The sequence below is a fragment of the Dyella sp. SYSU CM1112 genome (genome assembly GCF_058216415.1).
In genome coordinates this window covers 113023-170021 of the sequence record NZ_JBZEGI010000006.1, presented here as the reverse complement: position 1 = coordinate 170021, position 56999 = coordinate 113023, and the positions used below count along the sequence as shown (strand labels likewise).

Genomic DNA, 56999 nt, shown 5'->3' with positions numbered 1-56999 from the left:
TTGCCGCTTCATTCGCATCAGTTGCGTCAGTGATGACGACACTGCGGGAGGAGCGTGCGTCGCTTAAAAATGGCGTGATATATCACGCATTTTTAGTAGGTAGGGAAGCGACGCAGCTAAACGTTTTTGATAAGTGCAGTGTAGATTTTTTCCACTGTGCCCTGCATCGATAAGTGTGTGTCGCAGCATGTTGCTGTGGAGCTTCGTTGTGTTGTTTGCATCTACGTAAGTCGTTTTTGGGAAACGTCATGGCCCTTGGATGGTCCGGGGTCATTTAATCGATTGCCACTACGAAATGGGGAGATATTCATGCAAGCTAGACTGAAATGCGTTTTTCTTGCCGGCCTCGTGAGCGCTGCCTGTTTGCCCGCTGCTTTCGCCGCACCGCCTACGGTGTTTTCCGGCCAGGCTACGGACCAGCAAGTAGGTCCCATCGAATCACTGGCTCGCCAAGCATGGCGCGAGAACATGGCGCAAGTCGCCACGCCGTCGCAAGGCTGCTTCCACGCCGTGTATCCCAGCATCATCTGGGAGCAGGTGGCCTGCAAGCAGATCACTCCGCATGTTCATCCCGTGCTGCATAAGGCCGCTCTGGGCCAGTCGCAAACCGCCGGTAATGGCAATGACTATGTGCTGCAGGCACCTGGATCCAACCTGATCACCCAGACCACGGGCAGCTTCCCCTCCGTCACCGGTGTGACCTCGGAACAGAGTGTGGGCGTTCCGGCATATGGCGACGGCGGCATCCTTGGTTCGAATGAGTATTCGTTGCAGATCAACTCGCAATTTACTTCCACGACATCCGCGTGCGGTGGCCACTCCGGCTGCACGGTATGGCAGCAGTTCGTCTATGCACCGGATTACGAAGTACAGGGCGAGGCCGCTGCATTCATGCAATATTGGTTGATTGGCTATGGTGGCCGCAGGTGCCCGAGCGGATGGGGAAGCGATGGCGGTGGCGATTGCTATCGGAACAGCAACTACGTGTCGGCTCCGGATGTACCGGCAACCGATCTCGGCAGCCTGAAGTTGTCCGGCACGGCGACGTCGGGTGGCAACGATACGATTACCTTTACCTATGGCACCCAGGCCTATAGCGTGAGCGGCAAGGATAGCGTTGTTTACCTGGCCAGCATCTGGAAGCAGTCGGAATTCAATGTCGTCGGCAACGCGGGTGGTTCCGAGGCGGAATTCAATAGCGGTTCGTCGATTACGGTGAATGTGGCGGCAAGCTATGGTTCCACGACTGCGCCGACCTGCGTGGCGGATGATGGCTCCACCGGTGAAAGCAACAATCTCAATCTGGGCAGTTGCTCCACGTCGGGTGGCTCGGCGCCTTACATCCAATTTACCGAGTCCAACTAAGCACTCGGCTTTCGTTTCGAAGAAGTGTGCGTGGAGGCCGGGGGGAATACCCCTCGGCTTTCTTCAGTAGGCGCGGTGCAAGGCGGACAGAGCTGGATGGCGCGCTGTGAGGGATTTGCGTTGGAGGGATGCATCAGGAACGATCGCGGAAACCACTGGTTTGTCTTCTCATGCAGCATGACAGTGGAGCGATAAGCAACAGCGCCAGAGCGGGGCGCGTCATCGTGCAGCGTACAGGTGCCGTCGGAAGGGGCGGGCAATAAAGACCCCATCAAAGGCAGGAATTAATTTCCGTCGGCAAAGGCGCGTTGTGCTGCTTCGCTATTGCGCTGTCCCATTTCAATCAGGATGGCGACGCCTTGCATGGCACTGCTGACATCCGAGAGACTGGCCTGTTCCACGCTGGCCAGGAGTTCGCTCAGGCTTTGCGCAATACCGCGTGCGCTGTCCAGGATCAGGCCCGCATCGTCCAGCAGTTTGAAGGGATCTGTATCTGGCGCGATGGTGTACTGGGCGTTGAGGGTTAGCCAGGTTCCTGCGGTGTCATTCGTCATCGGACGCTCCTTTGCGCGATGGACCAACCGCCACCGCGTATGGGCACGGGCGGCGGACGTGTCGGGGTGAGAAACCGATCCTCTAGAGCACGGTCAGGCCAAAGCCTGCCCGGCACGTCCGCCATGGACGTGAAATTGTCAGCGCAAAGAAAACGCGCCTGGCGGCGCGTGCACCTAGAGGAGATCGGGTTCTCACACCCGGTCGTTGAATTGGCAACGACAGCGTTCAAATTAAATCTCAGTAATTCCTGAGTCAAGCTGTTCAAGTTATATGTGTGAAATGATTCCAACTTTCTGCAGTCCAAGACATTTCTGCTGAATGTGTCATGGTCTAGACCAGCTAGCAACTGTTACGGAGATCACGGTAAGGTACGCCGCCGCCCTTAGGCACTTGAATCGATCCGTCGTGGACCTGGCACGGCACGAAAATCGGGTGTTTCAGGACACGCGGCGGGTTGGGCGTGAGACTCGCGAGTTGAGCATTATCTCAGTACGTCGGAGAGCACCCTGTCATTCCGCGCTTCGCAAGAGGAGCAATGGAAGCAAGGTTTATGGTAGGCAACCGCGCGCCTTCTACGAGCATATAGCCGATTGAGGTACGTTGCATTTCAAAACGGTTGAGCAGCCAATGAGTGGCAGGGATTGCAAGAGCAAATGGGCGAGTTCGGCAAATGCTGCGAGCTGCCTCAGGTTATCGAAGAGTGCCTTGCTTTCTCAATCATTGCAGTACGGGTCGGGCTGTTTATGCACAAATCTCGATCACGAGAGTTGTTCTTCCAGGCTGCGTGTAAGCGGGGTGATGGCGTCGCCGGTGTGTTTGGTCGAGGCGGGCTCGATCAGCAAGATCCAGCATTCGTTATCAGCGACAGGATTGTGGCGTACCCCTCGGGGGACAGTGAAAAAATCGCCTTCCTGTAGCGTGACCGCTTCGTTCTCCAACTCGATCTTAAGCTGACCTTTCACTACGTAGAACAATTCGTCTTCATGGTCATGGGCATGCCAGACCAATTCACCTTTCAGTTTTGCCACTTTGAGTAATTGACCGTTGACCTGCGCCACGACTTTGGGCGACCAGTAATCGGTAACACGCTCGAAGGCCTGCATGAGGTTTTGTGGTTTGATCATGAGAGATGCTCTGCAGCAATGCCTGTTTATATTCTTGGCGCAAAACGCGCACCCTGGAAATGCTACCTATATTCAGCGGATGCGATCACTTGTGCATCATAGGATGCCCAGGCGCAGGCGGCAGTATGAGGTGAAATGGCCGTGTTAGGTGTGAACTATTGCTTGCTGCTGGTCTTGCGTTGGAGTGAGGGTGCGTTTCCGTGAGACGGTGGCGGCATCACCAGCCGTGCATCGGTTAAGGGACGTCGCGACCTGACTTGCAGGTTCTTGTGCATGGAGGCCTGACATTCGCGCACCATGGTCAGCAATGCATTTCCGTTGATCAGTTCGATCGGCTTTTCGTGCACGAAGCGCTGCGCATCATCGGTGTAGTGGCCAATGGCGACAATTTTTACGGCGTCGGCGCGATGGTGGAACATCAGGCCGTACATCTCACGCACCACGCGTACATCCACCAGCTTGGTACGCCACTGTTTGCATTGGACGAGCGTGGTCATGCCGTCCTTGTGAAGCAGGAGATCGACACCGCCATCTGCGCCGCCAAGGCCTGTTTCGCGAACCTTGTAGCCTTGGCGCCGGAAGGCTTCGCCGACCAGCATTTCAAATTCGCGCCAATCCATGGCACCAAGGCTGTGCAATCCGGTCTGCGAGGCGAGCAGGCGCTGGCGGCGCCTGTTGTCAAAAAAAGAAATCAGCGCGGCAAGCCAGCAGGCACCAAGCAATAACCACGCAATGGGCGCATAGGCTCCCTTGGCGAGAGCGGTTCCCAGCGCCTGACCGATCGGGCCACCGAATGTGGACATGCACCAGCCGAGGCCATAGCGCATGGCGATATACCCCGCAATGCCTAGCGCGATGCCGGCTTGCCAAGGCAGCTTGGAAACCACTTCAATGCCGCTGTCTTTGCGCCTTGCCACCGCTCCCCCTGAGCGACCGATATGCGATGGGATAGCCTCGCGAGTTGCCGCCATGTATCTATGATTGGGGTACGGCAAGCAGGAAATGCGCCAAGTACCGGGCATCAGTGCCCAAGGCCATATGGGCTTGCATAAGCGCGAAGGTGTCGTGGAGAAAGTTGGAAATGCCTGTTTTGCCTGGGTTGCAGGGAACGCTATGACTGAGGGCGCTGGTTTTGGGATGCTGCAGTCGAACGTAATGACTGACACATTGCGTCACCCCGTGCGTCGCTTATGACGCGGAAAAGCAACTACGGACCCCTCAGGCGGAATGAAGTGCGTACCGGCATGGTCGTCACGAAGGCAAGCATCTTGTCCCCTTCCTCAGCCACAAGAGTGGCGGGATATCCCGTGTCCGGTTGGCAAAATCGTATCGTTGTGCCGGTTCCTCAGGCTGGAGGTGGTTGAGATATTCGTGCGGAAGCAGGTCGCGATGGCCGATCTGCCAGGCGCGTATGTCTAGACCGCCCCGAACGGTCCGTTATGAGGCGGCGTCTGCTTGTCGTAACGCGCCGAAGCGCCATTGGCGCGATTTCAGAAAAAAGGCATGCCAATGACCGTGGCGAGACCGATGCGGCGTGCAGGATCGGCGGGAGGCGTTTCATTCGATGTTCTATTTCTAAAGTAGAACGCTGGCCGGGTGCCACAACGGAGAGTTGTCATGAAGCTTTGGTTGATTGCCTTAGGGCTGCTGTTGGCAAGCGCGGGCGTGCAGGCGAAAACGACGGTCTGGCAGCCGGCTGACGGGCATACGCAAATACTGTTATGGCCTGGGATGGCACCCGATCTGCAATCGGTTCCCGGTCCAGAAACGATGTCGTTGAGCCACACGTTGTTGGCTGGCAAGCCGGTAACCAGTGTGACCAATGTGACCCGGCCGACGATGACGGTGTATGCGCCCACGGGGGAAAATACGGGCGCGGCCGTGATTGTGATTCCGGGCGGCGGGTTCGAGATACTGGCCATGGATCTGGAGGGAACTGAGGCCTGCGATTGGGTGACGTCCCATGGCATGACCTGTGTGTTGTTGAAGTATCGGGTGCCAAGCAAGCCCTATGACTGGACGTGTGACTGCCGTCCGCACAACTTTGCACTATCGGTGCCATCGCTGCAGGACGTGCAGCGAACGATGCGGCTGGTGCGCTTTCATGCGGCGCGTTGGCATGTCGATCCGCATAAGGTAGGCGTGCTGGGTTTCTCGGCAGGCGGATTCCTGGTGGCGGAGATCAGCACGAACTTCGATCGGCACCTGTATGCACCGGTGGATGCGGCTGACAAGGAGAGTGCCCGCCCGGATTTCGCCATGCCGATTTATCCGGGGCATCTCACCAACGGGGATGGCAAGTTGAATCCCAATGTGCCGGTGTCCAGCAAGACGCCCCCCACCTTTCTGGTGCAGGCCGAAGACGATTATGAAGATGGCGTGGACCAGTCGCTGGTCTACTACACCGCGCTGGCAAAGGCGCATGTGCCGGCAGAGATGCATCTGTATGCACACGGAGGGCATGCATTCGGCTTGCGGCCGACATCGAACCCAATCACGGGCTGGCCTCGGCTGGCCGAGGCGTGGCTGCGGACGATCGGCGTCCTCCGCGACTGAAGGCTGCTACGCTCTTTCTGTGATTGCTTGGTGTTGCATTGAAGGCGGCATCAATGACTGCAGTAAAGGCACACGTGTACGTCAGGGAAATATTTGAACGCTTTATCTGCGCGGTACGTTGATCTCTGGAATACGTGAATGAACGGGAAGAAATTGAATTAATCCACATACTGCGAGGATGGCTCAGAAGTATCCTGCCCGCCCAGGGGCGGCTTGGCTGTCGCATTGGATGACGCTGATAGATGATCACTCATACTGACAACCACGCGGTTGCGTCCTTCGCGTTTGGCGCGATAAAGCGCACTGTCCGCGGCGAGGAGCAGGCGTCGCAAGTCATGTCCATAGTGGGAAGTGGAGGCAACGCCAAAGCTGGCTGACATGGCAATGCGATCCTGCTCGCCGTCTGGCATCGCATGGATGGCTGCACGGATGTGCTCGGCGCGCTCGACTGCCTGAATGATGGCGCACTCCGGCAACAGAATGGCGAACTCTTCACCGCCGATACGGCCGAAGACGTCACAGGAATGCAAGTGCAATTGGCATATGGAAACGGCTCTTCGCAGTACGTTGTCGCCCACGACATGTCCGTGGGTGTCGTTTATTGCCTTGAAATGGTCGAGGTCAATCAGGATAAGGCATGCGTTGCGCGTTGATTTTTCTGCGTAGCGAAGCGCTTGCTCTGCTTCATCAACAAAGTGCTGACGATTGAAAATACCGGTAAGGCCATCCATGCGCGCCAGCTGCATAAAACGCAGTTGAGAGCGTTTGAGCCGATAGATCCAGAACACAATTGAGGCCAGAATAGTCAGCTGCAAAGCAATATAGAGTCGGCTTGTTTCCATTGCCTTGTGGTCTAGAGCTTGCTGTAGCTGAAGAATTTTATTTTGTTTGTTTAATTCCTCAAGTTGAACTTTCTTGGCCTCAACCTGTTGCTTGACGATTTGATAAGCAAGCGCCTTTTCGCGTACGTCATCCAAACGATCCTTGTCGGCGGTCATGTATTTTTCATGATAGGCAAGCGCCTCACGCAGATCTCCCCTCTGTCGCGTAATCTGATAGAGCAGCTGATACGCACTGATAAGTGGTTCGCTGAAGCCACTCTTTGTGGCATTGTCTACCGTGGCATAGGCATAATTTTCCGCTTGTGCGACGTTTCCCAGTTTCCAATAAGCCTCGGCCAGCATGGCGGTATACTCCGAGATCAAGTCTTCATATTTAAGACTCTGCACTTCAGCATATTTGCTCTGTAGTATGTTAATCGCATCACTTGTCTTGCCTTCTTGAAGAGCTAGGCTCGCCATGTCACGCCGTATTGTGTCGGCGGCTAAGGCGTCGTTGGCCTCAACGCATTCCGCTAGCCCCCTCTGGAGCTCCGGTGCAAGTATGCTGGCTGGCTGTTCTTTTCGGAATTCGGCATGGAGTTTTATTGCGATGCCTATACATCTGTAGCTGCCTGCGTTACGAACCAGAAGAATCTGATCGGTATAGCTGATAGCTAAGTCATATTGTCCAGCCTCGATCAACAGTTGTGCGGCTTCTGCGAGTACATGGAGCCGGGTGCTTTTATCGGTGATTCGGGGGAGTTCGCCGAGGGCTTGGTCGAGATAGGTGAAGGCTTCTTCATAGCGATGGCCGATACCAAGGATGTTAATCAGAGTAGCTTTGGCCTGTTCCTTCAAATTGATATCGGGAGCTTGCGTTGCTACCGTTTCAAGCATCTTTCCCGCTTTGTCATTATGGCCTGTGTAAGCGGTCTGCCAGGCTTCTAAATAAAATAGATGCCACTTTTCCGCACGCGACATAGTTGCTGTTCTGCTTTCAAGTTGCTGAATCAGCTTTACGTAGGTGGCGTTGTCGATCATTTTGAGATAGTCCGCGCGAGCAAAAAGCTGCGCGGTATCCGCTGATGGGGGCGTAGCAGCCACCACCATGCCCGCAGTCATGCTTAGGAGAAGAGTTGCATAGGCCCAGAACTTCAGGCGCTTGGAGCCGATCGCGGGCATTATCTCGGTTATGACCGGCGATAAAATGTTATCGGAGCCGACAGCTGCGCACCGAGCAAGGGTGTTGAGTCCTCAGAATCTTCACCTTCTTCCTCCGTCTCATCGGGTTCTGGTTGTTGCGGAACTTCGTGTGGTGAGGGAGCGGGAGTCTGTATGCCTATCAGCTTGGTATGTCCCAGTAGTGCGTATATTTCGCAAATGTCTCTGATGATAATGGCTGATCGTATTGATGTGTCTATGCCAATATCGATCAATTCCTGTTCCATGTCCTTTTCTGACATGAAGCGCCAGTGTGCTTCGCGCCCCATTTTTTCTAAAAGTTTGACGGTGTCTGACATCTTTTACCTCTTTTTTTTAAGCTTTTTAAATGCCATTTCGCGTCTTGCGTGGAGGGCGTGCCAGTGCGCCCGGATGGCCATAGAGCGCGCCGCAAACCCTTTTGCCAGCGCGAACCTCAGTTATCATGAGGTCGTCACTTCCTGATCGATTTCTTTTCGCGATTTCCCTTTCCTGTAATAGGGCTGCAGGTTGTGAACGTCCTTGTTCTTACTCGTGAGCCGCAACTCGCCAATGCTGTCGGATACCCCAGGCACGACATCAGCATGCTCGATATGGCTGCGTGCTAGCAGGCTGATATGCGAGCCGAGTGTGATGCCAATGCCCACGCATGCCAAACTGCCTTTGGATGTCATGCCTCTCAAGCTCTGCTTCATCGCTGATGAAGGACAGTATTGCGTGACCAGAGATAGACGTCGAGCATTGCCTTATTCGGAATCGGAAGGATGTTGAATGGGGGTCGCAGGGACTAATAATTGTCATTATCTGCGTGCTGCATCTGCCGGGCGGACATTTGTGTATGTGTTGCCCTGCCTAGGCGAGGACCTGGTCAAAGTCGGTTTTACAAGCGATCCCGTTCGGCGTTTTCGTGGCTTTCATCCACGGTTCTTCGCGCTGTTTGATCTGGAGCGGGGACTCCTGGTCGAAACAAGGCGGCAGCGAGATGCGCGGCGTATGGAGCGGCTGCTGATCGAGCGTTGGCCGGAACACCGGGCCTCGGCGCCTCTCGTGGTATCCGCGGCGGCAGGTGGACATACAGAGTGGTTCCGCGGGATAGGGGCTGAGGTGGGTCCCTTTGTCAGTCGAGTCGCGGACCGCTATGGCTACGTCTTGCATTATTCGTTGCGGGGATGGTTATACGATCGGTTCACCGAGCAGGTCGAGCAGCTTTATGAGTGGTCGCTGCGCATGCTGGAGATGGTCGAGTGGCAGATGGCCAATGTTCCGCCTCTGGCGAGGGATCCCCGGTATGCCGCGGCCTTGGCTGACACCTTACAGGCCTGCCTGGCAGTAGGGGTGGATCTGTCCGGTCGGTTGCCGCCTCGTGTGGCGGCATGGCTTGAAGAGCGAAAGGGGGACTAGCATGGTGCTCACGACTACGTCGTTACCCTGTATAACCCCCGTCCCGTGGAATTCAGCTTTGTGAAAGCGCTCCGTCCGCCGTTGTTCGTCTGGCTGGTTGCAGTGGCGGTGCTGGTAGTGGTCGTGGGGCGGCTGGTCCTGCCATTCGTCATACGACAAGGCCTCAATGTGCGTTTGGCACATATGGGGGCCTATCACGGCACTGTGGCGGACATCGACCTCCATCTTTGGCGTGGCGGCTACACCTTGCGAGGTTTGCGCATAGACAAGCGAGGCGGGCGTCCTAACGAGCCATTCCTGACGGCGCCTCGCACGGAGGTCTCGGTGAGCTATGCGGCACTTTTCCATGGACATCTCCGGGGACGCATCGGCTTTTACGACGCAACCATTAACTTCATCGATGGACGTACCGAGAGCGAGAAGCAGACGGGAAAAGGGGTGGACTGGAGCGAAAAGTTGAACATCCTGATCCCCGCCCAATGGGACGATATCGATATTCATCGCGGCACCGTAACGTTCCGCAATTTTGTTTCGAGTCCGCGTGTCGATCTAAAAATGACCGACGTCGAAAGCACGATCACCAACCTCGCCAATACCCGGAAGACCGGTGAGTCACGCACGGCGACCCTGCATATGACAGCGAAGGTGCTGGGCGATGCGCCGCTGGAAACGGAGGCGCGCTTTGATCCGGTGCATCGCTTGGGGGATTTCGATTACCACGTGCGTATCACGCATATTCAATTGGTTCGCCTCAATGACTTGGCGCGTGCCTATGCAGGGCTCGATTTCGCAGGAGGCACGGGCGATTTCACCATGGTTTTGAGCGCCCAACATGGCTATCTGAGCGGATACGCCCGGCCGATCTTCAAGGATGTGCAGCTTTTCAGTTGGAAAAAGGATGTTGGACAGGATCGAAAAGGCCCGATCCAACTCCTCTATGAAGCCGCCGCGCAAGGTATGGTGGATCTGTTCAAGAATCCATCGAATGGCCAGTTCGCTACACGCGTGCCGATCAGTGGTCGCATCGACGATAAGCAGTTTGATGCATTGCAGGCGATTGTGAATACGTTGCGCAATGCTTTTGTGCAGGCGTACAAACCGCAACTTGAGCATCTCAGGCCGGCGCCAGGAGATTCTTAGATGGCCATCGAGATCAACCAGGATACGGCCTGCTGACAGCACGGTGTCAGCAGGTGTGGCTCAGGGTATGCGTGATCTCCCGTACGGAAACATGGACATGTCTACCCCCCACATCATTTTATATGCGTCTCGCCCTGGGTTCGGTTTGCCGGAGACCAGCCCTTTTGTCATCAAGACCGAAGTGCAGCTGCAGATGGCAGGCCTGCCTTACGTGAAGAAGCCGGCCATGCCATCGCAAGCCCCCAAAGGCAAGTTGCCTTATATCGTGGACGATGGCGAAGCGATTGCGGATTCCACTTTTATCCGCGCGCATATCGAACGCAAGTACAAATTGGATCTGGACGAAACACTGGATGGGTGCCAACGCGCTGAGTCATGGACAATCGAACGCATGCTCGAAGACCATCTCTACTTTGCCATGGCCTGGTTTCGCTGGATGGTTCCGGAGAATTTCGCCAAAGGGCCGGCTCGGTTCGCTGATGGCGTACCCGAAGGGGAGCGTGAGCAGATGCGCAAGGACATGCAGGTGCGTAAAGACGCGGATTTCCGTGGTCACGGCATGGGGCGGCACTCGGCAGCGGAAATTGCCGTGCTGGGCATTCGCTCCATTCATGCCACGGCGCAACTATTGGGAAGCAAGCCGTATGTGATGGGTGACCGTATCAGTGCGGTCGATGCTACGGCATTTGGAGTACTGGCCTCGGTGCTGACGCCGTTCTTCGATACGCCTGTGCGCGATGCCATGGTAGCGCATCCGCCTCTGGTGGCTTATGTGGATAGGATGATGCGTCGTTACTATCCGCAGCACCAATGGGAGCCGCTGGAGGCGGCAGAAACCGTGTGAGTTACGTGTGCACATTCACTGTGTGTGTCGATTGTTTCTTCTCTTCTTCCACATTCCTTTAAGCTTTGCCGCATCATTTTGCGTGGTGTCCATGGGGTTGCCAGGGCCTGCAAACAGGTTCTGGGAAGGGGTGAACGAACTCATCCATAGTTGAGTTGCGCGCCTTTGCTGTTCTTGAACGTCTCGAAGACGAAGCGCCGGGCTCCTTGGTGCTAGGCTTTTTCTGCCTATAAACCAAGGAGCCGTCCATGGAAGTCAGCTTCAATAACTGGGGCGAGGCCGCCGCATTCCTTTCCGAACGTACTGATATTGCGCTGGAAGGGCTGATGACATTGAGCGCACAGCAGATGGTGGATCAGCAGGTGATCGCCGCGCTTCTATCGTCCCACTCACATTTAAAGGCTGCTGCCGAGGCCTGGCGTCATATGGCGTCAGCGACACTGCCCATTACCCACTTGCGGAGCTTGCAGAACGATCAGCCGGAGTCTGTGCGGGAGGCGTACTCCGAGCGAATGGCTTACTGGGAGGAAATCTTTCGCCGAGCGATCCCCGAAAACGAATAAATCCGGGCAGCCTTCGGCATTCTCACTCGACTTGCATCGAGTTCCTGGGTGCACGTCGTGGAAACGTGAGCAGGGTTGAAGGGTGCAGACCATGCAGGAAAGTTGAACGGGTTCTAAGGCAAAACGAGGGCAGCCGTTAGCAGGGGGATGCGAAGCCGATGGTGGCATGCAACCATATGTCGTCCTTCTCTTCACATGCCTGTTGCGTCTGCCTCATGATGCTGAATCATTCATTCCGATGCCTTATGGCAACTGTCGTTTTTCTTATCGCCAGCTCCGCTACTTGGGCGCAGATGCCCTCCACCGTGCAGTTGCAGGACTTCACCTGGACGGAGTTGCGCGCGCAGATTCGCGCCGGAAAAACCACGGTCATCATTCCGATCGGTGGAACCGAGCAGAGCGGTCCTTATGTCGCGGTAGGCAAGCACAACGTACGCGCCGAGTATCTATCCGACAAAATCGCGCAACGGCTCGGCAACGCATTGGTTGCACCGGTCGTAGCGTATGTGCCCGAAGGCAGCTATGCGCCGCCCACCTCGCACATGCGCTTTCCCGGCACGATCACCATTCCCGATGATGTCTTTGAAAAAATGCTGGAGTCGGCCGCCAACAGTTTTGCGGTGCACGGTTTTCGGAACATCATTTTTCTGGGTGACCATGGCGGTTATCAGAAAGACCTCAAACAGGTCGTCGCCCATTTGAACAAGCAGTGGGCGGGAACGCATGCGCGCGCCATTCTTCCGCCCGAGTATTACGACACGTCATCGGACGGCTATGCGCAGATTTTGCGTCAGCATGGTTTCCGCAATGACGAGATCGGTACACACGCCGGGCTGGCCGATACGTCGTTGCAGCTTGCCGTAGCCCCTCAAATGGTGCGGCTGAACGAACTCCGGAATGCTCCCAAGCCCGGTGCTGCGGATGGCGTGTACGGCGGTGACCCGCGGCGTTCTACCGCACAACTCGGTGAGCTGGGGGTGGATGCTATAGTTTCGCGCACTGTCGATGCCATTCGCAGGGATACGGCGGGGCACTGAGAGCGCGCAGGTCGTAAATCAGGGTTTGCTTTTTTTCTGATAACAGGAATTTGCCGTGAAATTTGATCGTTTTGGGCGTCTTGCCTTGCAAGCTGGCACGGTGCTGGCGGGGTTGTGCGTGGCTGCGGTTTCCGTGGCGCAAACGATAAAAACCGTGCCTGGCATGCCGCCGGTCACTAACCCGAACAACATGTATAGCGATGCGGGCTACAACATGTTCAGCCCTGCGGTGGCGGGAGATTTGCCGCGTATCTATGTGCCCAACCTGCGCTCCGATGACGTGTATGTCATCGATCCGTCCACTTTCAAAGTCGTCGACAAATTTCCGGTCGGGTATAGTCCGCAACATGTCGTGCCGTCGTGGGATCTGAAGACGCTTTGGGTGACCAACAACGCAGAAGGTCGCACCGATGGTAGCTTGACGCCGATCGATCCCAAGACCGGCAAACCCGGCAAGGCGGTGCTCGTCGACGATCCTTACAACATGTACTTCACGCCGGACGGGAAGGAAGCCATCGTCGTGGCCGAAGCACATGCCCGTTTGGACTTCCGCGATGCACACACCATGGCCTTGAAGTCCAGTTTGCAGGTGCCCGAGTGCAAGGGCATCAACCATGCGGATTTCTCGATCGACGGCCGCTACGCGATCTTTACCTGTGAGTTTGGCGGCCGGATCGCCAAGATCGACATGGTGCATCACAAAGTGCTCGGCTATCTGCAACTGAGCAAGCACGGCATGCCGCAGGACATCCGCGTCTCACCGGATGGCAAGGTGTTCTATGTGGCCGACATGATGGCCGATGGTGTGTATTTGATCGATGGCGACACCTTCAAGCAGATCGGCTTTATCCGTACCGGTATCGGCACGCACGGCCTGTATCCCAGCCGTGATGGCACGAAGCTTTATGTTGCCAACCGCGGTTCCAATCTTGTGCACGGTCCGCGGCATGGGCCAGGCAGCGTGTCAGTGATCGACTTTGCTACGCGCAAGGTGGTTGCCAACTGGCCCATTCCTGGCGGCGGCAGTCCGGACATGGGCAATGTCACCGCCGACGGCAAGTGGCTATGGTTGTCCGGACGTTTCGACGACGTGGTGTACGCCTTCAACACGACGACCGGCCAGGTGAAGATCATCAAAGTCGGCATGGAGCCGCATGGCTTGGCGGTGTGGCCTCAACCGGGCCGCTACTCGCTCGGGCATACAGGCATCATGCGCTGATCTGTACACGGAAAAGGGCCGGTATATCGGCCCTTTTTTATAATCCTCTTTGCCGACGTTGTTCCAGTGTCAGACTGTGAGGACGTTTCGTCCGGCTTATAGCTGGATCACATCAAAATGCACGTCGGGATTGACGTCCGCATCGTAGTCGACATCCTTGCGGTCGAAACCGAACAGGCGCAGAAAATCATGCTTATAGCCCGCGTAATCGGTGACCTGCCACAGGTTTTCCGTCGTCACTTGCGGCCATAGTTCTTTGCAGGCCTGCTGTACGTCTTCGCGCAATTCCCAATCGTCAAGGCGCAGGCGGCCTTCGCTGTCGGTCTGAGGTGCGGCCCCATCCTGGCGATACAGCGAATCGTGGAACAGGCGATTGATCTGCTCGATGGTTCCTTCGTGAATGCCTTTTTCTTTCATGATGCGAAACACCATGGAGACGTAAAGCGGAATCACGGGAATGGCGGAGCTGGCTTGTGTGACCACCGACTTCATCACACCGACATAGGCGTGAAGATCGTGGGCGACATACCGCGTCCGCAATTCGCGCGCCGTATTGTCCAGATGCTGCTTGGCCTGTCCCAGGGTGCCGTGCCAATAGATCGGCCAGGTGATTTCGGTACCGACGTAGCTGTAGGCCACGGTACTGGCGTGCTCGGCGAGCACACCGGCTTTGCTGAGGGCGTCGATCCACAGCGCCCAGTCTTCACCGCCCATCACGGTCACGGTGTCCTTGATCTCTTGTTCGGTCGCCGGCTCTACCGAGACTTGCACCACCGCGTCGCGATTAGTGTCGACGGAAGAGGCGGTAAAGGTCTTGCCGATCGTCTTCAGTGAAGAACGCACGACTTCGCCGGTGCCGGGCATTTTGCGCACGGGTGATGCAAGGGAATAGACGACCAGATCGATCGGGCCGCCCATCTCGTTCTTGATCAATTCGATGGCACGCTCGCGGGTTTCATTGGAGAACGCATCGCCATTGATGGAGCGGCTATACAAGCCGGCCTGTTTGGCAAGCTTGTCGAACGCGGCAGTGTTGTACCAACCGGCGGTGCCGGGCTTGGTTTCGCTGGAGGGCTTTTCGAAGAATACGCCGAGGGTGGCCGCGCCGTAACCGAAGGCAGCTGTGATGCGGGAGGCCAAGCCGTATCCCGTGGATGCGCCGATCACCAGCACCCGCTTAGGGCCCGTAGCCGGTGTACCCCTGGCCGTGGTGATGTCGATCTGCTCGATCACGTTTTTCTCGCAGCCGACCGGATGCGCCGTGATGCAGATAAAGCCGCGAACCTTGGGATGGATGATCACGAAATACCCTCATGCAACAGACAAGGCCGCCATTCTAAACGGCGAGAGGGACCATGCGCTGCCGCAGGGATGGGGGCCGGATACAGCCAAGTCTGCTCTAGGCGGGCGGGTTGGCATTCCCTTGACGCCGTCACCACCCGGTGTTGGTCCCAGCCGGCGCATGATCCCAGCCATTCGACTGGCCACTGAGGTGTTACATGCAACCTTCCCATCAAGACGGCGAACCCCGCCCGACAGAGGGCAAAGAAGCTGACAAACTCGACGATCCGAGGCGACGGCGCGGACCACCGCAACGGCTGGAAGACACCGATGCCAGCGGAGATGCCTATAACGATACCGGTGATGAGAACCAGCGGCAGAAGACAGAGCGTGACTCATGAGCCATCGGCAACAAACCCGATTGTAGCGTGGCTTCCATCGCAGAACGGCTTGTTTTGGCTGTGACCGCAGCGGCAAAGAAAAGCATTGGTAATGCGCGCGACCGTGCGGCCGGTGCCGCTGACGATTTCCAGATTACCGCGCACTTTCAGCGGACCGTTCAACTGAGGGTCGATGTGCAAAGGCCCGTTGCGTACCGGCATTGCATCCGTTGACGTGCCCGTGGGTGGTTCTCCGGTAGCGGTGAATCCGGCGTCATGGTGGGAGCCATCGCAGAATGGTTTGTTCTTGGAAGCGCCACAACGGCACAGGGTGGCGCGAAAACCCGCGGATACGCCATCTATGCGCAGGTCGCCACGAAAAGCATAAGGCCCTGCCTCGCGGATGGCGGCCAGATTGACCGGCGGAGCGGTTTCATCGGGCCGCCCATCACGGCGTGCATACCGAATCGCGCCGGAAGGGCAGGCGTGAGCGATATCCACCAAGCGTTCGGCATCCATGGCGTCAGGATGAATCCATGCCCCTTGCACATTGGCCAAAAAGACATCGGGTGCGCCAGTGACGCAAAAGCGCGCGTGAATGCATCGCTTCCCTTCATACAACACGGTGAGTTTTTCACCTTCGACGCGTTCGACGCCATCCTCGGTCACTGCGGTTGGGGTGACGTGGGCATCGGTACCGGCACTCGATACGGTGACGGGTGTCGTCGCCGTTGCTGCAGGCGCCGGTCGGGAAAGATCGAAGCCTTGTTCGGCACGGCGCAACAATCGCGCGAAGATGGAAACCGCTGCCGTGATACGCGAGTCTCCCGAGGCTTGCAAGCGTTCCGCTGCTTCCAGCAATTGCTGCAGGCGTTCGCAGAAAAAGCGACGCGCGCTCGGACCCGGAGGCAAAGCGGATGTATCGCGCAAGGTGATAAACGAAACACCCGCATGACAACCCGGATGGGAGGGTCCCGCAGGCAATCGTGCAGCGCGTTCGGCTAGCGGCGTCAACGCATGCATCAACCCTACGGCGAGGTCCAGCGACAAGGTCTTGTCCGGATCGGGGGCGGGTACAGCATAGGCGTAGGCAAGCAAGCGCTGCATCAATCCATAAGCGCTGTTAGCCAGGTCCACGACGGCGATCGCATCGGGATTTTCCAGCCACACGCGTCCTTCAGGGCGTGGCGGACGACGCAGGACGGGATTGGTCGCGGCTGGAAAGGCGGGAGCAAAAGACGGATCGGCGGCGAGCATCGCCTGATACTCCGCGCGTATCGCCGAGAATCTCTGATAGTGCGAATCCTGCACATTCTCCTGCGCACCTTCACCCTGTGTGATGATGGCATTGAAGGCGGCCAGCGCGGTCTTCAGGCAAATCACACGATTGGCGTCGGGCAGCGCCACTTCAGCACGCGACACCTGCAGCGCGGGGTTGCCGCATAGTGCGCCTTCCTCTCCGTAGGCATTGGCGATCAATTGCAGCCCGCGTCCCAGCGTTTGGTAGAAGGTACCGACCGTGTCGTAATCCAAGCCCATCGGGGTAAGGCGCGGTCCATCGACTCCGCGCGTGAAAACCCGTTCGGGTTCGAAGCCTGTGCCATCGGGTTCGGTCGAACCTTCAGGCCGTTCCAGGTAAATGAAATGTTGCAGCGTGGCTATGTTGAATGGCGCGAGCTTCACCACGACACCTGCAGGCAAGTAGCCGGGATCGAGCGGAAAATTGGAGCGTCCGACGCGTGGCGCGCCACCCAGGGCGACGGTAATGTTCCACACCGAAGTGAGATGCCCCATCTCTTCGATGGCGATTTGCAGAATGCTATGCCGCCAGCGCCTGATGGCCTCCAGCTGCTGCGCCGTGACACCTTCCTCTACTGACGACTTGAGTGAAAACGCGGCGTACAGGTACGTGCACATCAGGCAGTGTTCCAGCTCGGCTGCCTCATACAAAGCGTGCAGCGCCTGCTCACGGCTGGGAGCGGGATGCTTTGGGCTATAGCTGACCACGGCGCGTGCCCTCGACGGTGCAGAGAACCGAAAAGGTACACCGTTGTGCGGTCGCGTTCCTATCCCGGGACGAAGGAACGCGACCTTGTTTGCATGACATCAGATGAACATGCCGCCCGATGCTTCGATGCGTTGGCCATTGATCCAGCCGCTTTCTTTCGACAGCAGTGCGACGGCAGCGCCGCCGATATCGTCCGGTAGCCCCACGCGTCCCAGCGCTGTCTGCGAGGCGATGAATGCGTTGACGTCGGCGTTGTCGCGCACCACGCCGCCGCCGAAGTCGGTTTCGATGGCGCCGGGAGCCAGGGTGTTGACGGCGATGCGGCGCGGGCCGAGTTCCTTGGCGAGATAACGCGTCAGTACTTCGATGGCGCCTTTCATCGACGCATAAGCCGAGTAGCCAGGAAGGGCAAAGCGCGCCAGTCCGCTGGAGACGTTCAGGATGCGACCGCCATCGGCAATCAGCGGCAAGAGCGTCTGGGTGAGGAAGAACGCGCCTTTGAAGTGGATGTTCACCAGTTCGTCGAACTGGGCTTCGGTGGTTTCTGCGAAGCTGGCATGGATGCCGATGCCGGCGTTGTTCACGAGGTAATCGAAGTGATCGCGTTGCCAATGCTCCTTCAAGGCGGCTTGCAGCGCTTCCTTGAACGCCGTGAAGGTCGAAGCCTTGCCTACGTCTAACGCTAACGCGACTGCCCGGCGGCCTTGCTTGCGGATGGAGGCCACTACGGCTTCCGCTTCGGTTCGGTTGGAGCGATAGGTCAGCACCACGTCGGTACCGTGTTCAGCCAGCTTCAACGCCATGTTCTTGCCCAGTCCGCGGCTGCCGCCGGTGATAAGGGCGACGGGTGTGCTCGTGCTCATGAGGGGCTCCTGAAGGGAATAAGAAATCAGCGAGGCACAGCATATTGATCTGTACATGCTGCATAAATCGGCTGAAGATGAGCACTGTGTTCGTCAGTAACGAACAATCAAGGCTTGTTGGGGTAGGCCATGCATCGAGTCGAAGCCATGCAGGTTTTCGCGCGTGTCGCGGAACTGGGCGGTTTTACCAAGGCAGCCGATAGCCTGGGCTTGCCCAAGGCCAGTGTTTCCACCGCCATCCAGCAGCTGGAGGCACAGCTCGGCACTCAGCTTTTGCATCGCACGACACGCAAGGTGCAACTGACCCAGGATGGCTCGCGCTTCTACGAGCGCTGCAAGGATGTGCTTGCTGACCTGGATGAATTGGGCAGCATGTTCCAGCAAGCCCCGCAATCCTTGCGTGGAAGGCTGCGGGTCGACATGAACAGCGGCGTGGCGAGGCATGTCATTCCTTATCTGCCGGCGTTCATTCGCGAACATCCACAGATCCAGGTGGAGCTGAGCTGTACGGATCGGCGGGTGGATGTCGTGGGTGAAGGGTTCGACTGTGTGGTTCGCGTCGGCACGCTCAATGATTCGAGCCTGATTGCGCGACCGCTGGGATATCTGCAGGTCCTCAATTGCGCGAGCCCCGCTTACCTTGCTCAATACGGTGTGCCACAGGCGCTTGAGGACCTCGCGCATCACAAACTCATTCATTACGTTACGACCTTGGGGCAACGGCCGCCCGGCTTCGAATACATGGATGGCTCGACTTGCTGCTACGCGCCCATGGAAGGGGTGCTTACCGTCAATAGCGTCGAAGCCTATGAAAGCGGGTGCCTGGCCGGTTTGGGCATAACCCAGACACCCCGCGCCGGCATCGGGCATTTGCTTGAAGCAGGGCGCTTGGTAGAGGTGCTGCCGCAATACCATGCCGAACCGATGCTGCTTTCGCTGCTTTACGCGCAGCGGCGCAACCTATCGGTACGTGTGCAGGTGTTCATGGCGTGGCTGACCGAGGTGTTGGTGGCTTATCTGGATCGTGCCTGAATCTTCGATCGCGTTCGCGGAAAACTGTCATGACGGCTGGCTAAGTTATGGATAGCCATGCCGTTCCCGCAGCGACGCAAATTGAACAGTCGGTGCGACGGCATGATCCCTCCATTTCTGCATGAGGCTGTATGTCATGACGACTTCCAGCAACGCGCTCTCGGCGATCGATCACATCGTTGTACTGATGTTGGAGAACCGCTCCTTCGATCACATGCTCGGGTTTCTTTATGCCGATGCGGGCAATAGGTCACCGACGGATCAACCTTTCGAGGGTTTGAAGGGCGACGAATCGAATCCTGGTGCAAACGGCACCGAGCCGGTTACCGTTTTCAAGATTGTTGCTGGGACGTCCAACACGTATTTCATGCCAGGGGCGGACCCTGGTGAGGGTTATACCGCCACCAATGCCCAGCTATTTGGCAGCAATGCCGCGCCGACGCCGGCGGTAGCGACCAACCAGGGATTCGTCAGCAATTTTGCGTACAGCCTGGGCTGGGAGTCGAAAGAAAACTATTCGATTCTGCCCGGCACCGTGGCCAATGACATTATGGGCATGCACACCCCGGCCACTCTGCCGGTGTTGTCCGCCTTGGCGCGTGGTTTCGCCGTGTGCGATCACTGGTATGGTTCTGCGCCGACTGAAACCTTGCCGAATCGCGCGTTTGTCCACGCCGCCACGTCGCAGGGGCATATGGACGATAAGACCAAGACGTTCACGGCGCCCACCATCTATGCCGCATTGAACAAGAAGAACATCCGTTGGAAGATTTACGGCTACGACGCTGATCCACTCACGCGGCATACCTTTACTGACATCACTAATCTGGCGGACAGCTATTTCGGCGAATTCACGGATTTTCAGGCGGATGCGGCAAACGGAACGCTGCCTTCGTATGCTTTTCTGGAACCCAGCTGGGGTTCAAAGGGCAACAGCCAGCATCCCAATTATGACGTCGCGCTAGGCGAGCAATATATCCACGATGTGTACGAGGCACTCCGCAACAGTCCGCTATGGAATCAGACGCTGTTGATCATTACCTATGACGAACATGGCGGCTGCTACGACCACGTGCCGCCACCGACGAATGCGGTGCCCCCGGATCAATCGGCCGGTGAATACGGATTTGATTTCAAGCGTTTTGGACCGCGTGTTCCTACTGTGCTGGTATCGCCGCGCATTCCGGCGGGAACGGTATTTCGCGCCTCGGGTGCAACACCGCTCGACCATACGTCGATTCTGAAAACCGTGGAGCTGCGTTGGGGATTGTCGGCTCTGACAGCACGTGACGCGGCAGCCCCTGACATCGGCGCGGTGCTAAGCCTTGCTTCGCCGCGTACAGATGATCCATTGAGCGACGTCACGGTGCCAGCGTCCACCGGTAGCAATCCTTCCGCCAACAAGCCTTCGCATCTCCAGGAAGTGTATGCAGATCTGGTATCGCGACTGCCCATCCCCGACGCGGTAGAAGGCACGCATCGTCCTGCGCCGCGGCTTGAGACGGGCTATGACTACGACCGCTATATCAAGGAACGCTTGGCGGCCTGGAAGGCCAGTCGCAAGGCGTAGCCCGGTTACCGTTGTGTATGGCTACCATCGGACGGTCGGATAAAGCTTCGGCGAATCTAAGCTTTCGCTTTCGACAATCAAGCAAGACGCTTGCGCATGAACAGCGTTGCCTGCGGGTTATCGTTATAGCGCGCGCATCGCTGGTAACCGCGTTTTTCGTATAGGGCGATAGAGGCTTTGAGGTCGTCGTAGCTATCAAGATAAATCCATTCCAATCCCTGACTGCGGGCAAACGCTTCCTGTGCATCCAGCAGCATGTCGGCAATACGCTTGCCGCGTGCGGAAGGTCTTACATAAAGGCGTTTGCATTCGGCAGCATGCGATATGGATGGGAGCTTGCGCAGCACAACGCAGCCAACGACTTCCTTTTCAAGATAGGCCAGCCACATTCCGGAGGCCGGTGTGTCGATGAGCTTTTGGATGCTGCCTGGCTTGTCTCGCTGCACGACACGTACGGCCTGGTAATACTCATGAAGCATGGCGAGCGCATCGTCATTGGCGGTTGCCAATCGCACGATGTATACCGGCGGCTTGGGTGGGCGGCTGAGAATCGATCGGACCTTCGCCAATGATTCGACCAGCGCCGCGCGGTCCCCGTCATCCATGGTCGTGAGCATGCCATGTATTTGTGCGATCGATTGTTCATCGATGCGGGCAACGGCTTTTTCACCCAATGGAGTCAGCGAGAGCAGTTTTTCTCTTGCATCGATTTTGGAAGCGACACGCCGTACGAGTTTTCGTCTGACCAGTGTGGACAATAGGCGACTGATATAGCCCGCATCCAGTTCTAGCACGTCCTGTAGCGCGGCTGCTGTCATGGTTGGCTGGGCACCGATCTCGTAAAGCATTCGGGCTTCTGTCAATGCGAACGTACTGTCGAGGTGACGCCGGCGCAGAAGGCCAAGCTTCGCCGTATAGAAGCGATTGAACAGGCGTATGGCCGAAATCTGCTCTGCAGTGGGCGATTCGAGGCGGCCTGAGATTTTCATGGGATGAGCCTAAATCCATATGCTTGCTTTTAGCAACGATATGGATAGGGTGCGTTTACGGAACGGACGTCGACCCCGGGGATCAGGCTTTGGCTGATGCGCGAAATGCGTTAGGGGCCAGCGCGAAACGTGACAACCAGGACGTCCCGATGCGCCGGCTCGGAGGGGGCCAAAGGGGCAACGGGCGTGACGCCGTGATACACCCGCGGATCGTGGATCAGGGCTGCATCAAACGGGTGGGCAAGTGTGAAATCGCCCAGTAGCTTTCCATCTGGAGCATGAATGGTGGTGGTGCCGCTGGCGATATTGTGTCGATCGATGAGCAGGACCAAGACAAAGTCGACGCCGTCGCGATGACTTCCTTCCGGTGTGGGTTCGCCGACACTATCAGCGCTGGCTTCGATGCGGAATTGGTGGGCCTCGACATGCCATTGCGACACGGAAGGCAATAGAGAACTGAAGAAGTCATTACAGAACGCGAGAATGGCGTGGAGGGTGGGGCCGCCGGCAATAGCAGGCTCGATCGGTTCGAACCACCGCTCGATATCGCCTTGCAGTGCGTTGTATTGCAAAGCCTGGTAATGCGCCTGATGGAGGGAAAGCACAACGTCTCCATGGGCTTCGGCCACGAAGGTTGCGTGGCGGCGCTTGCGGAGGCGCCCGGTTGCAGCAAGGTATGGATCAGGCCCAAGACGATTCCAGCTTGCGGTGAATGCATGCCAATCCGGCAGGTGACCATACGCTTGCAGCAGCGGTTGCATCACATCTGCAGTAACGAATGAAAAACCATCACGTCGCACGGCATCGGACAGCGCAGGCACAAAGGAATCAGAGGGGTTTTGCATGAAGACATTATAGCCGCGGTAATAGGGGCGGATGCAGTCGTGGTTTATCGATTTTCGCCTTGTCTTATTAAAAATTGCACCTGTGCAAGGCGTTTTTTAATTCATTGATTGTCTATCGGATCTATTTTTCTGATTTTTCGAGTGTTGGTTTCCGATAGCGCGTTGATGCGAGCGATTACTTCGTGGGCTACACGAGCAGGGAGAGCCTTCATCTTCCTTCTTGGCAGGCATATCGATGTAGCCCGGCGAGCAATGGGGAGCCGGGCGGCTTCAGCGTAAAACCTCATTAAAGGCCTGCGACTACTTTCCAAATTTTGCTGATGATCGCGGCCCAACTGCAGTGCGGGAGAAGGTCGTTTACAACCGCTGACTGTAAAAGTGAAAGCCAGCAGCGTTGTCCGGTTTTTTTGCCGGTACGCGGCTGGCTTTCAATAGGCGGCAGAAGAAAAGGCGATCAGGTACTCGGGGAGGCGGACGATGAAGCGCTCGCAGGTTTTGCCTTGTGAGGACGAGGCCCATGGTGGGGTTTCATGTGCCGGTTCTGAAACAAGCTGTCAGCCGTCTTTTTTTGTTCGGGTGACAAAACGGCGTAGAGATCGCTCCAGGCAGACGATAGTCGCTGCATGTCATCCGCATGCATCTGTGCCAGTTGTGCATACGATTTCATGACTTCGTCGGCATTCATCGTCGGCATTTTCTGTGCGCGTTCATGGAAGGCCTCGCCGGCCTTACGTGCGTTGTCGCGCATGACCTGGGCATAGGCATCCCATTGCTTGGATTGCGCGTCAGTGATCTGCAGTTGCGAGTGCAGGTCATTGATGTGCTGCTCGATTTCGTCAGCGCGCCGTTGCGCATGCGTTTTCGAGGTGTGGGAGGCGGAAGAGGAGGAAGACGTGGCGGGCGACATGCTTTGGGCGCTGACGCCGCCTGCGAGCATGGCAAGCGACAGTGCCAGCGGTACGGCGACCTTGCGGATAGCGTTTTGCATGACTGCGAACTCCGATTCATGAGTGCGGATCAACGGCCTGATAAGTACGCCTGCGTATCAATATCCCGAATACCCCGGCGGAGGTGGTGGCGGAGGAGGATAGCCATTCTGGTAATACACCACTCCGGGTGGCGGTGGCGGGGCAGGTTGCGTGTAGACAACACCAGGCGGGGGCGCTGCAGCGTTGGCGGCGGAGTTGGCAATGACCGCGCCTGCCACCACGCCAAGCAGTGCGCCAGCGATAAGTGCGCCGCCGTCCCCACCGCGCCGCGGTTCGGGGCGGTATGGTCGATGTGGAACAGGACGTCCACGGTATCCACCATGATGATATTGCGCCTGCACGGGCAACGACGAGGCTGCCACGGCAACCGCGAGAACGGTGAGCGCCAGCTGACGGGATAACGGAATGCGAGAGGTGCGAGTCACGGACATACCCTCCTCACTGAACAGCGGTGGTCGCAGGCACCTGGCCAGCTGCGAGTGCTTGCGAAGACGGATATCGTTGGACGAACGGTTGCGACGGCCAACAGCCTGGCACACCCTCGCAGTTCATCCGGCACTGACTATATGACAAATCCCCCGTGGTTTATTTAACGTGAAGACACCTGTGACGGCATCGGTTCATGCCGAATGCTGGACATGACGCCTTACGCTGCACCGCGAGAAATGTCACACCACGGTGACATCCCGATGCTGTGATGAACAGATGGCTGCGCCCGGTTCGCATGCTATGTGATGATTTTTACCTCGATCAGGAGAACACCATGCAAAAATCACTCATACCCTGGATGCTTGCCTTGTCGTTACTGGCAGGTGGCGCCCATGCGCAGGGGCAAACCGCCAAGCTGCCGGCTATCGAAGCGTTCGGCAAGGGTGTGCAGATCTACACATGCAAAGCTGGCAATGGTGGTTATGCATGGAGCTTGAAAGCGCCGGATGCGACCTTGAGCGACGTCAAGGGGCATGTCATCGGCCAGCATTTTGCCGGCCCGAGCTGGCGGGCGAATGATGGCAGCACGGTGGTGGGGGAGGCGTTGAACGTTTCGCCGTCGCCCGACAAGAAAGCGGTCGCATGGCTGGTGTTACGTGCCAAGTCTCATACGGGCAGGGGCGAAATGGCGGCGGTGCAATACATTGTGCGTACCCGCACGGAAGGCGGTGTCGCACCCTCGACAGGTTGCGACGCCACGCATGCTGGTGGTGAGGTTCGTGTGCCGTATCGCGCCATTTATCTGTTCTTTCGTGGTTGATGTCGACTTAAGGACTGAATACCAGCACCAGGAAGACGGCAAATAGCGAGAGATGTACCGCCCCTTCAAGCATGGTGGTGCGTGAGCTGGAAAAGGTCAGTCCACTGAGCACGAGTGTGGCCATCAGCATCACGATGCTTGCTGGGGGCAAGCCCAGAAGAACAGATTGCCCGGTATAGAGACTGATGGCGAGCACGGCAGGTACCGTGAGGCCCAGCGTGGATGTCACTGCGCCCAGGCAGAGGTTGATGGCACGGGTCAGCCGATCGGCCCGTGCGGCGATGAGTGCGGAAATGCCTTCCGGCGCAAAGACGAGCAGGGCGATCACCACGCCGCCAAGTGCCGCTGGAGCGCCGGTGGCGGCAATGCCGTAATCGAGAATCTTCGCGAGACTCTTGGAAAGAATGACGATAGGCAGAATGTTCACCAGCAATACGACGAAATGAAGCAAGAGCTTCCTTTTGTCGATCGATGCGTTGTCGACCGGCAGGGCGCCGGTGGGCATGGATTGTTCATCATGCGCATCGTCTGGGATGTTCGGATGGGCATCGGGAGCGACGAAATAGCCGCGATGGCGGCCGGTCTGCAGCCACAAAAAAATGCCGTACAGGGCGATCGTCAGCAGGGAGAACATGAGCGCCTGCGGAGGGGAAAGCGAGCCATCCTGCGTGGAGGTGGTGAAGTCCGGCAGCACCAGCGCAATGATCGTCAGCGGGATGATCACGGACAGGTAAGCCGACGCGCCTTTCAGATTGTATGCCTGCTCGTAATGCCGAATGCCGCCCAGGAGCAGGCCAAGTCCCACTACGCCGTTGAGCACGATCATCAGTACCGCATACATGGTGTCGCGTGCCAGCGTGGCATTACCTTTCGACCCGAGCATCACTGCTGAAATCAGCACGACTTCGATCACCACGATCGAGAGTGTGAGAACCAACGTGCCCAATGGTTCGCCCAACATCTCGGCCAGTGTCTCCGCTTCATGCACCACACCGAAGGCTACCCATACGATCACGATGAATAGCCATGCGAACAAGGCGCCGGCGATCCAGGGATGATTGAGTTCGTGGATCCACTGCGAGCCGAAGAGCAGAAACAGTGCCACGGTCAGCCAGCCCATCGCGGGCCGCATGGTCGTCATCGGTATCTGCATGGGCTCCTCATCCTTTTGGCTGGCAGAGTCTTGAACGGATAGTAAGTGGTTGCGCGCCGCAAAGGCATCGACAGTGTACGGAAACGGCGAAGTGGCGATGCGGCCGCTATGCACTGATTGATGAGGCTGAGGCGCTGCTACGGCGGGCCGCCTCTTTGGGACATATCGGCCGCTATCCGCTGGAAGTGGCGTTGCAATCGGCGCACATCGAGCGCCGCCGCTCGGGCCGAACCGACTGGGCACCGGAAGTGGAGCTTTACAGCGCCCTGCATGCTTTGACCGCCTCTCCCGTAGTTGCCCTCAACCGTCTCCTGGCAATTGCGGAACACGAGGGACCGCAAGCCGCGCTGGTCATTATCGAGGGCCTCGCTGCCGACAAACGGCTGATGGAGTATCAGCCTTACTGGGCGGCGCGGGCGGCGTTGTTCTCGCGCGTGGGCGATGTCGTGCAGGCTTGCCATGCCTACGACATGGCCATCGGTCTTGCCCGTGATCCGGCGGTACGTCGTTTTTTGTTGGCGCGACGCCCTGCCGCTGCACCATAAGTACGATCTGTGTTGGGTCCTCATCCGGTCTGCGCAAAAAGGGCATGCCATGCAACAGGGCCTTTAGACTCGTCAAGTCACTTTTGCGAATAATCCATGCGGCACCCTTTCCATGTCTTCTGGCAGAATCGCGCCAACCTTTAGCGGGAAAACTTGGAAATGCGTGATGCCGTCACCACGCCGGCCAATTCGCCGGCACGGGTTTTGTTTGCAAGCCTGGTCGGAACGACCATCGAGTTCTTCGATTTCTATATCTACGCCACGGCGGCCGTCCTGGTTTTCCCGAAACTGTTTTTTCCTGCGAGCGATGCGGCGTCGGCGACGCTACAGTCGTTCGCTACGTTCGCATTGGCCTTCATCGCCAGGCCGATTGGCTCGGCGCTGTTCGGGCACTTTGGCGATCGCATCGGACGCAAGGCCACGCTGGTCGCGGCGCTGCTCACTATGGGGCTTTCCACCGTGATGATTGGTTTGCTTCCTACCTACGCGCATATCGGAGTGGCAGCGCCGGCTTTGCTAGCGTTGTGCCGATTGGGGCAGGGCTTGGGATTGGGTGGCGAGTGGGGCGGCGCCGTGTTGCTTGCGATCGAGAACGCGCCTGCTGGCAAGCGGGCGTGGTATGGCATGTTTCCGCAGCTCGGCGCACCGATCGGCTTTCTTATCGCGACCGGCTTGTTTTTATGGTTGACGCAGAGCATGGGCGATGCGGTGTTCTTTGCATGGGGATGGCGCGTGCCGTTTCTTGCCAGCGCCGTGCTGGTGGTCGTAGGACTGTGGATGCGCCTGCGCCTGACCGAAACGCCGGCCTTCGCCCGCGCCATGGCTTTGCAAGAAAGAGTGCGCGTGCCGATGTTCAGTGTATTGTCGAAGCATCCCCGCGCGCTGGTGGCTGGCACCTTTGGTGCACTGGCCACGTTCGTCATCTTTTACTTGATGACCGTGTTCGCACTCAGCTGGGCAACGTCAAAGCTGAATTATTCACGCGAGTCGTTCCTGATCGTGCAAATGGTCGGGGTATTGTTCTTCGCGGCGCTGATTCCTTTTTCGGCGTGGCTGGCGGATCGCCGTGGTGGGCGTTTCACCATGGTGCTTGCCACCGTGCTGATCTTCGTATTCGGTATTGCTTATGCTCCGCTTTTCTCGCATAGCGGCTTGCTGTTCATGGTGGTGGGCATGTGCATCGTCGGTATGACCTATGGCCCGCTCGGCTCGGTGCTGGCACACATGTTTCCTACGGCCGTGCGGTACACCGGGGCATCGCTGGCCTTCAACATGGCTGGCATCTTTGGGGCTTCATTGGCTCCTTACCTCGCAACCTGGCTGGCCAAGACTTATGGGCTGGCGTACGTGGGGTATTACCTCTCGGCAGCAGCGATACTGACGGTGCTGGCGCTGCTGATCACACCCAAAGAAGATGCGGCGCACTGACGCCTGTTTGGGCGATGTTTATGTGATTAGCTGGTTTGCCGCCTGTTTCGGCTTATCCGATGGAGCAAGTCGAGTTTCGCAAGAAACGGAGTGGGGCCGCGGTACAGGGCGATACAGTGGTCATTCCACGACTTTTGGTTGGAACGCGGCGCATGCAGAGTGTTGACAAGCAAGTGAAGGCGGACAGCGTTGTCGATACTCTGCATGATCGGGATTGGCATGCATTGGGCTGCGAACTCGATCGTTATGGCGCGGCCATGATTCGCGGGTTGATGGACGGCGGCACATGCCGCGCCCTTGCCGCTCTTTATGCCGATGACCGCTATTTCAGAAGCAGGGTGATCATGGCGCGGCACGGATTCGGGCGTGGTGAATACAAGTATTTTGCGTATCCGCTTCCAGCCATGGTTCACGCCCTGCGCGCTGCTTTCTATTCGCCTCTCGCGCAGGTGGCCAATCGCTGGAACGCAGCCCTGGGTGTCGATGTGCGTTATCCCCGGACGCATGAGGAATATCTCACGCGATGCAGTGCGGCGGGCCAGTCGCGTCCGACACCTTTGATGCTTCGCTATGGCGAGGGCGATTACAACTGCTTGCATCAGGATCTGTATGGCGAGCAGGTCTTTCCGTTGCAACTGGCGATACTGCTTTCGCAGCCGGGCGTGGACTTTACCGGAGGCGAATTCGTGCTCACCGAGCAGCGTCCACGCATGCAGTCACGGCCGGAAGTCGTGCCGCTCTGCCAGGGCGATGCGGTGATTTTTCCAGTCCATCATCGACCCGTACAGGGTGTGCATGGCATATATCGGGTCACCATGCGTCACGGTGTCAGCCGGATTCGCAGTGGCCAGCGCTATACCTTGGGCATCATTTTTCACGACGCACTCTGATCCGGTGCGTTGGTGGCGAATAGGTCGAGACCGGAAAAATAAGAAAGGCCGCGTAGCGGCCTTTCCATCAAGTAATGGCAGCGGTACGCGGTTTGTGATGCATGGGAGGCGGCGAAGCAGGTGCCTGGAACGGTACGACACCTGCGCCGATCGGCAGTTGCGCATCGCTGAGCATCGCCAACAAGGTTTCACCATAGATCAGTTCGAATGGTTTGCCTGTGACGAATCTCCACGCATCTTCGGTGTAGTCGCCACAGGCAACGATCTTCACAGCCGAAGCCTGATGAAACTTCATCAGGCTGTACATCTCGCGAACGTCCTTGACCTCGACGTTGCGGCGATGCCAGTGCCGGCATTGCACCAGCGTGGTTATGCCATGCTTGCGCATCACTAAATCAAGGCCATTGTCGGCATCGGCTTGTCCCGCACGTTCCACCGCATAGCCGCGAAAACGAAATGCTTGCGCCACGTTATCTTCAAAGATGCGCCAGTGCAGGGCGCACAGATCAGCCAGTTGGTCGCGTACCTCCAGCCGATGCATGCGGTTGCGGTGCCCAAAGCAGGTGGCAAAAGCGCATCCCCAGCAGGTAATCAGCGCCATCCACAAAAGCAACATATGCACTGCGTTGTGCACGCCGATTCCATAGCGCATCTCAAGATAAGCGCTCAAGCCGAGCAGAACGCCGGCTGGCCAATGCACCGAAATGAGTTTTTCGACGCGATGTGTTCCGTGCTTCGCCATCAACTCCCCCGAGCTGTTAACGCTGCTTCCGAACCGCAGCTTGACCTTAGCGCGGACGATGGCGGAGATCAGCGTGCAGTGCGGCATTCGGCCGCAGCGGGATTCTGCCGCGGCTAAGCGGCAAATCGGCTGTTCTGCGAGGCTCTATTTTGTGCGTTGCGGCGAGATTCCGTCCGCACCCATGGCGATTTGGTCGATAAGGGAAGGTGAATGCCGTTTGGTTTGCGGGCGTGGGAGAGGCTTCACGTTTATTAGCATGAGAGGAGCTCACCATCCACGCCGCTCGGCGCTGGAGTGGTTCCTCCATCACGACAGGCGCGCACATTTGCAGCTCCTCGCCAGCACGCTTATCTCCTTTTTTCTGCAGGATGGATCGCATGACTCACAAGCCGCATACCAGAGTCTCTACCGTTCGTGTCGACTGGAACGATCCGGAGTTGGCGTCATTGCTCCAGCGCAGCGAAGGCTGGCGCTTGGACAATCGTGGCGGCTTCTCGCCGCAAGACGTGGAGATCTACCTTGGCTGGAGCGGCACGGTAGGGAGATCGGCCGTACTGGTGTGGGAGCGTGAATCGTCGATCGTGCTGGAGACACGTTTCGCCCTGGCAGAAGGCGAACAGGTAAGAATCGACAAGCATCTGGGCGATCGCATTCGCACGCTGTGGGGCGTGGTGCTGGAAGGCCGGGAAGGCTTTCGCGAAGAAGACCGCAAAAAGGGCATTCACCTGTATTGGCTGCAGGCGCGCTAGCACTCCTAAAGAAAATCGTGGATGTACCGATAAAGCGCCTAAACCCACCACCGTCCGAAACGTTGTTGTCCGGCTTCGCCAGAGTCCCCCGGCTCAGGCGTGGTTCGATAGGTCACTGAGCAGAAGCGCGTTGTTTGCACTAAGGGTCGAACGGTGGTGTTTGTATGTGAGGCCTGGCGCGTTGCGTCGGCTCTAACGGATGTCATTGCATGAGCCATTTCAAGCCCCATTCCAAGGTGCCAAGCAACCAAGTGGATTGGAGCGACCCGCAGTTGGAGGCGCTGCTGCGCAAAACGGAAAGCTGGAAGCTGGATAACCGTGGCGGGTTTCCCACCCAGGATGTACACGTCCATGTCGGTTGGGGTGCCAATACGGGACGCAAGGCCATACTCGTATGGGAGAAAGAGCGCGTGCTGGTATTGGAGACACGCTTTCTGATTCCCAAGGGGGAGCATGTGCGTGTGGATCGCTATTATGGTGATGGCGTACGCACGGTATGGGGTGTTGTTGCCGAAGGTCGCGAAGGTTTTCGCGAAGAAGACCGGCAGAATGGCGTTTACGTATACTGGCTGCACATGGGCTGAGCCGGGTACAGGCAACGGCAACCCGAAGGGCTGGGTCTGTTTGCCCGCCATACCGCGTCATCGCTCAGTCGTGGACCGACGTACACGCCTTCGCTCTTCCTTGTCTGGCGCGGAAACAGCTCCCAGCGCGAGCCACGCCAGTCCTGTAAACAGGCCCTAGGGCATTTCACCGGCCAGCAAGTAGAACCCGACCTGGGCGCGCTTGGCGTGCCGTTTTGCGCGGGCGGCCAGTGTCGCCAGCGTTTCCGGGTGGCCAGGGAAAGGGGGCGCAACGCGAACGGCGCCAATCGCCACCGTGGTCAGCGGGAAAAACTGTGTATTGCCGTGCCTGTCCTCGCCGACGATGCCTTCGCGGAGGATGTCTTCGGAAGCAAACAATGCACGAGCCCGCTGATTGAACAGCTCGACGATGTGATGGCAGCGAGCTTCCCAGTCGTCGCTCTGAAATACGAGCAGGAAATCGTCGCCGCCGATATGGCCGACAAAGTCGCAGCGCGGATTCACCTGTGCCGTCAGGATGCCGGCCAGTAGCCGGATCATTTCATCGCCACGGAAATAACCATATTGATCGTTGAACGGCTTGAAATGATTGAGATCCACATAAGCGACGGTGAACGGCAGTTCGGCGCGCAGCAGTCGGGCGACGTGCTCCGTCACGGGGATATTGCCTGGCAGGAAGGTCAAGGGATTGGCGTAGCGCGCCGCTTCGATGCGCAATTCAGTGACACGTCGCACTAGCGATTCGCCGGTGCCTAGGCCGAGGTAGGCACCATCGCGGATGATGACAAACCCATCGCTGAGGTAGCGTTGGTCCTGGCCACGCAAAATGTCCGCCATGCTCTCCAGTGATTGATGTACGTCGCACAGCAGGGGTGCCTCATGCATAAAGGCAGTGCAGCTTTTGCGACCATACAGTTCGCGCGTATAAGGTTGAGCCATGCGTTCGCTGAATACGCGGCGGTTGATGATTCCGACCGGCCGGGCTTCCTCTACCACAGCCACTGCATGAAGTTCGGGAAACTTTGAAAATAATTCGATGACATCATGATTGGTGTGGCGACTGGTAAGCGGTGGCGCGTCGATCACCAGATGACCGAGATGCATGGGACGCTGGGTCACCGGGCCGCGCGGGCGCGGCGGTATGGCAACGGTGCTGTGGCTCAGCGCGGTGCGAGCTCGGGCGCTGATCTCATCGATGGTCCGCGGCGAAGGGTACCCAAGCAGAAATCCCTGTGCATAGGGAATGCCCAGTTCGCGCAGCATGCATAGGTCATCGGCGTCTTCCACGCCTTCGCCGACCAGATCCGCGCCCAGCGTTTCGGCAACTTGGCATAGCGCGCGCACGATCGCGAGCCGTTCGGCGCTCTTGGCCAGTCCGTCAATCAAATAGCGATCGATCTTCACTACTTCGGGATGGATTTCGTTCCACATTTCGAAATTGGAATGCCCATTGCCGAAGTCGTCCAGTGCGAAACGCACACCGTGGGCGCGCAAATAGCCCAAGGCATGGGCGAGCCGGGCCGGCTCCTCGACGATGTCGCGTTCGGTCAATTCAACCGTGATGCGGCTGAGATCCATGCCGCCTGTGCTGAGCGCTGCGAGCAAATCGTCGGGCCGAATCGATTCCTGCATGAACGCCTGCGCACTCAGATTGACCAGCAGACGTCCGGGCGCGTTTTGCGCTGTGAACGCACCGCACACTGTACGCGCGGCAGCAAGCTCGAATTCGCCAAGCCTCCCTTCGGCGCGAGCCAGGTTCAGCAGCTCCGGCGTGCTGATGCCTCCGAGTTGTTCGTTGGAGCGAGTCAATCCTTCGTGTGCCACGACATGTAATGTATCCAGGCGCACTAGCGGCTGGAATACGGCGCATAGGCCGCTTTGCGCGCGATCGAGCAGCGAGGTAAAGCGGCCGTTGTCGCGGAAGAGTGCCATGCGCGGATCAGGCAGCTTGATCGAAGAACGGCGTCGTTGAGGGTTGAAGATCGTCATCGCCCTGGGCGTTTGCGTTTGCGTTGGCGGGCAGGGCGGCTTGCTCTGCCCGAGGCTGCTCTCGAATGCGGAAGAAATCCATCTGCACCAGCAGTGCTTCCGCGCTGCTCCGCATCATCTGGCTCATGAGGGCCGTGCGTTCCACCAGCGCTGCGTTTTCCTGAGTGGTGGCATCCATGCCCGAGATAGCTAGATTCACCTGTGTAATGCCAGTCGTTTGTTCCTTACTGGATAGCGCCATGCCCGCCACTTTTTCGGAAACGTGTGCAGCACTGGCAACGATGCCGGATAAGGCTTCGCCCGATTGCAACGCAAGAACGCGGCCTTCCCCAAGTGCCGTAGCGCTGTCTTCGATCGATTCCTTCACGTCGCGTGCGGCGGTAGAACAGCGTTGCGCGAGCTGCCGGATTTCACTGGCAACCACGGCGAAGCCGCGGCCATGTTCGCCTGCATGCGCCGCTTCCACTGCCGCGTTGAGGGCCAGCAAGTTGGTTTGGAATGCCACGTCGTTGATGAGGCTGACGAACTCAGTAATACGCTGGCCGGAGCGGTCGATGGCGTCCATGGCCGTAACCGTCCGGCGAACAATCTGCTGCCCCTGCTCAGCGAGCTGGCGCGAGGCGGTGGCAACCTGGTTGGCTTCCTCAGCGGCAGTGGCAGTTTCGGCCACGCTTGAGGCCATTTGTTCCATCGAGGCGGAGCTTTGCTCGAGGCTTGCCGCCTGGCTTTGCGTACGCAGGCTCAGCGCATGCGTGTTTTCTTCCAATACATGGGCATCATGGCGTACATGGGTCGCACCGTTGCGGACCTCTCGCACCACGTTCACCAGTTGGTTTTCCATAGTGACAAGTGCACGCAGCAGGCTGCCGATTTCATCGTCGCGGCCCACTGCAACGGGCTCGCCCAGTTCACCACGCGCAATACGTTTGGCGACATCGGACGCAAGACGCAATCGCGCCCCAAGGGCGCGAATCAGAATGCCATCGCTAAGCGAGGCCAGCAGCAGCGCGCCGGCAAAGACTGCGAGCAATATCAACAGGCCGCGACGATTGGCCATGTGCTGGTTTTGCGACTGTGCGTTGCCGGTCGCCAGTGCGTTTTCGAACAAATTGGTGAAGTCGCTTTGCAACGGGACCAAGGAAGGTTGTACGTCAGTGGCGAGCTTGAGCTGTGCGATATCGAACTGTCCTGCCTGTAGCAAGCTGAGCGTATCGTCCATGGCCTGATCGGCGTCTTTGCGATGTTCCGACGCGAGGGTGAGCAGTGCTTTCTGCTGTGTGCCGAGGCTGCTTTGCAATAACGGCGACCAATAGCGATCGATGTCGACGCGATTGCTCTTGATGGCGGTGGCGGCGTCGTTGACGGCGGACGGCAAGCGCATCAATACCGCGTGGGAGAGCGCCTGGAAATCGTTGTTGAAATCGCTCTGGATACGGCCCACGTCGGAGATGGGGGCCAGGGTGCCGCCGACTACCGACTGGATGCGCTGGTCGGCTTTCATGAGCGAGATACTGCACAGGACGCCGATAGCTATCAGTAAGACAAGGATGCCAGCCAGGCGAAGCAGCAAAAGTTTGCGGAGCGTGACGCGGAACAGGCCGGAACGGAGCGAGAGCATGGAGCACACTTGGGGAAGGGGATACTTCACTAGTCGGCGAGCAGCGCCGCAACTTAAGCGGCAATAGCTGAAAAGCTCTTATATTTCAGCTATTTGACACCCTGGTTGCGGTCTCGGGAAAGTTGCGGTTGGGGTAGGGTGTCGAGGGCAAAAGGATTTGCGCTTATTCGGCGCCGATACTTACTGCGGCAGACAAGGTCGGTTGCTCGCGCATGGCTTGTGCGTGTAACACGAAGGCAAGCGCAATGGCTATCGCAGCGGCGAATGCGGCGAACCCGTAAATCGCGTTGTAGCCGAGGCCGCTGGCGACCCATCCGCCTAATGGTCCCGTCACGGCCATGGCGACGTCCATAAATACGGAATAGACCCCTAAGGCAGAGCCCCTGCTGGGGGCGGGGACACGATGCACCGCTTCAACGCCGAGCGCAGGAAACACAAGTGAAAAACCAAGGCCGGCAACAGCTGCGCCCAGACAGGCCATCCACGCGCTGCCAGCGAGACAGAGAATGACCAGGCCGATCGCTTCCACTAACAATGAAAGCATCGCAACGCGATAACCGCCCAGCCATGGAATGGTTCGCGCGAACAGGAAGCGAACGCCCACGAACACCACACCGAATACAGTCAGCGCAAGCGCGGCGTTCTGCCAGCCGTGTGCGGCGTAGAAGAGCGTGATAAAGGTAGCGATGCAGCCGAAGCCGACCGAACCCAGCGCGAGCCCGATGCCGTAAGGCACCACCCGTGCGGCCACGGTGCGAAAGGATGAACGTTCACCCGTGGCAGCCGCAGTGGCTCGCTTCAACTGGGCAAGCGGAAGCGCGACGAGTGGAAGCAGCAAGGAGACGATGCCAATCGCCGCAAACCCGAAATGATGCGCTACAACCACGCCCAAGGGGGCGCCCGCCGCCAATGCGCCGTAGGTAGCCACGCCATTCCACGAAATGACCCGCGCGGTGTGTTCATGGCCAACTTGCCCCATGCCCCACGCAATGGCGCCGGTACCGACACAGCTTTCGGCGCAGCCGAGCGCCAGTCGCGCGAGAAAAATCAGGCCGAGGCTCAACCATGGCCAATGCACGGCCAGTGCGCCGCACAGCAATAGCACACCGCTAACGACGCACATCGAGAGTCCGGTCAGTACGGTACGTTTGGGTCCTTTGGTATCCGCCATGCGCCCGGCGTGAGGGCGACTGAGCAGAGTGGCGACGTACTGCATGCTGATGGCGAGGCCTGCCAGCATCGCACCGAAACCTAGCTGGCTATGCACGAAACCCGGTAGCACCGCCAGCGATAAGCCGATAGTCAAATAGGCCATAAAGGTGAAGGCGACGGTGCTGAGGATTGCCAGCAATACACCGGACTGACGACCCGCAGGGGTCGCGATGGAGCGAGAGGCATCGGCCATGTGAGAGTACTTCGCAGGATCCGGGGCGGGGAAAACCGGATAACGGGCGCCATTATACGCCTCGCATGCTGCAATGCATCACGGCCGTGCGGAATTTATGTAACCGGCACTTTTCGTGCGGTGCCCTAGCTCGCCACACGCTGTAGCACGGACAGATCCAGTTTCTTCATAGTCAATACAGCCTGCATGACGCGCGTCGCGCTGGATGACGTGAGCCATTCCAGCAGTTGCGCCGGCACGATCTGCCAGGAGAGGCCGTAACGATCTTTAAGCCAGCCGCATTGTTGGGCAGAGGGATCACCATCCTTGGATAGGGCTTGCCAGTAGAAGTCGATTTCGTCTTGCGTCCGGCAATTCACCACCAGCGAGATGGCGGGAGTAAACGCAAACACCGGCCCGCCATTGAGTGCAGACATGGCTTGACCATCCAACTCGAAGGCAACCGTCATGACCGAACCTTCTGGTCTGCGCGCAGCTTTGGCCGTCTCCCTGTCGTAGTGGGTCGTTGCCAGGACATGTGAGTTTTCAAAGATGGATACGTAGAAGTGCACCGCTTGCTCAGCTTCGTGATCAAACCAGAGGAAGGGCGTGATGCGCTGGAATCGTGGGCTCATGGCATGCCTCCTATGAATGTCGTTTGTCTATGACTACGACGAACGCGCTGACTTGGAATCGACATGATGAGTCTGGGCACTCGAGACCATGCATGGTCTGCGATCACGGTAAAAAAGTACTGCTCGGCATGTGTCTTTCTATGCCGGCTCGTTAGGTGTTTGCCAGGATTACGGGACATGCATGCGGGTGGCTATCGTTGTCATGGATGTCCATATCTTTGTAGTCCGATTTGGAACGCATGCGCTAGCCATTGCAACCAGCCGTGCTTGCCGACGGGACAGTCATAAGAGTCGATAGTGCTTGATTGTCATCCATGATGATGCTGCGTTGCAGCGATAAAAGGCTACATTTTTAGGTATGAAGCAACGCATATGTGCAGGCCATGTGAATTCGCAGCTGCATGGATATGACATTTTTTTCTTTGCGATACGGATCACGTTCCAGCGTGGAAAGTTCTGCCAAATGTACTGGACAACGTTGTCATAAGGGGCAGATACTCGGCGCACTTTTGCAAGTTCATGACAAGCGGTGGTGTGCATGGACGCGAAAAGGCGACTGTCCCCCGTGGCTGCCCGGAAGGCGGTCATGTGATCGCCAATGTTCTTTCACTTGTTGCGGTTCCATCAGCCCTGGAGACAGTCCCATGCAAGAGAAGAAGTCGACGAAGTGGTCCACATTGGCGCTAAGCACACTGACCACGGCGGTCGGTGCGGCGTTATCTACAACCTTGCTCACTGTTGCGCCGATACAGGCCGTACATGCGCAAACGACTTGCGCTGCGGCCTGGAGTGCAACGGCCATTTATACGGCCGGCAATGTGGCCAGCGAAAATGGTGTCAATTACGAAGCGAATTGGTGGACACAGGGCAACGATCCCGCCACGAACAATGGTGGGCCTGGTAGCGGACAGCCTTGGACTTCGCAAGGTTCGTGTGGTGGTTCGCCGACCCCGACACCCACGCCGACCCCTACTCCCACCCCAACACCTACGCCGACTCCCACTCCTACGCCAACTCCCACGCCTGCGCCGAGCGGCTTCGTGTTCAGTCCGTACAAGGACGTCACGATCAATCTCAACTGGAACACCAACACCATGCAAACGGCGGTAACGGGAACGACGTTGCCATTGGTTGGTAGCGGCAGTTTCTATTCGACCGCCGAACCGAATCTGCCTGCGATTACCCTGGCTTTTGCCACCGGTTCGTGCGGTAGCGAAAGTTGGGGCGGTGTCACGGCATCCCAATTTGTTTCCGCCAATATCAACGCGCTGAACAGTGCAGGCCTCAGTTACGTGGTTTCCACAGGCGGCCAAGCCGGCGTATTCACGTGCTCGTCGGCATCGGCGTTCGAAAGCTTTATTGCGAGCTACTACACCTCGCACATGGTGGGCGTGGATTTCGATATCGAAGGCGGACAGACGCAGGCCGACATCCAGCAATTGGTGGCGGACGTAGCGGCGGCCCAGTCGCAGTATCCCAACTTGCGCTTCTCCTTTACCTTGGCGACGCTGGCGGCCTCGGATGGCAGCTACGGCGGTGTCAATTCGTTGGGAGCGGAGGTCGTTCAGGCCATCCAGGCCTCGAGCCCTGCACTGAAGAACTACACCGTCAATTTGATGGTGATGGATTACGGTTCTGCGAGCGCGGCTAACTGCGTCGTGGTGAGCGGCGCGTGCGAAATGGGTCAGTCCGCTATTCAGGCGGTGAAGAATCTGGAGCATGCCTATGGCATTCCGGCCAGTCATATCGAGCTGACGCCGATGATCGGGCAGAACGATGCGCAAGGTGAGATCACCACGCTCGCCGATGTGGACACCATCACCAACTATGCGACTGCCAATGGTCTGGCTGGGCTGCATTTCTGGTCGCTGGATCGCGACACGCCGTGTGCTGCGGGCTCGGCATCGCCAACATGCAATTCGTATCCATCAGCAGGTTCGCTTGCTTTTACCAATGAGTTCCTGAAAGACCTCGGCAAATAAAGCCGTCGGTACAGGAGCAGGGGAAATGCCGTTGCCGACCGGCGTGTCTGCCGGTCGGCAACGGTTCTGCAGAATGCGGCGTGCGGCGCAATATCAGCCGCAAGGGCCGCGCACGAGACGTTGCAAACCACTACACGCAGTACCGGGCATGGATGCGTGCCGGCGCTCGTCCCCACATGGCCGCCGGAATGCAGTCATGACATCGCCGATGTTCCTCACTTGTTTCGGTTCAAATCCAACTTTGGAGAAAGTCCATGCATGTGAAGAGATCAACGAAGTGGTCTACCTTGACATTGAGTACCTTGAGCACCGCCGTATGTGCGGCGCTTTCCACGACGGTATTGACCCTTGCTCCTGTGCAAACCGTGCATGCACAAGCAGCGTGCGCTGCGGCGTGGAATGCATCGACTGCTTATACGCAAGGCAACGTCGTTAGCGAGAACGGGGTCAACTACGTCGCGAACTGGTGGACGCAAGGAAACGATCCCGCCACGAATAATGGTGGGTCCGGCAGTGGTGAACCCTGGACGTCGGAGGGTGCGTGCGGCGGCGGTTCGCCGACACCGACACCGACTCCTGCCCCTACGCCAACCCCCACGCCGTCTGGTTGCGATCCGGCCTGGAATGCCGCGACCGCGTACAACGGCGGTGCGTTGGTGAGTGAGAACGGCATCGACTACAAGGCCAATTGGTGGACACAAGGTCAGGATCCAGCAACTAACAGCGGTGCTTCCGGCAGCGGGGAGCCGTGGACTGCCATTGGCTCGTGCAGCGGTTCGCCCACGCCTGCTCCGACCCCCACGCCAACGCCCACACCTACGCCGACGCCAACTCCCACGCCGACGCCGACGCCAACACCTGCGCCGAGCGGATTTGTGTTCAGTCCGTACAAGGACATGAGCATCAATATGAACTGGAATACGTATGCCATGTCGACCAACGTGACTGGCACGCTGATTCCCATTGTCGGCAGCGGCAGCCTGTACTCCACGCAAGAACCCAATCTCCCTGCGATTTCGCTGGCATTCGCCACGGGTGAATGCGGTAGTGAAAATTGGGCAGGTGTTACGCCGTCGGAATTCATTTCCGCCAATATCGCGGCTGGCGGCGCCAATTCGCTATCGAGTGCGGGACTGGATTACATCGTATCCACGGGTGGTGCTGACGGTGTGTTCACGTGTTCGTCCCCTTCGGCCTTCGAGAGTTTTATCGCGAAGTACTACACCGCTCAGATGATCGGGGTGGATTTCGATATCGAAGGCGGCCAGACACAAGCTGATATCCAGCAGTTGGTGGCCGACGTGGCGGCGGCGCAATCGCAGTATCCCAATTTGCGCTTCTCTTTCACGCTGGCGACGCTGGCTGCGACAGACGGCAGCTATGGCGGTGTCAATCAGCTGGGGCAATGGGTCATGCAGGCCATTCAAGCGTCGAGTCCGGCCATCAAAAACTACACCATCAATTTGATGGTGATGGACTATGGCAGCGCGATTCCCTCTAACTGTGTCGTGGTGAGTGGCGCATGCGAGATGGGTCAATCCGCGCTACAGGCCGTGACGAACTTGGAGCATGTCTATGGCACCCCCGCAAGCCACATCGAGCTGACGCCGATGATTGGACAGAACGATGCAAGTGGCGAGATCACGACGATCGCGGATATCGACACCATCACCAACTATGCATCTGCAAACGGACTGGCCGGTCTGCACTTCTGGTCCTTGGACCGCGATACGCCGTGTGCGGCCGGGTCGGCATCGTCGACATGCAACTCGTATCCGAGTGCCGGCGTGCTGAGCTATACGAACGAAATCTTGAAAGACCTGGGTAAATAGGGAGCAGGACGGATTTGCGGGCCGGGAGGCATGCTCGACCCGCAAGGCCGGATGTGACGGCAGGAACCGCCGGCCTGGAACGCTGGCGGTTCCTGGCCGGCATTGTTCCGTCACCTGGATTGATTTTTTATTTTCCGGCGGGAGAACGGGACGTCAGTGGCCGTTGGCGTCTTTGTTTTTTCATTTCATACATGGCCACATCTGCATGCCGCATCAGCTGCTTGCGGTCCTCCCCGTGCTCAGGATAGACGGCGACACCGATGCTTGAGGAAATTCGAAGGCAGCGGTCATTGATGGAAAACGGCTGGCTAAGCGTCTGGTGAATTTTTTCAGCCACCAGCGCGGCGTCTGCTGCCGCGCGAACGCCGCGCAGGAGCACCGCAAATTCGTCGCCTCCAAGGCGCCCCACTGTATCCGCATTGCGCAAGCATTGACGGATACGTCGGGCTGTTTCGCAGAGAAGCAGATCACCGGCCTCGTGGCCATAGGTGTCATTGGCCTGTTTGAAGCGGTCAAGATCGATATAAAGCACCGACAGGCCAGTCGAATCGCGTTTCGCCGCGATCAGTGCGTGGTCAAGGCGGTCATGGAACAGTTCACGATTCGGCAAACCAGTCAGCAAGTCGTGGCCTGCCATGTATTGCAGCCATGTCGCGCTTTGCTTGCGTTCGATCGCGGCGGCGACCTGATTGGATACGAATTGCAGAAGCGCTTGATGATCTTCGTTGTAGCGCACGTCGCCGGAATAACTCTGCACGGCGATCAGGCCGATGACCCCGTTGGGTGTTGTAAGCGGCACGCCGAGCCAGTCGAGCGCATCATGGCCGGCATAGGGAAGGGCGTCCAATACGCTGGCGCGCGTGTCGGGCGTAAGCAGTAGTGCCTTGCCGCTGCGGATGACGGCGCCTGTAAGTGTTCCCGAGTCCAGCTTGCAGGGCGTGGGTGGAGGATCGTATTCGTCCACGAAGTAGGGAAAGCTCAGTACATCCCGCCGCTCGTCATGCAGGGCCACGAAAAAATTCCGCGCCGGCAGCAGTTCGCTGATGATTTGATGAATGCGATGGTATAGCGCGAGCAGATCTTCGGCCGTATGGGCGGCTTCGGAGATTGCCAGCAATGCTGATTGCATGGATTCGGCGCGTTTGAGTTCGGTGATGTCATGCGCGATAGCAATGCGGACCTGGTCCACTTCGGACCAACGGGCAGCCCACATGATGTGCACGACTTGGCCGTCCTTGCGGATATAGCGATTCTGGAAATGGGGCATGGCATGGCCCGACATGATGGTGTTTGCTGCATCGAGCGTGCGCTGCCGGTCATCGGGATGGACGAGTTCGATCATCGGTCTGCCCAGCACTTCTTCGGGCGCATAGCCAAAGATGCGCTCGTATGCGGAGCTGACGAACACATACCGACCCTCTGTGTCGACGACACAGATGGCATCGAGCAGGAGATCAATGACTGTGGGCAGAGGTGGGCAGCTGTTTTCTTTCATGGCTTACGACCGGAACGACGGGCACATGACCAGGCACTGCGAGATGAGTGCAGGACATGACGTGATCTTCACGCGAAGCGGCTGGGTGGGGAAGAGTGAATTTTTCGTCGAAACGACGGTGCTGAGCCGGGGGCTGAATGGGAGCGGCGCGCCGCCGTGTGCCTGAATCCATCATTTCTTTACAAGTAATTGGGGCGCAAGAACTTTTAGTAGACAGGAGACGTACTGAATTGTGTAAACTTACATCAGGCTTACGCGTAAGTGAGTTCTTGCGAGCCAGAACGCAGCAGCGGACGCGTGTCATTGATAAAAGTGCGGGGGTGTCAGCTGCTCATGCAACGAACATTTGTTGTGGGATGCCCTCGGTCGGGCACTACTCTCGTGCAGGCCATGCTAGCCAGGCATCCAGGCATATTCACGTTGCCGGAGACCGGTTTCTTTCCCCGCATGCTGGGGGAACTGGACTATCGCATGGGCGACGATGGCGCAAGACCGCGCCGCCGGACCATGGCGCGGCGCTTGGGACTGACACGCCGCTATGGGCGGCATGAATTTGTGGCGCTGCAGCAAATGCTCTTGGGTAATGCCAGGGCAAGTTCGCGCTCCCCCTGGTTGCTTGATAGGTGCGTGGAGCGTTTTATTGCCATGCTGGACAGCCTGGCTACGGAGGCCGGACGATCTTCGTGGGTTGAGAAAACGCCGCAACATCTGGTGTATATGCCGGAGATCGAGCATTACGTGCCAGACGCACGCTTTATCCATGTGATTCGTCCTGGCATGGATGTGCTTGCTTCGATCGTTGATGCCGAACTGCGTTATGACAATGAAGCGTTTACGGGTGGCTTGACGCGGTGGATGCGGCGTTGGAACCGCGCCGTAGAGCTCCATCGTTCATGCCTTGGCTTGCCTAACCATCATTTCATCTTTCTTGGGGATTTGGTAAAGGATCCGATAGAGGAATGGCAGCGGCTGTGTGCGTTTCTGAAATTGCCGCTGCATGCCGAGCTTGACCATTCCTGCCATCAGCATATTGCTGATCTCAAGACGGAACCGTGGAAGCAGGGGGCGCTCAGCGGTTTGCCGCGGCCGTCTGACAGCAAGGCAGATAAGCTGTTCGGTCCTCAGTTACGCGAGTGGTTGCAGTCGCGCCTGAGTTCGTACGAGGAGCTGTACGCGATGAACAAGCACGCGCGCCAGCAGTACGGCGTGAGTTCGTCTGCTACCGAAACTTCGACATTGCGCGAAGCGCCAGCGGTAACGCCCGCGAGGGATGCCGCCCCTCGCGAAAGACGTTTTCGCACCGCCTGATCAATCGACTCGTCTCCGTCAATTGGCGCGTGCAGTAGGCTGCTTGAATGGCCTTTGGTGCAGCGGGAATACTGCCGCAGGGCGGATCGATCGAACAAACGGTCGGCATGCCTGTCACAATGGTAGACACAGGCTGAAAAACAGGCGGCATCGTGAATCGAAGAAACAGCAGGAATCAATCGTCATATGGCAGTTGGATCGCTGCCATCGTGGTGGTGGTCGCGGTGGTTGCGGCAGGGATTTATCTGGTGCAGAAAGCCATGCATCCGACGGCATCGATAAACCACCTGCAGCCCGCGCCAGCGGCATCGGCGGCTGCGCCGGCGAGCGCAGCATCGAGCATTCAACATCCTATTGAGCAGGCCTCTTCAGGTCCGGCCACGGCGTCTACCGCGCCCCTGCCAGCCTTGGTCGATAGCGACAGCAGTGTGCGTGACGCGCTGTTCGCCATGGTGACAGGCGGCGATCTCCATGCGTTGTTGCAGCCCAATCAGATCATTTCACGGAGCGTGGCAACGATCGACGCGCTGCCGCGACATAGCTTCGGCAGCGCCTACATCCTGCCGTTGCGTACACCCAAAGGTGTCATGAAAACGGAGCAGGCCAACGGCGCTGCCGTAATCGCGGCGACCAACGCGGAGCGCTACAGCCCTTATGTGGCGGTGCTGGAAAGCGTTGATCCTCATGCACTGGTGGCGTGGTACAAGCGCAATTATCCGCTTTTCCAGCAGGCCTATCGTGAACTGGGCTATCCACATGGCTACTTCAATGACCGATTGATCGTTGCCATCGATGACATGCTGGCGGCTCCCGAACCGCATGATGCTATCGCGGTGACCCAATCCGGGCCACATTACGTATTTGTCGATCCGCAACTGCAGGCGCTGTCGAATGGCCAGAAGTTGATGGTTCGACTTGGACCTGTGAACGAAGCACAGTTCAAGGCGAAGCTACGCATGATTCGCGAGTTGCTGGCAGGTGCACAGGTTGCGCATTAGCAGTCAGAGGACACCCACATGGAAAGGCCCGCTTTTTTTGCGGGCCTTTTTTTATGCTTGAAATCTAAGGGGAGCCTTTACCCATGATGTGGTTCTCGGCCTTCATGGGGCGCACTACCGGCCGGATGCGAAGCAGGGTGATAGGCCGGTGCGTGGTACTGCTGTTGCGCGTGATAGGGCGACTGCGGTCGATACATGGGCTGTTGCACGTGATACTGCGGCTGCGGTCGATATGTCTGCGGCCGATAGGCCGGTGACGGATGGTAAGCCGTGGAGGGCGCACGGTATGCCTGATGCGCAGGCGCATGCACGACATTCGTTGCAGGACGATAAACACCATTGCCGTGTATGCCATCCATGCGTGAAGGACTGGACCTGGAGGCATTCATCGTTGCGTGTGATGTCGCAGGATGCGGCGCGAAATTCGCGGAGCGCAGCGGCATGGCATGGTTCGGCTGCATTCGCGTGCTGTTGTCGGTTGCGGGCCTTGCATGGAAAGCGGCGGGTGTGAACGAGTGGTTTGCATCATGCGCAGCTACGACGCCAGCGCCGCTGAACGTCCCAGGACGCGCGGTGGCTGCGATAGGCGGACGGCCATGATTGACCGACGCGCGTAACTCGGGATTGCGACTGGCCATTACCATCTGTTGTCGTTGCGCGGGTAGCGGACCCATGCGGGACGCGTGGGCAAACGCAACTTGTTGGGCAGTCGGGTGCATGGCGATGCCACCCCGGCCACCGTTGTAGCTGACACGGTTGGGGGAAAAATGGTTGACCACCGTTCGGTTATAGACATTGGTGATGTGGACGTTATTCACGCGATTGACGGCACGGTTGTAATAGAAGCCGCGTGGTCCCCAATATCCACCGGCGTAACCGACGCCGGTATAGCCAAAGCCATAGTTAACGCCGCCATAGAAGCCGACATGGCGGCCCCAATAACCCGGATGGAAGACGTACACGACACCATCCCATCCCCAGTAGCCCGGCGTCCACAAGGCGCCGTAGAACGGAGCCAGTATCCAAGTACCCGGCACCCAATAATATTCGGCGCCATCCCATGCCCAATAGCCAGGCGTCCAGATGTAGCCAGGACCGGGTATCACCGGTTGCTCATAGACCGGTAGCGGCGGTGGCGGAAAACCGACGGACACGCCAACGCCGATGTAGACGCCTGCATCGGCTTTTTGCGGAAGTGCGGTCACGGCGGCGAGTGCAGCGAACAGTGCGATCAAGGTCCGCATCAGGAGCGTTTGCCTCGTCGCCGGGGATTGCGTGGTGCTGATGGCTTTCATGGTGTTCCTCCTCGGTTTGCACCGTACAAGAGAAAACGCATGAAAGCCCGTTGCGTCACGGGAAAAGCACGGTATAAGTTCGCGATTGTTCAGCAGGCAAGCTTGTGCGTGGCGGCACATTTTTCCGCAACGCCTTGTTGCTTAGGGTGTTGGTGCTTTCCGAATAGCAGATGAATGATTTATCTGCCGTCTGGCGGTAAGTGCGTATGAATCCCATAGGCTTGCCGCGCGACAGCCCCATTGCATCCATAGCGGAGGTAGTCCGTGACAAACATTGGACACTTGCAAATGCTCGCGCAGTATCGTGCATGGGCCGATGGTCTGCTTTACCAATCGCTGGCTAAGTTACCGAATGACGAATTGGTTCGTGAATACCCGATCGTTTTCGGCAACCTGATTCGCACCCTTCATCATGTGTACTGCATGGATCAGGTGTGGAGATCGCATCTGCAGGGCGTGCCGCATGGCTTCACGACTCGCAACCCGGTCGACTGCCCGGATTTTGCCGCGCTTCGTTCCTCGCAGCTGGCGATGGACGAGTGGTATGTCCAATGCGCCAGTGCGCTCGACGAGACCGCCTGCAATGAAGTGATCCACTTCACCTTTATTGGCGGTGGAGAGGGCTCGATGCGTCGGGAAGACATCCTGCTGCACGTGGTCAATCACGCTACCTATCATCGCGGGCACGTTGCCGCGATGATGTATGGCAAGTCAGTGCCTCCGCCGACGACGGATCTGCCTGTGTTCTTGCGTGAAATGACGCTTAAACGTACTGCATCTTGACGGTCATGCCACCATCGACCACGAAGCTTTGGCCGGTTACGAAGCCGGAAGCATCGCTGAGCAAGTAGACAGCGAGTGAGCCGATATCTTCCGGTGTTCCCACCCTTCCTGCCGGATGCTGTGCATGATCCTGTCGGCTGAGTTTGGGACGCCGCCGGGTCTGCGGTTTCTGCCACGCGTCGGTGGCAATCCAGCCGGGCAGGATCGCATTGACGCGCACGGCAGGGCCTGCACTGACGGCCATGGCATGTGTCAATGCAACCAGGCCGCCTTTGCTTGCAGCATAGGCTTCGGTATCCGGCTCCGATTGCAGCGCTCGCGTGGAAGCGATGTTGATGATGGCACCGGCAGCCGATGCAGCGATGAAGGGTAATGCGTGTTTGCTGCACAGAAATGCACCGGTCAGATGGGTGCCGATATAGCGGTTCCACTTCGCCAGTGAAAGTTCGTCCAGCGGTCCTTGATGCGGATCGGCGATACCGGCGTTATTGACGAGCCCGTGGATGTGGCGGAAATGCTTGCCTGCAGCAGCCATCCAGCGGCGCACGCTGGATTCGCTGGAAACATCGAGTTGCCGGAATGCCGCACGATCGCCTACTTGCCATTCATCCAAGCAGGCATGCCCCGCTTTTGCGTCCAGATCGCCGATCATGACGGCCCCTCCGGCGCCGAGGACGGCTTGTGCTATTCCGCGGCCGATGCCCTGCGCGCCACCGGTGATCAATACGGTGCGTTCGCGTAACGGCTGATCGTTATAGACCGCGATGGCCGGGGGTATGGAAGGCATGGCCGGTACTCCAGCATAGAAGGGGAGAATGAGCGACGTATCCTAACGTGGCATACATCACGCGACCGTGCTCGTTCGACGATGTCAGCGGCGGGCGTGGCCATGTCATGAGGCACTGCAGGGCCGGTAATGGGCCACAAGTCACCTGGGGCCTGTTTACACTACTGGCGTGCAAATTGCTCCCAGCGCGAGCTACGCCAGTCGTGTAAATAGGCCCTAGGCTGCATGCCTGGAAGAGCGGACAATTTCGTGGCTTTCATTCCAAAGGAGGGTGGTCATGCGTTCAATACCGTACGTCCTGCTGGTAGCGGCTCTCAGTGTTGCAGGAGTGGCCCAGGCGCAAGCGCCGCAGATGAACCACATGCATGCTTTGCACTATGTGCCGTCTTACGTGCGTGCCGCCGTCAACGACCCGGCGCGCGGGCAGGATGCCAGCAACGATGCGCGCCGCAAGATCACAGATGTGATGGTTTTTAGCGAGGTAAAGCCTGGGCAGAAGGTGCTGGAGTTGATACCGGGTACGGGCTATTTCACGCGGGTGTTCAGCGCGATTGTCGGTTCGAAAGGACACGTCTATGCCTTGTGGCCGAACGAATACGCCAAGGAAGATGCGGACAATGTTGCCGCGACAGAGAAATTGGCGGCTGATCCTCATTACGCCAACGTGTCCATCTTGAAGCAGCCGGCAGCTCAATTGAGCGTCCCCGAGCCGGTGGATCTGGTTTTCACCTCGCAGAACTATCACGACTATCCGGATGCCTTCATGGGCAAGGTCGATCCGGTCTCGCTCGATAAGCAGGTATATGCCGCGCTAAAGCCGGGCGGCTTGTTCGTGGTCATCGACCATGTGGCGCCGGCAGGATCGGGCATGGCCGACACCGATACCTTGCATCGCATTGATCCGGCAATCGTGAAGAAACAGGTGGAATCGGTGGGTTTTGTGTTTGCGGGCGAAAGCAATGTGCTGCGTAATCCCAAAGATCCTCACACCATCAAGGTATTCGACAAATCGATACGCGGCCACACAGATCAGTTCATGTTCCGCTTCCGCAAGCCGCGTTGAGTATCTCCGCACTCTCCCCCCGGGTAATTGTCTGCGGGGGAGAGGGTACAGATGTATCGCCTCGGTTAGCGGTTCAAGCCGCGCCACATGTCGTCGAGCAGTTCATCGCTGGGATCGGCGGTTTGTTCCCAGTACATGATGCCGCCGAGGTGCTTCGCTTTGATGTAAGCCACCTTGGCGGCAATCGACTGAGGGTCGTCGTACGTGATGAAGTGGCGCGTCTTCGCATTCCATAGCCACGGGGCTTGTGCGCGAGCGTCCCAATAGCGCACATAACCTTGTTTGCCGATGTAGTCCTGCTTCAGTTCCGGCCAGTTGTGACTGCCTTGATAGTGGCCATAGGGCTGGTACAACCCATCGTGATCCGGTTTTACATCGGCGAATTCACGACCATAGAGTGCAGCGCCAATCAACAGTTTGCGCGGCGGCACGCCGGCAGCGAGGAATTGCTGCACCGCGCGATCCGTCGTGCGTCCGTCTCCTGTGATCAGGGCAGAGGCGTGCAATCCGGTGTGATGCCCGGTTGTAGGTGTCATGGCGTTGACGAAGTCATACGTCATCATGTTGAACCAGTCGAGCGAAGGCGCGATGGCGGGAATATCGATATCGCTGACAAACGGACCGTCGGCGATCGCCACACTGAGCGTGTAGTGTTCATTTCCCGTTCGTCCGTGCTGCGCGCCTATGCGATCGAGGCTTGCACGTATCGTCCGTAACAGCAGGGTGAAGTTCGTTTTGTCTTGCGGGCTGGAGCGGATGCCGGATTCGTGATGCCCAGGATATTCCCAATCCACGTCCAGTCCGTCTGCATGCTGGGCAGCTATCAGTTGGGCTGCGCTATCGGCGAATTGTTGACGTCCGGCGGCCGTACTGGCTGCTTCCGAAAAGCCGCCCACCGTCCAGCCCCCCACGGAAATCACTACTTTGAGTTTCGGATTGATGGACTTGAGCGCAATAAGCGTTTGCAGGCGCTTGGCGCTGCTGGCATCAAGTAGCACGCGGCCGTTCTTCAATTGGGCAAACGCGAAGATCAAGGTGTCGAGCTTGCCAACGTCTTTGGTTTGCGCGGGGTCCCAGCCGGTGGCATAGCCAACGATGCGATAGTGGGATGGGGGCGGCTGCGCGAGCGCTGCATGATTTGTGGCCAGCATCACCGACATAAGCAGGCCAGCGAGCAACAAACCGGGACGGCGTAAAGATCTTAAGCGCATGGCAACACTCCGCTTGAATGGATGGCAACACGTTCTGTCCATGGCTAGTTAGTTCTGGACGCGTGTTGCTAAATCACGAGCTACCATGGAAAGGCACGGAACTCGCTTTTTACTCATGAATGACACCGCTAACGCTGACACCACGGCATTGCCTGACGATCCGCCACCGCGTCCCCCGGTAGAGCCCGATCCGGGAGACTGCTGCGGTAACGGTTGTGATCCGTGCATCTTCGATCTTTACGAAGAAGCGCGACAACATTATCGCGAGGCGCTCGCCAGTTGGCGCGAGCGTCATCCAGGCGTGGATCCGACGTCATAGAACGCCGTGCCACCGCCCGGATGATTCACTCCACGCCATAGAGGGCTTTTACATCTTTCAGTAGCGCGGCTTGGCTCGCTGGACGTGCATAGAACATGTGACCGCCAGGGTATTCCTTCACTTGCACGCGAGTAGGGTCACCCATCGCCGGCATCTGGTCCACGATCAGCACCGATGCCATGAATGGGCAGGAAAGGTCATCCCAGCCATGGGCGATCAGCACGCGCAAATGGGGATCGTTGGCAACGGCTTCGCGCAGTTGGTCGACTGAACCTTTGTTGGCGTCGTCGTCCTCATGCCAGAGATTGTTGACCTTGTAGCTCAGCGCGTTGTACCGGCCGTCGTATTTCCATCCCACCGTCTGCGTGATGAAGTTGACCATCGCGGTGGTCGTGGGGGCAATGATGCCGTTGAGGATAGGGTCGCCGCCCACTTGATGCGGCGCATAGGGGAACGGATCCCACGCCGTGACGTTCGAGTCGTAGCGGCTGCCGAGCTTGCCTTCCGCACGATAGACTTCGCGCAGATAGGCTTGCGTTTCCAGCCGGCCGCCAGAGCGTTTCACGAATACCGGGTCCAGCCCGGTCAGTTCGGTGACTTTCCGGATCATGGCGGCTGTCGCAGCCGGATCGGAGCGTCCCTTCATCAAGGTGACGGCATATTCGCCACGGGTGTAATCAATGATGGGTGCCATCGCTTCTGGCGTCAGCTGATGCTCGCGTTCGAGATGGGCAGCGGCAATCGAAGGCAATGTCAGCATCCACGGCAGCGGTGACACATTGCCGTTATCGGAAGCTGCTGCATCGAGATAAGGGGAAAGCAACACGACCCCGTTCATCGCGACACCGAGCTGAGTCTGCAAGTACTCGGTGATGCGCGGGCCGCGAAAGCCACCATAGCTCTCGCCGACCAGATACTTGCGTGATTCCATGCGGCCGTTTTTCACCAGCCAGTCGTAAATGGTGCGCGAGAGATATTTGATGTCGTTATCGGTGCTGTAGAAAAGCTTGGTGGCCTTGTCTTCCGGCACCAAGGCGCGACTGTAGCCCGTGCCGATGGGATCGATGAAGACCAGGTCGGTGAAGCCGATCCAGGTACCGGGATTGTCGTGCAGTACCGCCGGATCGGAGGGCGTATCGCCATTCACGCCGAAATTCACGCGCTTGGGGCCGATGGCACCAAAGTTGAGATAGACCGACGATGCACCCGGGCCGCCATTGATGGCGAACGTCACGGGACGATGCTTGCCGGACATGGTGTAGGCGGTAAAAACGACCTGCCCGGTGAGGTTGCCTTTCTCGTCACGCACTGGCAGCGTGCCAACGGTGACGGTGTATTTCAAAGTGTGGCCATCCACTTCCACTGACTGGGTAATGTGTTTATCTGCCGGCAGCGGCGGTAGGTGGAAGCCATCGGCATTAGCGCTTTCCTGCGTTGACGAGGGCTTGGCGTCGCCACCTGCGCTTGCCAGCGGACTGACAGCAATGAGTACAGCGGCGAGCAGGGTGGGGAGCAGAATCTTGCGCACTGCGATGGTTCCTTCTGGAAAACAAGAACCGAAAGCCTAACCAAGCGTGCGTCCCAGGCACTGTGCCCAAAGGCATGGGTTGCGAAGGATGTCGCATTCAGAGCATCGATGCGTTGAAGCGCTTGCTGCGCTGCATTAAATTCGGCGGCTAGGAGATAGAAGGGGAGTCCAATGAAACGCTTTTACTTGGCGGCGGCTGCCGCGTTGTTGCTGTGCGCGTGCGGCGGGCAGACGGTGCACACTCCAGCACCGATCGGTGAATTGGTGAAGCCGGGACTGTCCCCCTGGCTGACCGTGACCGGTGGAGAAGACAAGCTCGAAGTGCGCGGGCTCGATCACAAGCTGGTCCTGGAGCCGACGCCGGACGTGGCGATGGCCGTGCAATCGCAGTTGGGGGCGCAGTTGCAAGCCAACTATTTCCAGGATCTGGTCGTTACCTGCAGCTCTTTGAAGACGACCCTGCGCGCGGACAGCGATAACACACCTGCCAGCCTCGACATGGACCTAGGCTTGCATTGCGGGATCTGGGCGCGTGGTTTCGATGTCAGTCACGACTACAAGGCGCGGGTATCGACCGCGATGGGTGCTGCGGCAGGCGATCAGAGTTACGCGCAGGCACTGCCTAAATTATTGGCTGACGGCGCTGACCAGATAGCGGTGCAACTGCGTACGGATCTGCGGAAAATCGGTCACTCGACACGTTGACGCATCCGCTTGTTTTCGGCAGGCACGGACGAAGGAACCTGCGCCGTGCTTGCTGATCGGCCGCGCAACCCAACATCGACCCGACGATCCACGCTATCTTGTTAGCTGGACAGTTTGGGGGGATCGCCCGTGAATGCAGTACCCGGCCCTGGCGCAGCACGCGCCGAACTCACTCTTCGCGGCCTGATCATAGGCGTCGTGATCACGCTGGTGTTCACCGCAGCCAATGTTTTCTTCGGCCTCAAGGCGGGCCTGACTTTCGCCACCTCGATTCCGGCGGCGGTGATTTCGATGGCCATCCTGCGCGCGATGAAGAACGCGACGATGCAGGAAAACAACATCGTACAGACGGTCGCCTCGGCGGCCGGCACGCTTTCTTCGATTATTTTCGTGCTGCCGGGTCTGGTGATGATCGGCTGGTGGAACGGTTTCCCGTACTGGACCTCGCTGGCGATCTGCGCCTTGGGCGGCATTTTGGGGGTGATGTATTCGATCCCGTTGCGGCGTGCCCTGGTCACCAATTCGGATCTGCCATATCCGGAAGGCGTAGCCTGCGCCGAAGTGTTGAAAGTTGGCGCTGAGGTGGAAGGGCAGGAGGCCGGCGACGTCGAGCAGACCGGCAAGGCCGGCTTGATGGCGGTGACCGTTGGATCGCTCGTGTCGGCGGCGTTTGCGGTGGTGGTGGCGACCCGGCTGTTTGCCAGCGATATCGCGCAATACTTCCGGACTGGCGACAAGAGCGTCAGCGGTTACGACTTCAATCTTTCCTTCGCGCTATTTGCAGTAGGCCACCTGTGCGGCGTGTGGGTGGGACTCGCCATGTTGCTGGGCGTGTTCATCGGCTGGGGATGGGCCGTGCCTCATTTCAGTTCGCTGCACTGGGCCGCAGGATTGTCGCCAGAGACGATTGCCAACACGGCCTGGGCGAAGGATGTGCGCTTTCTTGGCGCGGGGATGATCGGTGTCGCGGCTATCTGGACGCTGGCCAAGCTGGTCAAGCCGGTGGTCAGCGGCCTGGTTTCTGCAATGGCTGCTTCGCGAGTGCGCAAGGCCGGCCAGGGCGCCACGCTGGCGCGCACTGAGCTTGATATGCCAATTGGCATCGTGGGCCTGATTTCGCTGTTGTGCATGATTCCGATCGCGTGGATGCTGGGTAGCTTCAGTCTGAGCAGCGGGCTGGGATCGCATCTGTGGCTGCTCGCCATCGGCGGCGTCGTGTTCGTCGTGCTAATGAGCTTTTTCGTTTCGACCGTGTGCGGCTACATGGCCGGTCTGATCGGTTCTTCCAACAGTCCGTTGTCCGGCGTAGGCATCATCGTTGTCATTATCGCCACCTTGCTCTTGCTTGCAGGTGTGCACGACGCGCTGACGCCGGAAGCCAAGAAGGCGCTGGTGGCTTTTGCGCTGTTCGTCACGGCGGTGGTGTTCGCGGTGGCGGCGATCGCCAATAACAATCTGCAGGATCTCAAGACGGGCCAACTGGTAGATGCGACGCCGTGGAAGCAGCAGGTGGCGCTGGTGATCGGTGTGATAGTCGGCGCAGCCATCATTCCGCCGGTGCTCGAACTGGTGAAGGAGGCTTATGGATTTGCCGGCATGGCGGGTGTCGACCCGGCACGCGCACTTCCCGCACCGCAGGCCGCGCTCATCTCGGCTTTGGCGCAAGGGGTGATCCAACGGAACCTGGACTGGAGCACGATCGGTGTGGGCGCGCTGGTGGGCGTGGCGTTGATCGTATTGGACGAAACGCTGGCGCGTACCACCCGATCGGTACGCTTGCCGCCGTTGGCCGCTGGCCTGGGTATCTATTTGCCCACCTCGACGTCGCTGATGATCGTGGTGGGTGCCGTGGTGGGCTGGTATTTCGACAAGCGCGCCGATCGCACGGCCAACCCGGAAGCCGCCAAGCAGTTGGGTGTGTTGCTGGCTTCGGGGATGATCGTGGGTGAAAGCATCATCGGCGTGCTGATTGCAGCCGTCGTGGTGTTCTCCGGCAAGGGTTATCCGCTTGCGCTGGTCGGCGATAACTTCGCGAACGCGTCGCTGTGGATCGGCGGTATCGCCTTTGCCGGGGTCATCTTCGCCATGTATCGCTGGATCGATCGCATCGGTCGCAAAGGCGTCTGAGTCGTCCGCCACGAGTTCTGCCCTCTCTCCGGGAGAGGGCGGAATCTTCGTAAAATAATGGCCGCTGTCGGAGATGCGGTTTCTTCATGCCCGGTACCCATGCCCCTACGTTAGACGCGGTGCTGGACGCGTTATTCCTTCCTTTTGCCAGTGGCCAGTTGCGCGTGCCCGATGACGGGCGTGTGCTGTTCTTGCGTGCGCGTGACAATCCTCATCTGCGTGAGTGGGCAGGGGCGCACTGGTTGTGTGAGCAGAGTTTCAAGCCGTTTGCCGACGCCTTGGCCCGGAGTGGATTTACAGTCGGCGAGGCGGATACGGCAGCACGTTATGGGCTGGTCATGCTGTTGCCGCCTCGGCAGCGCGATGAAGCACGCGCGTTGTTTGCACGTGCCGTGCAGCATGCGCAAGTCGGTGGCGTAGTGCTGGCATGCGTGCCCAATGTGGAGGGGGCGCATTCCGCAGAGGCCGATCTCGCCGCGCTGCTTGGAAACGCGGGGCACCTTTCCAAACATAAATGCAGGGTGTTCTGGGGGAAGGTGCAGCCTTCCTCTGGTGACCAGGAGAGAATGGCGTCATGGCTTGCATTGGACCAGCCACAGATGAACGAGGTTGGCTATATCAGCCGGCCCGGCTTATTCGCTTGGGACAGAGTAGATAATGCATCTGCATTGCTTGCGGAGCATTTGCCGGAAGGCCTGCAAGGTCGTGTTGCTGATTTCGGTGCTGGGTATGGCTATCTCTCGACGCAGATCATGGCGCGTTGTCCGGGCGTGACAGCCATTGATTTGTATGAAGCGGAAGCACGTGCACTACAGCCGGCAAGATTGAACATGGAGCGCGCGCTGCACGACAGTGGACGTCAATGGGAGTTTGATGTGCACTGGCATGACCTCGAACAGCCGGTCGGAGCACGTTACGACGCCGTGGTCAGCAACCCTCCCTTTCATCAGGGGCGGGCGGACTTGCCCGAGCTTGGCCGCGCTTTTATTACGCAAGCGGCGAAGGCGCTGGTACCGCATGGTTGTCTATGGCTTGTCGCCAATCGACACCTGCCTTACGAAGCCACATTGGCTGCCCATTTCAATGAGGTTCGCACGATCATTGTGCGGGATGGTTTCAAGTTGTTCGAAGCAAAAGGTGTACGTGGATGAGGCTGGTGAGGTTGATTGCAAACCTTGGGTACGGCAGCCGCAAAGACGTGGCGTGGATGTTTCGCGAGGGCCGCATTACCGACGCTGATGGCGAGGTGTTGTACGCGGACGACAAGGTGGGACACGCCCGCATTCGTATCGACGGTGAGCCGCTGGATCCACCTGCCGGCCTGGCGCTGATGATGAACAAGCCGCTAGGAGTGACTTGTTCGCGCAAGGATCCCGGCCGTGTCGTGTATGACCTATTGCCGCCACGCTATCGCGTGCGTGAGCCTGCGATCTCTACGGTTGGACGGCTGGATCGCGACACGTCGGGTTTGCTGTTGCTGACCGATGATGGCGCCTTGTTGCATCGGATTATTTCGCCCCGTGCGCAGATTACCAAGGTGTATGAAGCAATCCTGGCGGAGAATTTGCGCGGCGACGAACAGGCGCTCTTCGCCAGCGGAACGCTCATGCTGGAATCGGAAACCACGCCATTGTTGCCTGCGAAGCTGGAGCCACTCGGACCGCGTCACGCGCGCCTGTTACTTACCGAGGGCCGTTATCACCAGGTGCGCAGGATGTTCGCCGCGACTGGCAACCACGTGCAGATGTTGCGGCGCACCGCGATCGGTGGCTTGCGATTGGAGGATTTGCCGGCCGGCGAATGGCGCCCGCTTGAAGCGGCCGATATCGCACGCATCTTTGAACCAGCCAATGACTGATATGCAGCGTGTTTGTTACCGGTCGGTTTGCGTCTGGCGGAATCGCGCCAATTCATCTTCGCGACGAGAACGGGCGCCGGATGTCCAAGAAACCAGCTGGAACCCTGCGATAGTGTCGCTTTCTGATCGGGCGTCCTGCGTGGTGTGAGAGAGCATCCCTGCTACTAGCTGCATTCCGCGCATGATGGCGGAACGAGCGAGAAGCATGTGCATGGTGTGTACTCCATCGGCTACCCCTGCGCAGCCGCGGACAAACTGTAGCAAGCTTTGGTCGTGAATGTATAGGTGAAGTGAAGAGTACTTTTGGCCTATTTCGTTTTCTTTCTAAAGCCTTATGAGACATTGAGCTTATGGCATTCGCCTTCCAATTCGACAATGCATTCATACGCGAGCTGCCTGGCGATCCGGATCAGGGGCGAGGAGCGCGGTGGGTGGAGGGAGCTGCCTATTCGCGGATCGATCCCGCCCCCGTAGCGGCTCCGCGCACGGTCGCATGGTCACAGGAAGTGGCCGCGCAACTGCGCTTGAGTGAGGAGGATGTTGCCAGTCCCCTGTTTGCGCAGGTGTTCGGTGGAAATGGTGTCATCACCGGCATGCAGCCCTGGGCATCCAATTATGGCGGTCATCAATTTGGTGTCTGGGCGGGGCAGCTTGGCGATGGCCGAGCCATTTCACTGGGTGAAGTGGTGACATCGGGAGGCGAGCGGCTGGAGTTGCAGCTCAAGGGCGCGGGCTCGACGCCCTATTCGCGTGGAGCAGACGGACGAGCGGTGCTGCGCTCCTCCATTCGCGAATTTCTGTGCAGCGAAGCCATGCACCATCTTGGCATTCCGACCACGCGTGCCCTTTGTCTGGTGACAACCGGCGAGACGGTCGAGCGGGACATGTTCTATGACGGACACCCGCGGGATGAGCCCGGTGCGATCGTCTGCCGAGTCGCGCCGTCGTTCATCCGCTTTG

Annotated in this window: 53 protein-coding genes and 1 pseudogene (1 of these 54 running past the window's edge); 29 read left to right on the top strand and 25 right to left on the bottom strand. The window is 58.2% G+C overall.

Annotated features, from left to right (window positions below; genetic code table 11):
• Positions 1-309: 309 nt before the first annotated feature.
• Positions 310-1365, top strand: coding sequence for a hypothetical protein (locus tag AC4HNJ_RS10940; RefSeq protein ID WP_490479597.1), 1056 nt, complete (start codon positions 310-312; stop codon positions 1363-1365).
• A 284-nt stretch (positions 1366-1649) separates the two neighbouring features.
• On the opposite strand, the gene AC4HNJ_RS10935 is transcribed toward AC4HNJ_RS10940, so the two are convergent.
• From AC4HNJ_RS10935 to AC4HNJ_RS10925, 3 genes are all read right to left on the bottom strand, one after another.
• The gene (locus AC4HNJ_RS10935) at positions 1650-1919 is read right to left on the bottom strand and encodes a hypothetical protein (RefSeq protein WP_490479596.1); all 270 of its coding nucleotides are present in this window, start codon (positions 1917-1919) and stop codon (positions 1650-1652) included.
• Positions 1920-2678: 759 nt separating this feature from the next.
• Positions 2679-3044 (bottom strand): cupin domain-containing protein, encoded by a 366-nt coding sequence (locus AC4HNJ_RS10930; RefSeq protein WP_490479595.1) that lies wholly within the window; start codon positions 3042-3044, stop codon positions 2679-2681.
• Between the two features lie 155 nt (positions 3045-3199).
• Entirely contained in the window at positions 3200-3961 is a 762-nt protein-coding gene (locus tag AC4HNJ_RS10925) for a restriction endonuclease (protein WP_490479594.1), read from the bottom strand.
• Positions 3962-4661: 700 nt separating this feature from the next.
• Between AC4HNJ_RS10925 and AC4HNJ_RS10920 the strand changes: the two genes are divergently transcribed.
• Positions 4662-5600, top strand: coding sequence for an alpha/beta hydrolase (locus AC4HNJ_RS10920; RefSeq protein WP_490479593.1), 939 nt, complete (start codon positions 4662-4664; stop codon positions 5598-5600).
• Between the two features lie 158 nt (positions 5601-5758).
• Here the strand turns inward: AC4HNJ_RS10920 and AC4HNJ_RS10915 are convergent, their stop codons facing one another.
• The 3 genes from AC4HNJ_RS10915 to AC4HNJ_RS10905 form a co-directional block, all read right to left on the bottom strand.
• The gene (locus tag AC4HNJ_RS10915; RefSeq protein ID WP_490479592.1) at positions 5759-7531 is read right to left on the bottom strand and encodes a tetratricopeptide repeat-containing diguanylate cyclase; all 1773 of its coding nucleotides are present in this window, start codon (positions 7529-7531) and stop codon (positions 5759-5761) included.
• 80 nt (positions 7532-7611) lie between these two features.
• The gene (locus AC4HNJ_RS10910) at positions 7612-7941 is read right to left on the bottom strand and encodes a hypothetical protein (protein WP_490479591.1); all 330 of its coding nucleotides are present in this window, start codon (positions 7939-7941) and stop codon (positions 7612-7614) included.
• A 123-nt stretch (positions 7942-8064) separates the two neighbouring features.
• The gene (locus tag AC4HNJ_RS10905; RefSeq protein WP_490479590.1) at positions 8065-8268 is read right to left on the bottom strand and encodes a hypothetical protein; all 204 of its coding nucleotides are present in this window, start codon (positions 8266-8268) and stop codon (positions 8065-8067) included.
• Between the two features lie 124 nt (positions 8269-8392).
• Between AC4HNJ_RS10905 and AC4HNJ_RS10900 the strand changes: the two genes are divergently transcribed.
• The 6 genes from AC4HNJ_RS10900 to AC4HNJ_RS10875 all read left to right on the top strand — a co-directional run bounded on the left by AC4HNJ_RS10900 (position 8393) and on the right by AC4HNJ_RS10875 (position 13825).
• Complete coding sequence (locus AC4HNJ_RS10900) at positions 8393-9022, top strand: GIY-YIG nuclease family protein (RefSeq protein WP_490479589.1); 630 nt, start codon at positions 8393-8395, stop codon at positions 9020-9022.
• A 60-nt stretch (positions 9023-9082) separates the two neighbouring features.
• Positions 9083-10162: a DUF748 domain-containing protein gene (locus tag AC4HNJ_RS10895; protein WP_490479588.1), complete on the top strand. Its 1080-nt coding sequence runs from the start codon at positions 9083-9085 to the stop codon at positions 10160-10162.
• A 97-nt stretch (positions 10163-10259) separates the two neighbouring features.
• The gene (locus AC4HNJ_RS10890; RefSeq protein WP_490479587.1) at positions 10260-11006 is read left to right on the top strand and encodes a glutathione S-transferase family protein; all 747 of its coding nucleotides are present in this window, start codon (positions 10260-10262) and stop codon (positions 11004-11006) included.
• Between the two features lie 248 nt (positions 11007-11254).
• The gene (locus tag AC4HNJ_RS10885) at positions 11255-11569 is read left to right on the top strand and encodes a hypothetical protein (RefSeq protein ID WP_490479586.1); all 315 of its coding nucleotides are present in this window, start codon (positions 11255-11257) and stop codon (positions 11567-11569) included.
• Between the two features lie 245 nt (positions 11570-11814).
• Complete coding sequence (locus AC4HNJ_RS10880; RefSeq protein ID WP_490479585.1) at positions 11815-12606, top strand: creatininase family protein; 792 nt, start codon at positions 11815-11817, stop codon at positions 12604-12606.
• A gap of 100 nt (positions 12607-12706) precedes the next feature.
• Complete coding sequence (locus AC4HNJ_RS10875; protein ID WP_490479704.1) at positions 12707-13825, top strand: YncE family protein; 1119 nt, start codon at positions 12707-12709, stop codon at positions 13823-13825.
• Between the two features lie 96 nt (positions 13826-13921).
• On the opposite strand, the gene fabV is transcribed toward AC4HNJ_RS10875, so the two are convergent.
• A complete protein-coding gene (gene fabV, locus AC4HNJ_RS10870) occupies positions 13922-15127 on the bottom strand; it encodes an enoyl-ACP reductase FabV (RefSeq protein WP_490479584.1) in 1206 nt (401 codons plus the stop codon).
• Positions 15128-15324: 197 nt separating this feature from the next.
• Here fabV and AC4HNJ_RS10865 point away from each other — a divergent pair, with 197 nt between their 5' ends.
• Positions 15325-15507, top strand: coding sequence for a hypothetical protein (locus AC4HNJ_RS10865; RefSeq protein WP_490479583.1), 183 nt, complete (start codon positions 15325-15327; stop codon positions 15505-15507).
• On the opposite strand, the gene AC4HNJ_RS10860 is transcribed toward AC4HNJ_RS10865, so the two are convergent.
• From AC4HNJ_RS10860 to AC4HNJ_RS10850, 3 genes and pseudogenes are all read right to left on the bottom strand, one after another.
• Positions 15502-16155: a CDGSH iron-sulfur domain-containing protein gene (locus AC4HNJ_RS10860; RefSeq protein WP_490479703.1), complete on the bottom strand. Its 654-nt coding sequence runs from the start codon at positions 16153-16155 to the stop codon at positions 15502-15504. The genes AC4HNJ_RS10865 and AC4HNJ_RS10860 overlap by 6 nt on opposite strands.
• A gap of 615 nt (positions 16156-16770) precedes the next feature.
• Positions 16771-17493 (bottom strand): annotated as a pseudogene (locus AC4HNJ_RS10855) (ferritin-like domain-containing protein); the annotation flags it as partial.
• 99 nt (positions 17494-17592) lie between these two features.
• The gene (locus tag AC4HNJ_RS10850) at positions 17593-18357 is read right to left on the bottom strand and encodes an SDR family NAD(P)-dependent oxidoreductase (protein WP_490479582.1); all 765 of its coding nucleotides are present in this window, start codon (positions 18355-18357) and stop codon (positions 17593-17595) included.
• A gap of 129 nt (positions 18358-18486) precedes the next feature.
• On the opposite strand from AC4HNJ_RS10850, the gene AC4HNJ_RS10845 reads away from it, so the two are divergent.
• Together AC4HNJ_RS10845 and AC4HNJ_RS10840 are read left to right on the top strand one after the other, a co-directional pair.
• The gene (locus tag AC4HNJ_RS10845; protein ID WP_490479581.1) at positions 18487-19389 is read left to right on the top strand and encodes a LysR family transcriptional regulator; all 903 of its coding nucleotides are present in this window, start codon (positions 18487-18489) and stop codon (positions 19387-19389) included.
• Between the two features lie 136 nt (positions 19390-19525).
• A complete protein-coding gene (locus AC4HNJ_RS10840; protein ID WP_490479580.1) occupies positions 19526-20959 on the top strand; it encodes an alkaline phosphatase family protein in 1434 nt (477 codons plus the stop codon).
• A gap of 77 nt (positions 20960-21036) precedes the next feature.
• Here AC4HNJ_RS10840 and AC4HNJ_RS10835 read toward each other — a convergent pair whose 3' ends face one another.
• The 4 genes from AC4HNJ_RS10835 to AC4HNJ_RS10820 form a co-directional block, all read right to left on the bottom strand.
• The gene (locus AC4HNJ_RS10835; RefSeq protein ID WP_490479579.1) at positions 21037-21948 is read right to left on the bottom strand and encodes a GNAT family N-acetyltransferase; all 912 of its coding nucleotides are present in this window, start codon (positions 21946-21948) and stop codon (positions 21037-21039) included.
• A 110-nt stretch (positions 21949-22058) separates the two neighbouring features.
• Positions 22059-22793: a 2OG-Fe dioxygenase family protein gene (locus AC4HNJ_RS10830; protein ID WP_490479578.1), complete on the bottom strand. Its 735-nt coding sequence runs from the start codon at positions 22791-22793 to the stop codon at positions 22059-22061.
• A 454-nt stretch (positions 22794-23247) separates the two neighbouring features.
• A complete protein-coding gene (locus AC4HNJ_RS10825; protein ID WP_490479577.1) occupies positions 23248-23781 on the bottom strand; it encodes a Spy/CpxP family protein refolding chaperone in 534 nt (177 codons plus the stop codon).
• A gap of 57 nt (positions 23782-23838) precedes the next feature.
• Complete coding sequence (locus tag AC4HNJ_RS10820) at positions 23839-24207, bottom strand: hypothetical protein (protein ID WP_490479576.1); 369 nt, start codon at positions 24205-24207, stop codon at positions 23839-23841.
• A 338-nt stretch (positions 24208-24545) separates the two neighbouring features.
• Between AC4HNJ_RS10820 and AC4HNJ_RS10815 the strand changes: the two genes are divergently transcribed.
• Positions 24546-25031: a DUF3455 domain-containing protein gene (locus tag AC4HNJ_RS10815; RefSeq protein WP_490479575.1), complete on the top strand. Its 486-nt coding sequence runs from the start codon at positions 24546-24548 to the stop codon at positions 25029-25031.
• Positions 25032-25038: 7 nt separating this feature from the next.
• Here AC4HNJ_RS10815 and AC4HNJ_RS10810 read toward each other — a convergent pair whose 3' ends face one another.
• Positions 25039-26184, bottom strand: coding sequence for a calcium:cation antiporter (locus tag AC4HNJ_RS10810; RefSeq protein WP_490479574.1), 1146 nt, complete (start codon positions 26182-26184; stop codon positions 25039-25041).
• 155 nt (positions 26185-26339) lie between these two features.
• Between AC4HNJ_RS10810 and AC4HNJ_RS10805 the strand changes: the two genes are divergently transcribed.
• From AC4HNJ_RS10805 to AC4HNJ_RS10795, 3 genes are all read left to right on the top strand, one after another.
• Entirely contained in the window at positions 26340-26729 is a 390-nt protein-coding gene (locus tag AC4HNJ_RS10805) for a hypothetical protein (protein ID WP_490479573.1), read from the top strand.
• Positions 26730-26888: 159 nt separating this feature from the next.
• Positions 26889-28157, top strand: a complete 1269-nt coding sequence (locus tag AC4HNJ_RS10800) for an MFS transporter (protein ID WP_490479572.1) — start codon at positions 26889-26891, stop codon at positions 28155-28157.
• Positions 28158-28309: 152 nt separating this feature from the next.
• On the top strand, positions 28310-29047 hold the full coding sequence (locus AC4HNJ_RS10795; protein WP_490479571.1) for a 2OG-Fe(II) oxygenase: 738 nt from the start codon (positions 28310-28312) through the stop codon (positions 29045-29047).
• A gap of 67 nt (positions 29048-29114) precedes the next feature.
• Here the strand turns inward: AC4HNJ_RS10795 and AC4HNJ_RS10790 are convergent, their stop codons facing one another.
• The gene (locus AC4HNJ_RS10790; RefSeq protein WP_490479570.1) at positions 29115-29789 is read right to left on the bottom strand and encodes a restriction endonuclease; all 675 of its coding nucleotides are present in this window, start codon (positions 29787-29789) and stop codon (positions 29115-29117) included.
• 377 nt (positions 29790-30166) lie between these two features.
• Between AC4HNJ_RS10790 and AC4HNJ_RS10785 the strand changes: the two genes are divergently transcribed.
• On the top strand, positions 30167-30538 hold the full coding sequence (locus tag AC4HNJ_RS10785; protein ID WP_490479569.1) for a hypothetical protein: 372 nt from the start codon (positions 30167-30169) through the stop codon (positions 30536-30538).
• A 209-nt stretch (positions 30539-30747) separates the two neighbouring features.
• Positions 30748-31122, top strand: coding sequence for a hypothetical protein (locus tag AC4HNJ_RS10780; RefSeq protein ID WP_490479568.1), 375 nt, complete (start codon positions 30748-30750; stop codon positions 31120-31122).
• A 156-nt stretch (positions 31123-31278) separates the two neighbouring features.
• On the opposite strand, the gene AC4HNJ_RS10775 is transcribed toward AC4HNJ_RS10780, so the two are convergent.
• From AC4HNJ_RS10775 to AC4HNJ_RS10760, 4 genes are all read right to left on the bottom strand, one after another.
• The gene (locus AC4HNJ_RS10775) at positions 31279-33111 is read right to left on the bottom strand and encodes a GGDEF domain-containing protein (RefSeq protein ID WP_490479567.1); all 1833 of its coding nucleotides are present in this window, start codon (positions 33109-33111) and stop codon (positions 31279-31281) included.
• A complete protein-coding gene (locus AC4HNJ_RS10770; RefSeq protein ID WP_490479566.1) occupies positions 33062-34729 on the bottom strand; it encodes a methyl-accepting chemotaxis protein in 1668 nt (555 codons plus the stop codon). Before AC4HNJ_RS10770 ends, AC4HNJ_RS10775 begins: the two co-directional genes overlap by 50 nt.
• A 163-nt stretch (positions 34730-34892) precedes the next feature.
• Positions 34893-36134 carry an MFS transporter gene (locus tag AC4HNJ_RS10765; protein WP_490479565.1) on the bottom strand — a complete coding sequence of 414 codons (1242 nt, stop codon included), beginning with the start codon at positions 36132-36134 and terminating at the stop codon, positions 34893-34895.
• Positions 36135-36259: 125 nt separating this feature from the next.
• Positions 36260-36748 carry a VOC family protein gene (locus AC4HNJ_RS10760; protein WP_490479564.1) on the bottom strand — a complete coding sequence of 163 codons (489 nt, stop codon included), beginning with the start codon at positions 36746-36748 and terminating at the stop codon, positions 36260-36262.
• A gap of 644 nt (positions 36749-37392) precedes the next feature.
• Between AC4HNJ_RS10760 and AC4HNJ_RS10755 the strand changes: the two genes are divergently transcribed.
• Together AC4HNJ_RS10755 and AC4HNJ_RS10750 are read left to right on the top strand one after the other, a co-directional pair.
• Positions 37393-38730 carry a carbohydrate-binding protein gene (locus AC4HNJ_RS10755; protein ID WP_490479563.1) on the top strand — a complete coding sequence of 446 codons (1338 nt, stop codon included), beginning with the start codon at positions 37393-37395 and terminating at the stop codon, positions 38728-38730.
• 254 nt (positions 38731-38984) lie between these two features.
• Positions 38985-40562 carry a carbohydrate-binding protein gene (locus AC4HNJ_RS10750; RefSeq protein WP_490479562.1) on the top strand — a complete coding sequence of 526 codons (1578 nt, stop codon included), beginning with the start codon at positions 38985-38987 and terminating at the stop codon, positions 40560-40562.
• 127 nt (positions 40563-40689) lie between these two features.
• Here the strand turns inward: AC4HNJ_RS10750 and AC4HNJ_RS10745 are convergent, their stop codons facing one another.
• Positions 40690-42057, bottom strand: a complete 1368-nt coding sequence (locus AC4HNJ_RS10745) for a diguanylate cyclase domain-containing protein (RefSeq protein ID WP_490479561.1) — start codon at positions 42055-42057, stop codon at positions 40690-40692.
• 333 nt (positions 42058-42390) lie between these two features.
• On the opposite strand from AC4HNJ_RS10745, the gene AC4HNJ_RS10740 reads away from it, so the two are divergent.
• Both AC4HNJ_RS10740 and AC4HNJ_RS10735 read left to right on the top strand, forming a co-directional pair.
• Complete coding sequence (locus tag AC4HNJ_RS10740) at positions 42391-43365, top strand: sulfotransferase family protein (RefSeq protein WP_490479560.1); 975 nt, start codon at positions 42391-42393, stop codon at positions 43363-43365.
• Between the two features lie 152 nt (positions 43366-43517).
• Positions 43518-44363 (top strand): DUF3014 domain-containing protein, encoded by an 846-nt coding sequence (locus tag AC4HNJ_RS10735; protein ID WP_490479559.1) that lies wholly within the window; start codon positions 43518-43520, stop codon positions 44361-44363.
• A gap of 77 nt (positions 44364-44440) precedes the next feature.
• On the opposite strand, the gene AC4HNJ_RS10730 is transcribed toward AC4HNJ_RS10735, so the two are convergent.
• Complete coding sequence (locus AC4HNJ_RS10730) at positions 44441-45658, bottom strand: YXWGXW repeat-containing protein (RefSeq protein WP_490479558.1); 1218 nt, start codon at positions 45656-45658, stop codon at positions 44441-44443.
• 264 nt (positions 45659-45922) lie between these two features.
• On the opposite strand from AC4HNJ_RS10730, the gene AC4HNJ_RS10725 reads away from it, so the two are divergent.
• A complete protein-coding gene (locus AC4HNJ_RS10725) occupies positions 45923-46441 on the top strand; it encodes a DinB family protein (protein ID WP_490479557.1) in 519 nt (172 codons plus the stop codon).
• Here the strand turns inward: AC4HNJ_RS10725 and AC4HNJ_RS10720 are convergent.
• Positions 46422-47228 (bottom strand): SDR family oxidoreductase, encoded by an 807-nt coding sequence (locus tag AC4HNJ_RS10720; RefSeq protein ID WP_490479556.1) that lies wholly within the window; start codon positions 47226-47228, stop codon positions 46422-46424. The genes AC4HNJ_RS10725 and AC4HNJ_RS10720 overlap by 20 nt on opposite strands.
• Before the next feature lie 277 nt (positions 47229-47505).
• Here AC4HNJ_RS10720 and AC4HNJ_RS10715 point away from each other — a divergent pair, with 277 nt between their 5' ends.
• Positions 47506-48291 (top strand): class I SAM-dependent methyltransferase, encoded by a 786-nt coding sequence (locus AC4HNJ_RS10715; RefSeq protein WP_490479555.1) that lies wholly within the window; start codon positions 47506-47508, stop codon positions 48289-48291.
• Between the two features lie 65 nt (positions 48292-48356).
• Here AC4HNJ_RS10715 and AC4HNJ_RS10710 read toward each other — a convergent pair whose 3' ends face one another.
• On the bottom strand, positions 48357-49502 hold the full coding sequence (locus tag AC4HNJ_RS10710; RefSeq protein ID WP_490479554.1) for a glycoside hydrolase family 18 protein: 1146 nt from the start codon (positions 49500-49502) through the stop codon (positions 48357-48359).
• Positions 49503-49617: 115 nt separating this feature from the next.
• On the opposite strand from AC4HNJ_RS10710, the gene AC4HNJ_RS10705 reads away from it, so the two are divergent.
• The gene (locus tag AC4HNJ_RS10705) at positions 49618-49821 is read left to right on the top strand and encodes an oxidoreductase-like domain-containing protein (RefSeq protein ID WP_490479553.1); all 204 of its coding nucleotides are present in this window, start codon (positions 49618-49620) and stop codon (positions 49819-49821) included.
• 25 nt (positions 49822-49846) lie between these two features.
• Here AC4HNJ_RS10705 and AC4HNJ_RS10700 read toward each other — a convergent pair whose 3' ends face one another.
• Complete coding sequence (locus AC4HNJ_RS10700) at positions 49847-51349, bottom strand: S10 family peptidase (protein ID WP_490479552.1); 1503 nt, start codon at positions 51347-51349, stop codon at positions 49847-49849.
• Between the two features lie 171 nt (positions 51350-51520).
• Here AC4HNJ_RS10700 and AC4HNJ_RS10695 point away from each other — a divergent pair, with 171 nt between their 5' ends.
• From AC4HNJ_RS10695 to AC4HNJ_RS10675, 5 genes are all read left to right on the top strand, one after another.
• On the top strand, positions 51521-52054 hold the full coding sequence (locus AC4HNJ_RS10695; protein WP_490479551.1) for a hypothetical protein: 534 nt from the start codon (positions 51521-51523) through the stop codon (positions 52052-52054).
• 129 nt (positions 52055-52183) lie between these two features.
• Positions 52184-54181: an OPT family oligopeptide transporter gene (locus tag AC4HNJ_RS10690; protein ID WP_490479550.1), complete on the top strand. Its 1998-nt coding sequence runs from the start codon at positions 52184-52186 to the stop codon at positions 54179-54181.
• Between the two features lie 86 nt (positions 54182-54267).
• A complete protein-coding gene (locus tag AC4HNJ_RS10685) occupies positions 54268-55332 on the top strand; it encodes a class I SAM-dependent methyltransferase (RefSeq protein ID WP_490479549.1) in 1065 nt (354 codons plus the stop codon).
• Positions 55329-56039 carry a pseudouridine synthase gene (locus AC4HNJ_RS10680; protein ID WP_490479548.1) on the top strand — a complete coding sequence of 237 codons (711 nt, stop codon included), beginning with the start codon at positions 55329-55331 and terminating at the stop codon, positions 56037-56039. The genes AC4HNJ_RS10685 and AC4HNJ_RS10680 overlap by 4 nt, the downstream gene beginning before the upstream one ends.
• A gap of 350 nt (positions 56040-56389) precedes the next feature.
• Positions 56390-56999, top strand: the beginning of a protein-coding gene (locus tag AC4HNJ_RS10675; protein ID WP_490479547.1) for a protein adenylyltransferase SelO. 953 nt of this gene lie beyond the right edge of the window; only the first 610 of its 1563 coding nucleotides appear in the window; it begins with the start codon at positions 56390-56392; its stop codon lies off the right edge, out of view.

Excerpts from the sequence above, each read along its gene's own strand:
- AC4HNJ_RS10940 (WP_490479597.1), top strand. The coding sequence starts at position 310 with ATGCAAGCTAGACTGAAATGCGTTTTTCTTGCCGGCCTCGTGAGCGCT.
- AC4HNJ_RS10935 (WP_490479596.1), bottom strand. The coding sequence starts at position 1,919 with ATGACGAATGACACCGCAGGAACCTGGCTAACCCTCAACGCCCAGTAC.
- AC4HNJ_RS10930 (WP_490479595.1), bottom strand. The coding sequence starts at position 3,044 with ATGATCAAACCACAAAACCTCATGCAGGCCTTCGAGCGTGTTACCGAT.
- AC4HNJ_RS10920 (WP_490479593.1), top strand. The coding sequence starts at position 4,662 with ATGAAGCTTTGGTTGATTGCCTTAGGGCTGCTGTTGGCAAGCGCGGGC.
- AC4HNJ_RS10915 (WP_490479592.1), bottom strand. The coding sequence starts at position 7,531 with ATGGTGGTGGCTGCTACGCCCCCATCAGCGGATACCGCGCAGCTTTTT.
- AC4HNJ_RS10910 (WP_490479591.1), bottom strand. The coding sequence starts at position 7,941 with ATGTCAGACACCGTCAAACTTTTAGAAAAAATGGGGCGCGAAGCACAC.
- AC4HNJ_RS10900 (WP_490479589.1), top strand. The coding sequence starts at position 8,393 with ATGGGGGTCGCAGGGACTAATAATTGTCATTATCTGCGTGCTGCATCT.
- AC4HNJ_RS10890 (WP_490479587.1), top strand. The coding sequence starts at position 10,260 with ATGTCTACCCCCCACATCATTTTATATGCGTCTCGCCCTGGGTTCGGT.
- AC4HNJ_RS10885 (WP_490479586.1), top strand. The coding sequence starts at position 11,255 with ATGGAAGTCAGCTTCAATAACTGGGGCGAGGCCGCCGCATTCCTTTCC.
- AC4HNJ_RS10880 (WP_490479585.1), top strand. The coding sequence starts at position 11,815 with ATGGCAACTGTCGTTTTTCTTATCGCCAGCTCCGCTACTTGGGCGCAG.
- AC4HNJ_RS10865 (WP_490479583.1), top strand. The coding sequence starts at position 15,325 with ATGCAACCTTCCCATCAAGACGGCGAACCCCGCCCGACAGAGGGCAAA.
- AC4HNJ_RS10850 (WP_490479582.1), bottom strand. The coding sequence starts at position 18,357 with ATGAGCACGAGCACACCCGTCGCCCTTATCACCGGCGGCAGCCGCGGA.
- AC4HNJ_RS10845 (WP_490479581.1), top strand. The coding sequence starts at position 18,487 with ATGCATCGAGTCGAAGCCATGCAGGTTTTCGCGCGTGTCGCGGAACTG.
- AC4HNJ_RS10840 (WP_490479580.1), top strand. The coding sequence starts at position 19,526 with ATGACGACTTCCAGCAACGCGCTCTCGGCGATCGATCACATCGTTGTA.
- AC4HNJ_RS10835 (WP_490479579.1), bottom strand. The coding sequence starts at position 21,948 with ATGAAAATCTCAGGCCGCCTCGAATCGCCCACTGCAGAGCAGATTTCG.
- AC4HNJ_RS10830 (WP_490479578.1), bottom strand. The coding sequence starts at position 22,793 with ATGCAAAACCCCTCTGATTCCTTTGTGCCTGCGCTGTCCGATGCCGTG.
- AC4HNJ_RS10825 (WP_490479577.1), bottom strand. The coding sequence starts at position 23,781 with ATGCAAAACGCTATCCGCAAGGTCGCCGTACCGCTGGCACTGTCGCTT.
- AC4HNJ_RS10815 (WP_490479575.1), top strand. The coding sequence starts at position 24,546 with ATGCAAAAATCACTCATACCCTGGATGCTTGCCTTGTCGTTACTGGCA.
- AC4HNJ_RS10810 (WP_490479574.1), bottom strand. The coding sequence starts at position 26,184 with ATGCAGATACCGATGACGACCATGCGGCCCGCGATGGGCTGGCTGACC.
- AC4HNJ_RS10800 (WP_490479572.1), top strand. The coding sequence starts at position 26,889 with ATGCGTGATGCCGTCACCACGCCGGCCAATTCGCCGGCACGGGTTTTG.
- AC4HNJ_RS10795 (WP_490479571.1), top strand. The coding sequence starts at position 28,310 with ATGCAGAGTGTTGACAAGCAAGTGAAGGCGGACAGCGTTGTCGATACT.
- AC4HNJ_RS10790 (WP_490479570.1), bottom strand. The coding sequence starts at position 29,789 with ATGGCGAAGCACGGAACACATCGCGTCGAAAAACTCATTTCGGTGCAT.
- AC4HNJ_RS10785 (WP_490479569.1), top strand. The coding sequence starts at position 30,167 with ATGACTCACAAGCCGCATACCAGAGTCTCTACCGTTCGTGTCGACTGG.
- AC4HNJ_RS10780 (WP_490479568.1), top strand. The coding sequence starts at position 30,748 with ATGAGCCATTTCAAGCCCCATTCCAAGGTGCCAAGCAACCAAGTGGAT.
- AC4HNJ_RS10775 (WP_490479567.1), bottom strand. The coding sequence starts at position 33,111 with ATGACGATCTTCAACCCTCAACGACGCCGTTCTTCGATCAAGCTGCCT.
- AC4HNJ_RS10770 (WP_490479566.1), bottom strand. The coding sequence starts at position 34,729 with ATGCTCTCGCTCCGTTCCGGCCTGTTCCGCGTCACGCTCCGCAAACTT.
- AC4HNJ_RS10765 (WP_490479565.1), bottom strand. The coding sequence starts at position 36,134 with ATGGCCGATGCCTCTCGCTCCATCGCGACCCCTGCGGGTCGTCAGTCC.
- AC4HNJ_RS10760 (WP_490479564.1), bottom strand. The coding sequence starts at position 36,748 with ATGAGCCCACGATTCCAGCGCATCACGCCCTTCCTCTGGTTTGATCAC.
- AC4HNJ_RS10755 (WP_490479563.1), top strand. The coding sequence starts at position 37,393 with ATGCAAGAGAAGAAGTCGACGAAGTGGTCCACATTGGCGCTAAGCACA.
- AC4HNJ_RS10750 (WP_490479562.1), top strand. The coding sequence starts at position 38,985 with ATGCATGTGAAGAGATCAACGAAGTGGTCTACCTTGACATTGAGTACC.
- AC4HNJ_RS10745 (WP_490479561.1), bottom strand. The coding sequence starts at position 42,057 with ATGAAAGAAAACAGCTGCCCACCTCTGCCCACAGTCATTGATCTCCTG.
- AC4HNJ_RS10740 (WP_490479560.1), top strand. The coding sequence starts at position 42,391 with ATGCAACGAACATTTGTTGTGGGATGCCCTCGGTCGGGCACTACTCTC.
- AC4HNJ_RS10730 (WP_490479558.1), bottom strand. The coding sequence starts at position 45,658 with ATGAAAGCCATCAGCACCACGCAATCCCCGGCGACGAGGCAAACGCTC.
- AC4HNJ_RS10720 (WP_490479556.1), bottom strand. The coding sequence starts at position 47,228 with ATGCCTTCCATACCCCCGGCCATCGCGGTCTATAACGATCAGCCGTTA.
- AC4HNJ_RS10715 (WP_490479555.1), top strand. The coding sequence starts at position 47,506 with ATGCGTTCAATACCGTACGTCCTGCTGGTAGCGGCTCTCAGTGTTGCA.
- AC4HNJ_RS10710 (WP_490479554.1), bottom strand. The coding sequence starts at position 49,502 with ATGCGCTTAAGATCTTTACGCCGTCCCGGTTTGTTGCTCGCTGGCCTG.
- AC4HNJ_RS10705 (WP_490479553.1), top strand. The coding sequence starts at position 49,618 with ATGAATGACACCGCTAACGCTGACACCACGGCATTGCCTGACGATCCG.
- AC4HNJ_RS10695 (WP_490479551.1), top strand. The coding sequence starts at position 51,521 with ATGAAACGCTTTTACTTGGCGGCGGCTGCCGCGTTGTTGCTGTGCGCG.
- AC4HNJ_RS10685 (WP_490479549.1), top strand. The coding sequence starts at position 54,268 with ATGCCCGGTACCCATGCCCCTACGTTAGACGCGGTGCTGGACGCGTTA.
- AC4HNJ_RS10680 (WP_490479548.1), top strand. The coding sequence starts at position 55,329 with ATGAGGCTGGTGAGGTTGATTGCAAACCTTGGGTACGGCAGCCGCAAA.